Below are 55624 nucleotides of genomic sequence, written 5' to 3'. Positions count from 1 at the left end.
CACGACGTTCAACGTGTTCACCGCCGCCCGCCGGGTCGGCGTCCGGAACATCGTCTGGGCGTCCAGCGAGACCGTGCTCGGGCTGCCGTTCGACACCCCGCCGCCGTACCTGCCGGTCGACGAGGAGTACCACCCGCGGCCGACCAGCACCTACTCGCTGACCAAGACGCTGGAGGAGGAGCTGGCCCGGCAGCTGTGCGGCTGGGACCCGCAGCTCAAGATGGTCGGCCTGCGCTTCTCCAACGTGATGGAGCCGCAGGACTACGCGCAGTTCCCGTCGTTCGACGCGGACCCGCGGGCGCGGAAGTGGAACCTGTGGGGCTACATCGACGCCCGCGACGGGGCCCAGGCGGTCCGCCGCGCGCTGGCGCTGGACACCACCGGCATGGAGGTCTGCATCATCGCCAACGCCGACACGGTGATGAGCCGGCCCACCGCCGAGCTGGTCGCGGAGGTGTTCCCGGACGTCGAGGTGCGCCGCGACCTCGGCGAGCACGACACGCTGCTGTCGATCGACAAGGCCCGCCGGCTGCTCGGCTTCGACCCGCAGCACAGCTGGCGCGACCAGGTGTGACCGCGTCCCGGCGGCGGGCTGCGCCCGCCGCCGGAGGACGTCAGGCCGGCAGCCGGCCGTAGAAGGCGGCCGGGTCGCCGGCCAGGCTGGCCTTCACCCCGGCGCTCCAGTCGTCGACGACGACCTCGAGCTGCCGCTCCCCCAACCCGTCCAGGACCGCGCGGACGACGTCCGCCGGCGCGGTCTTCGGGCCGTCGTAGCCGGCCATCATGTCGGTGTCGGCGGCGCCGAGGTGGACGCCGGTGACCAGGGTGCCCTGGCCGGCGAGCTCCAGCCGGACGCCGTTGGTCATCGCCCACTCCGCGGCCTTGGCCACGTGGTAGCCATTGGCCCCGGTCGTGGCGAACCAGGACAGCGCCGACAGCACGTTCACGATCGCGCCGCCGCCGTTGCGCCCGAGCACCGGCGCGAACGCGCGCACCATGCCCAGCGTGCCGAAGAAGTGGGTGTCCAGCTCGCGGTGGACGTCGGCCAGGTCGCCGGTGACCAGGTCGGCGCCGGTGGTGATCCCAGCGTTGTTGACCAGCAGGGTGACGTCGCCGGCGGCGTCGGCCGCCGCGGCGACCGAGGCCGGGTCGGTGATGTCCAGCCGCAGCGCCTCGGCGCCGGGCAGGTCGACCAGCTCGGGACGGCGGGCGGTGGCGTAGACCTTCGCCGCGCCGCGGTCGAGCAGCTGCCGGGCGAACTCGCGGCCGAGGCCGCGGTTGGCCCCGGTGACCAGTGCGACCGAACCGGTGATGTCCATGGGGGTGTCCTCTCTCGTGCGGAGCACCCATCGTCGGACCTGACGCTGACGTCAGGGTCAAGGGTGAGCTGCGGCACAGGAGCCCGCGGCACGAGGGAGGCACCGTGCGGATCGGCGAGGTCGCGGCGGCGGCGGGCGTGAGCGTCCGGGCGCTCCGGTACTACGAGGAGCAGGGGCTGCTGGAGTCCGAGCGCAGCCCGAGCGGCCAGCGCCGCTACGCCGAGGGCGCGGTCGGCCGGGTGCACTGGATCCAGCTGCTGCTGCGGGCCGGGCTGCCCAGCCGGGCGATCGTCGACCTCCTGCCGTGCGTGCACACCGGCGTCGCGACCCCCGAGATGGTCGCCCGGCTGACCGCCGAACGGGACCGGATCGACCAGCAGGTGCGCGAGCTGACCGCCACCCGCGACCGGATGGACGAGGTGCTGGCCGCCACCCTGCGGTACACCGCCACCGGGTCCTGCGCGGCGGCCGGCTGAGGCTCAGCCCAGCCGGCCGGCCAGGTGCACCGCGGCGGCGTGCGCGGCGCGGGCGCTCTCGTCGGCCTGGTCGCGCAGCCCGGTCATCGCGGCCACCCGCCCGGCGAGGGTCAGCTGCACGGTGACCACCTCGACGGTCATCCCGAACGACTGGCCGAGCACCAGCTCCAGCGGCGGCACCGTGTGGTCCCAGCCGGCGGTCGGTGTCCCCTCGTCGTAGGCCGCGCCCCGGCTGGAGACCACCACCGCCGTGCGGCCGGCCAGCGGCTGCTCGCCGTCCGGCCCGAACGGCACCGTGGTGCCCAGCACGTGCACGTGGTCGAGCCACGCCTTGAGCGTGGAGGGCAGCGACCAGTTGTACATCGGTGCCCCGACCAGCAGGACGTCGGCGGCGAGCAGTTCGTCGAGGTAGCCCTGCTGGCGGGCCTCGGCGGCCGGGTCGGCGGTCTCACCGGCGATCCGCAGCGCGGGCGCCCAGTGCAGCGCGGCGTCGGGCAGGTGCGGCGGCGGGTCGGCCTGCAGGTCCCGGCTGGTCACGGTGAACGCCGGTCCCCGCGCCCGCCAGGTGTCGACGAAGGCGCCGGTGACCGCCCGGGAGGCCGAGGTGCGCGGATCGGCGGACGAGTCGAGGTGCAGCAGGTGCGGCATGGGCGCCAGCCTCCCGCACCGGTCCCGTCGCCGGCACCGCGCGCACCGCCGGGCGGGAAGGTCGTGGGGTGGGCCGGGCGGGTCAGGAGGAAGGCTCGCCGTCCAGGTAGCGCCACCGGCCGCCGTCCCGGACGAACCGGCTGCGCTCGCCCTGCACGCCGGCTCCGCCGTCGGCGACGAAGTGCGCCCGGAACTCGACCGTGCCCTCGGCGGCGAGCATCGTGCCGCCGCTGGTGGCGACGACCTCCAGACCGGTCCATCGCACGCCCGGGTCGAGCTGGAGGTCGGCCGGCCGGGTGCCGGGGTGCCAGGTCTCGAGCAGGTAGGCGGGGTCGCCGACGGCGAACGCGCTGTACCGCGAGCGCATCAGCTGCTCGGCCGTCGCCGCCTGGGCGGTGCCGTCGTGCAGCCGGCCGCAGCACCCGGCGTAGGGCAGGCCGGAACCGCAGGGGCAGGAACGGGGAGGCACCCGGCCAGTCTGCCGCCCGGGCCCGCCCGGGTCAGCCGTGGGCGGGCATCGGCCGGACGGTGAGCACCTGCTCGGCCCGGCCCACCGGCCCCTGCTCGTCGTGCAGCACGCTGCTGGTCAGGCCCACGCCGTCCGGGCCGAAGACCACGGTGGTGTCCAGGCCGACCACGCCGTCGGTGGGCTGCCGGTACAGGTGCACCGACAGGTCGAGGTTGGGGAACATCCACGCGCCCGGCGACTCCCGCACCGCGATCCCGTTCGCGGTGTCGACCAGCCCGATGAACCGCGCCAGCGCCCCGGCCGGCTCGCCGTCCACCAGGTCGAGCGGGGTCGACAGCCAGGCCTGCGCCCGGCCGGGGCCGGCGTCGGCCGAGCGGCGGACCTCGATCGAGGCGATGTACCCGCCGGGCCAGGTGTCCGGCCCGTGCCAGACCGGCAGCTGGTCGCGGGGCGGCAGCGGCGCCGGGGCGCCGCCGGCCACCGCGGAGGTGTCCTGCGCGGCGAGCAGCCAGGCCCGGGCCCGGACGACGGCGCGCCCGGCGACGGTCATCGTCGCCTCGACCAGCGAGATCGTGCGCCCCGGCCGGACCGTCTCCACGGAGACCTCCGACTCCGCGGCGCCGATGACCCCGAGGATCTCGAAGGTCAGCCGGCCGACGGTCAGCCCGCCGCCGGCCGCGTGCCGCTCGATCTCGTGGGTGAGCAGCCCCGCGACCGGCGCGAAGTGCTGCTCGTCGGACCGCCACGCGCCCCCGGCGTGCACCGTCGGGAGGAAGCGGGTCGAGTCGAGCCGCTCGTAGTAGGCCTGTGCCATCGCTGCGGACCGCCTGTCAGCCGGTGAAGCACGCGGTGAGCGCGGCGACCATCAGCGGGACGTCGAGCGCCGAGGCCAGCTCCCGGCACGAGTGCATCGCCAGCATGGGCGCGCCGACGTCGACGGTCGCGACGCCGAGGCGGGTGGCGGTCAGCGGGCCGATCGTCGAGCCGCTGGGCAGGTCGGCCCGGGTGACGAAGTGCTGCACCGGCACGCCGGCCTCGGCGCAGCGCTCGGTGAACCAGCCGCCGGTGCCCGCGTCGGTGGCGTAGGCCTGGTTGGCGTTCAGCTTGAGCACCGGGCCGCCGCCGAGCACCGGGCGGTGCTGGGGCTCGTGCCGGTCGTGGCGGGTCGGGTGGACGGCGTGCGCCATGTCCGCCGACACCAGCCGGGTCTGCGCCAGCGCGCGGGGCAGCGCCTGCGGGTCCGCGCCGTCGGTGACCGCGACCAGCCGGGCCACGACGTCCTCCAGGAAGCTGCCGCGCGCGCCCGACATCGAGCCGCTGCCCACCTCCTCGTGGTCGTTGCAGACCAGCAGCTGGGTGCGGGCGGTGCCGCGGGCGGCGATCAGCGCGGTGAGCCCGGAGTGGCAGCAGGCCTGGTCGTCGAGCCGCGGGGAGGCGATCCAGGTGCCGTCGGCGCCGGCCGGGGCGGCGGGCTGGGTGTCGGCGAGCACGAGGTCGTGGCCGACGACGTCGTCCGCCGCGACGCCGGCGGCCTGCGCCACCGCGGCGCGCAGACCGGGCTCGGTGTCGAGGTCGCTGCCCCAGACCGGCACGAGATCGCGCTGCGGGTCGAGCTTCAGCCCGTCGCGGACGCCGCGGTCCAGGTGGATGGCGAGGCTCGGCAGCCGCACCGGGGCGCCGGGCAGCCGGACCAGCTCGGTGCGGCCGCCCCGGAGCGCGACCCGGCCGGCGACCGTGAGCTCCCGGTCCAGCCAGGTGTGCCAGAGGCCGCCGCCGTAGGGCTCGACGCCGACCAGCCGGTAGCCGGCCTGCCGGACGTCGTCGTGCGGGCGGACCTTGAAGGTGGGCGAGTCGGTGTGCGCGCCGACCATCCGCAGCCCGGCCTCCGCGAGCGGCGCCGTCCCGACGCGGAACGCGATCAGGCTGCCCTGCCGGACGACGAAGTGCTGGCCACCGGGCGCCAGCTGCCAGGCCTCGGCCTCCGTCAGCTCGGTGAAGCCGACGCCGCGCAGCCGGCGGGCCAGCTCGGCCACGGCGTGGAACGGCGACGGCGAGGCGTCGACGAAGGTGCGCAGGTCGTTGCCGAGGGTCAGGTCCGCCATGCCTGCATCCTGCCCGTGCGGCTCGACCCGGGTGCGGGGGGTCAGGTCTGCAGCCAGCGCATCCCGGACGGCGAGTACCGCTCGCCGGCGGTGACGCCGACCGGTGCGACCTCCTCGATCGCGGCGAGGTCGGCGGGGGTCAGCTCGACGTCCAGCGCGGAGACGTTCTCCTCGAGGTTCGCGATCCGCCGGGTCCCCGGGATGGGCACGACGTCCGGGCCCTGGGCGAGCACCCACGCGAGCGCCAGCCGGGTCGGCGTCACGCCCTTGGCCGCGGCGATCGCCACCACCCGGTCGAGCACCTCGAGGTTCCTGGCGAAGTTCTCGCCCTGGAAGCGCGGGGAGCTGCGGCGGAAGTCGTCCTCCGCGAAGTCGTCGACGCTGCGGATCTTCCCGGAGAGGAACCCGCGGCCCAGCGGCGCGTAGGGCACGAACCCGATGCCCAGCTCGCGCACGGTCGCCAGCACGCCGTTGTCCTCGACGTCCCGGGTGAACAGCGACCACTCCGTCTGCACCGCGGACAGCGGGTGCGCGGCGTGCGCCCGGCGGATCGTCTCCGGGAACGCCTCGCTGATCCCGACGAACCGCACCTTCCCCTCGGCGACCAGCTCGCCGAGCGCCCCGAACGTCTCCTCGACCGGCACCGCGGGGTCGACCCGGTGCTGGTAGCAGAGGTCGACCACGTCGGTGCCCAGCCGCTGCAGCGAGCCCTCGACCGACGCCCGCACGTACGCCGGGGTGCCGTTGACCCGCCCGGTGCGCCGGCCGTCGGCGTCCAGCTCGTTGCCGAACTTCGTCGCCAGCACCACCTCGTCCCGGTGCGCGGCCAGCACCCTGCCCAGCAGGCGCTCGTTCGTCCACGGTCCGTAGACGTCGGCCGTGTCGAGGAACGTCACGCCCAGCTCCAGCGCCCGGGCGAGCGTCGCCAGGTTCTCGGCCTCGTCGAACGGGCCGTAGTAGGAGCTCATCCCCATGCAGCCGAGGCCCTCGGCCGAGACGGTCAGGCCCTGCTGTCCGAGCTGGCGTGTCTGCACGGCACCGATCCTGCCCCGCTCCCGCGGCCCCGCGCCCGTAACGGAGAGTTCACGCAAAATCCGGAGACGGCTGCTCCGTTTGTGCGCTACTGTCCTCCTCGAAGCGGAGACGACGGCTCCGCTCTGGATGGGAGAGATCATGGCCGAGACCCTCAGCGCTCCGGCAGTCGGCACCCCCGACCGCACCGAGCGCCACGACCGCACCGAACCGCCCGATCACGCCCGCCGCTGGTGGGTGCTCGCCGTCCTGGGCATCGCGCAGCTGATGGTGGTGCTCGACGCCACCGTCGTGAACATCGCGCTCCCCTACGCCCAGGCCGACCTCGGGTTCGGGGACGCCGACCGCCAGTGGGTGGTCACCGCCTACGCGCTCGCCTTCGGCAGCCTGCTGCTGATCGGCGGGCGCATCGCCGACCTGTTCGGCCGCAAGAACGTGTTCCTCGTCGGCCTGGCCGGCTTCGCCATCGCCTCGGCCGTCGGCGGCGCCGCCACCAACTTCGGGATGCTCGTCGTCGCCCGCGCCGTCCAGGGCGGCTTCGGCGCGCTGCTGGCCCCCGCCGGCCTGTCGCTGCTGGCCACCACCTTCGTCGACGCCCGCGAGCGCGCCCGCGCCTTCGGCATCTACGGCGGCATCGCCGGCGCCGGCGCCTCGATCGGCCTGCTGCTCGGCGGCGTCCTCACCGAGTACGCCTCCTGGCGCTGGACGATGTACGTGAACCTCTTCTTCGCCGCCCTCGCGCTGGTCGGCGGGTTCCTGCTGCTCGCCAAGCACGCCAGCGACGCCCGGCCGCGGCTCGACCTGCCCGGCACCGTGCTGGTCAGCGCCGGCCTGTTCGCCCTCGTCTACGGGTTCTCCCGCGCCGAGAGCGACGGCTGGTCCGACAGCCTGACCCTGGGCTTCCTGGTGGCCGCCGGAGTGCTGCTGGCCGCGTTCGTGGTCTGGCAGACCCGCGCGGGCAACCCGCTGCTCCCGCTGCGCGTGGTCCTGGACCGCAGCCGCGGCGGCTCCTACCTGGCGATGTTCATCGCCGCGGCCGGGATGTTCGCCGTCTTCCTGTTCCTCACCTACTACCTCGAGGCGACGCTGGGTTACAGCGCCGTCCGGGCCGGGGTGGCGTTCCTGCCGATGACCGGCGTCCTGGTGGTCACCGCGGGCATCTCGAGCACGGTGCTGGTGCCGCGGGTCAGCCCGCGGGTCCTCATGCCGGCGGGCATGCTGCTCGCCGCGGCCGGGATGGTCGTGCTCACCCGGATCGAGCTGCAGTCGGCCTACGCCTCCACGGTGCTGCCGGCCTCGCTGCTCATGGGCATCGGGCTGGGCCTGGTGTTCTCCGCCGCGTTCGTGCTGGGCACCCTCGGCGTCACCGAGCACGACGCCGGGGTCGCCTCGGCGATGGTGAACACCACCCAGCAGGTCGGCGGGTCGATCGGCGCGGCGCTGCTCAACACCATCGCCGCCACCGCCGCCACCGGGTGGGTGGCCGACCACGCCGCGGACACCCCCGACCAGCGGCTGCTGGCCGCCCAGGCGGCGCTGCACAGCTACACCACCGCCTTCTGGTGGGCGGCGGCGATCTTCGCCGGCGGGGCCGTGCTGTCCGGGCTGGTGCTGCGGCGCGACGTGCCTCAGCTCGATGGGAGCGCCACCGCCGTGGCACTCTGAGGAGAGCGTTCGGTGCACCGGCGCAGCGGGCGGGACAGGAGGACCTCGTGACCAGCACAGCGAGCACGACCGCGGACACGAGCGTCGACACCCCTGCCCGACCGCTGCGCCGGGACGCCGCGCGCAACCGGGAGCTGCTGCTCGCCGCGGCCCGCACCGTCTTCGCCGAGCGCGGCCTCGAGGCCACCCTGGACGACGTGGCCAAGGCGGCCGGCGTGGGCGTCGGCACCGCCTACCGGCACTTCGGCAACAAGTTCGAGCTGGCCACCGCCGTGCTCGAGGAGGCCATCGACGCGATGGTGGTCATGGCCGAGAAGGCGCTCGCCGACGAGGACCCCTGGCGGGGCCTGGTCAGCTGCCTGGAGTCGGCGCTGGGGCTGCAGGCCTTCAACCGCGGCCTGCGCGAAGTGCTGACCAGCGTCTCGGACCCGGAGAGCGTGCTGCGGATCAAGGAGAAGCTCGAGGAGCCGCTGACCCTGCTGGTCCAGCGCGCGCAGGCGGCCGGCGCGCTGCGCGCCGACGTGACCGTCGGCGACTTCAAGGTCCTCACCGTGATGGTCTGCGCCGTCGCCGACCTGGCCGGCGAGACCGCCCCGGAGATCTGGCGCCGGTACCTGGCCCTGCTGCTGCCCGGCCTGCGCCCGGGCAACGACCCGCTGCCGGTCGAGGCGCTCACCCTCGCGCAGCTGGACGCCGCCAGCACGTCCTCCTGCCAGTACCACTGGGGCGGCACCGGGGGCTGACCCGGTCAAGGGTGCGCCGGCAGCGACCGGCGCGCCTCCTCCACGAACGCCGCGGTGAGCACCGCGGCCGCCCGGGCCGGCGTCGCGTCCAGCGGCCCGACCAGCGCCTCGATCCGGTCCAGCCGCTGGTAGAGCGTCTGCCGGCCGATGCCCAGCGCCGCCGCGGTGGCGGTCTTGCTCCCCCACAGCGCGCCGTACGCGGCCAGGGTGTGCAGCAGGTCGCCGCCTCCCTCGGTCAGCCGGCCGAGCACCTCGTCGACGAAGTCGCCCAGCCGCGGGTCGTCGTCCAGCGAGCGGACCAGCCGCTCCACCGCGTGACCCCGCGCGTCGACCACCCCCTCGTCGGCCGCCGGGCGCCGGCTCCACCGGCGCACCGTGCGCACCGCCGTCACCTCGCGGGCCAGGTCGCGGCGCCGCCGGGTGCCCGCGCCCACGCACGCCACCGCGGTGCCGCGCGGCCGGGCGGGCCGGGGCAGGTCGGCCAGCAGCACCGCCCGGGCCCGCTCCAGCTCCGCCGGGACGGCGAACGGCAGCACCGCGAGCAGCTCGTCGCCGGCCACCTGCACCAGCGCCCCAGGTGCGACCCGCCGGACGACCTCGCGGACCGCCCGCAGCCGGTGCCAGTCGCCGCCGATGTCCGCGGAGACCCCCAGGTAGTGGGCGTCCGCGGGCAGCCCGAGCCGGTCCAGGTAGACCTCCACCTGCAGCGCGTCCGCCGACCGGTCCCGGCCGTCGCGGCTGAGCAGGGCGAACAGCTCCGCCGTCAGCCGCTCCTCGATGCTCGGCGGCCGCACCCGCAGCAGGCTGATGGCCAGCACCTCCGGCGCCCGGTCCAGCGCGACGGCGACCGAGTGGATGTCGGCCTCCGCGCGGGCGCGCAGCAGCAGGGTGCCGCAGACCGCCTGCCCGGCGCGCAGCGGCGCGGAGAACGACCCGGCGAACGCGGTGTCGTCGGGCCGGTCGCCGGCGGGGTCGTCGGGTAAGCCGGCGCGGGCGATCTCCCCGCCGTCCAGCCCGACCAGGGTCACGTCGGCCCGGGTCTCCCGGGCGATCACCTCCAGCAGCGGCGTCACGGTGGCCGAACCGCCGGCCAGGTCGGCGAGGCTGACGGACAGTCTGTCCGCCAGCCGCAGTTGGCGCAGGCTGCCGTCGGACAGCCGGGTGTTCACGCTCTGGCAGATCTGCACGAACGGCACCCGCCGCCGCATCGCGACCACCGGCAGCCCGGCCTCGTCGGCCGCCGCGACCACCGCGGGGGGCACCGCCGGCAGCCGGTCGGTCAGCTCCACCGCCAGCCCGGCCACCCCGGCCTCCACCAGCGAGGACACGTACGACCGGCACTCCGCGTCGGTGAGGCCGGCGCCCAGGTTGACGCCCTCCATCAGCACCACCTCACCACCGAGCAGCAGCGGCGCGATGTCCAGCTGCTCGCTGGCGTGCACCCAGCGCACGGTGCGGGACAGGTCCGCGCCGCCGGTCACCACGAGCGGGTCGGTGGCCGCCACGAAGGGGTCGTCGAGCATCTCCGCGACGGTCAGGCCCATGCCGCGGGACCGTACAGAACGTCCACCGCCGAAACGGGGAGTTGACGCCGGGACGACCTGCCGCGAAACGCAACCAACTCACGCTCGACGTCGACGTTCCACCCCCCCCGGCCGAGGAGAGCGCGATGGAGACCCACGGGACGCACGGCACCGACGTCGAGGAGGCGTTGCAGCCGCTGCCCGACGAACGGCGCACCGCACCGGTCAACGGGCAGTTCTGGATCTGGGCCGGCGCGAACATCGCGCCGATCAACTGGGTGCTCGGCGCGCTCGGCGTGACCATGGGCCTCGGGCTCTGGGACACGATGACCGTGCTGGTGCTCGGCAACGTCGTCGGCATGGCCGTGTTCGGCGGCTTCGTGCTGCTGGGCCACCGCACCGGCGCCACCGGGATGGTGATGGCCCGGGCCGCCTTCGGCCGGCGCGGCAACTACCTGCCCGCGGCCATCCAGGCGGGGGTCGTCATCGGCTGGTGCGCGGTCAACACGTGGATCGTGCTCGACCTGGTCGTCGCGCTGCTCGGCAAGCTCGGCGTCGTCGATCCCGACGCCGCCAACGTCGGCTGGAAGATCGGTGTCGCGGCGCTGATCATGGCCGTCCAGGTGGCCATCTCGCTGGCCGGCTACAAGGCGATCGCCGCCTTCGAGCGCTGGACCGTGCCGCCCACCCTGGTGGTGCTCGCGCTGATGTCCTTCTTCGCCTGGGGCTTCCTCGACGTCGACTGGGGCTACGCCGGCCCGGCCGGCAGCGAGCTCACCGGCGGCGCCCGGATCGCCGCGATGTCGATCGTCATGACGGCGATCGGCATCGGCTGGGGCATCACCTGGTTCACCTACGCCGCCGACTACTCGCGCTTCGTCGACCGCCGCGCCCCGCGCCGCAAGCTGTTCCTGGCCAGCGTGCTGGCCCAGTTCATCCCGGTCGTCTGGCTGGGTCTGCTCGGCGCCACGCTGGCCACGAAGAACGGCGGCGTCGACCCCGGGCGGCTCATCGTCGACAACTACGGCGCGCTCGCCGTCCCGGTGCTGCTGCTCGTGCTGCACGGGCCGGTGGCCACCAACGTGCTCAACATCTACTCGTTCAGCATGGCGCTGCAGGCCATGGACGTCGCCCTCCGCCGCCGCACCCTGAACCTGCTGGTCGGCGTGCTGGCCTTCGTCGCCTGCGTCTGGTTCGTCTACCAGGACGACGTCGCCGCGGTGCTGGACGCGTGGCTCGCCGGGCTGGTCGGCTGGGTCGCCCCGTGGGCCGCCGTCGTCGGCGTCCACTACCTGGTCCGCGAGCGCGGCACCCGCGACTTCACCCACCTGTTCGACCCGGTCGGCGGGCGGCGGCTGCCCGACGTCCGCTGGGAGGCGCTGGTCTCCTTCGCCGTCGGCGTGGTGTGCACCTGGCTGTGCCTCAACGGCTCGGTGGCCGCGCTGCAGGGCCCGGTCGCCCGGGCGCTGGACGGCGTCGACCTCTCCTGGCTGGCCGGCGCGGTGACCGCCGGCGCCACCTACGCCCTGCTCACCACCCGCCGCGCGCCGGCGCCGTCGCCGGCACCACCCGTCGTCGAGCCGGCGCCGGTCGAGGCCGTCCGCTCCTGACCACCCGCAGAACCGAGGACACCCCATGCCGCTGTTCATCAAGGACGCGTCCGTCATCACCATGGACGCCGCCACCGGGAGCACCCCGGTCACCCGCAGCATCCGCATCGTCGACGACGTCATCACGGCCGTCGGCACCGGGCTGACCCCCGAGCCCGGCGACACGGTCATCGACGGCAGCGACCGGCTGGTCACCCCCGGCCTGGTCAACGCGCACACCCACTCGTGGGAGACCTTCGCCAAGGGCCGCTACGACAACCTGCCGCTCGAGCTGTGGATGGCGCTCTGCTACCCGATCCTCGGCGACAGCCGGGTCGAGCCCGACCTCGTCCGGTTGCGCTCCACCCTCTTCGCGATGGAGTCGCTCAAGGCCGGCGTCACCACGCTGGTCGACGACGTGCTGGAGACGCCGGACCAGGACGCCGGGCAGCTGGCCGCGGTGTTCGACGCGTACGAGGAGATCGGCGTCCGCGCCAACGTCTCCGGGCACGTGATCAGCAAGCCGTTCATCGACACGCTGCCCTACGTCACCGAGTACCTGCCGCCGTCGGTCGTCGCCGAGGTGCGGGCCGCACCCACCGCCACCACCGACGAGTACCTCGACTTCAGCCGCCAGGCGTTCGCCACCCACCACGGCCGGGCCGGCGGGCGGCTGCGGTACATGGTGGCGCCGTCCGGCCCGCAGCGGGTGGGCGCCGACCTGCTCACCGGCGCCACCGAGCTGGCCCGCGAGTTCGACGCGGAGTGCCACGTCCACGTGCTGGAGACCAAGACCCAGCTGGTCACCGGCCGGGAGTTCTACGGCACCTCCCTGGTGTCGTACATGGACTCCCTCGGCGCGCTGTCGCCGAACACCACCTTCGCGCACGGCATCTGGGTGACCCGCGAGGACCTCGAGCTGGTCGCCGCCGCCGGCACCTCGATCTCGCACAACCCGATCAGCAACCTGAAGCTCGGCTCGGGCATCGCGCCGTGGCGGGCGCTGCACGACGCCGGGGTGAACGTGGGCCTGGGCTCCGACGGCTGCTCCAGCAGCGACTCGCCGCGGATGCTCGACGTCGTCAAGACCGCGGCCCTGCTGCACAAGGTCACCGACGCCGACTTCACCACCTGGCCGACCGTGCACGAGGTGCTCACCGCCGGCACGATCGGCGGCGCGCGCAGCGCGGTGCTCGACCGGGTCACCGGCAGCCTCGAGGTGGGCAAGCAGGCCGACCTGGTCGTCTTCGACCTGGAGACGCTCGCCTTCACGCCCCGGCAGCGGCTGGACCACCAGCTCGTCTACTCGGAGAACGGCTCGTCGATCGACACGGTGGTCGTCGCCGGCCGGGTCGTCGTGCAGGGCGGCCGGATGACGACGGTCGACGAGGCCGCCGTCCGCGCCGAGCTCGCCGGGCAGCTGGAGAAGATCGTCGCCCGGCAGGACGAGCTGGACGCGACGAACGCCGTCCTGCGCGAGCCGTTCGAGGCCATGTACCGCCGGGCGCAGGCGGAGCCCGCACCGGTCGACCGGTTCAGCGGGGGCGGCTGGTTGGTCTGAGCACCCGCCGTCCGGAACGGCCGCTGCGCGCGGGGGAGGGAGGGTGGGATGCTGCCCGGTGTGAGCGAGCCCACCCTCCCCCGCGACCCAGGCGCGCTCGCGGCGGCGCTGGAGACCACCGGCTACCTGCCCGACGAGGGCCTGGCCACCGCCGCCTACCTCGCGCTGGTCATGCACCGGCCGCTGTTCCTCGAGGGCGAGGCGGGCGTCGGCAAGACCGCGCTGGCCCGGGCGCTGGCCGAGGTCACCGGCCGGCCGCTGTACCGGCTGCAGTGCTACGAGGGCCTCGAGGCCACCCACGCGCTCTACGACTGGGACTTCGGCCGGCAGCTGCTGCACCTGCGCGCCGCCGAGGCCGCCCACGCGGCCGGTGACACCGAGGAGCTGGAGGCGTCGCTGTACGACCGGCGGTTCCTGCTGGCCCGCCCGCTGCTGCAGGCGCTGGAGGACTCCCCGTCGGTGCTGCTGGTCGACGAGGTCGACCGCGCGGACGACGAGTTCGAGGCGTTCCTGCTCGAGGTGCTGAGCGACTTCACCATCTCCATCCCCGAGCTCGGCACCGTGCGCGCGGCCACCCCGCCGCTGGTCGTGCTCACCTCCAACCGCACCCGCGAGGTGCACGACGCGCTCAAGCGCCGCTGCCTCTACCACTGGCTGGAGCACCCCGGGTTCGAGCGCGAGGTGGCGATCCTGCGCCGCCGGCTGCCCGACGTGACCGAGACGCTCGCCCGCCAGGTCGCCCGCGCCACCGCCGGGCTGCGCGACCTGGACCTGCTCAAGCCGCCCGGCGTCGCCGAGGCGATGGACTGGGCGTCCGCGCTGCACGCCCTCGGCGCCCGGGAGCTGGACCCCGACATCGCCGCCCGCACGCTGGGCGCCGTGCTCAAGTACCGGGAGGACGGCGAGCGGGTGAAGGCCCTGGCCGCGGGGGCGCTGTTCGGTGGGGCCTGACCGGGCTTCGGAGGCAAAGGAAGCTCTGCACCCGGTTTCGACCCCGAAACAGGGTGCAGAGCTTCCTTTGCCTGAGACCAGGGACGTCGTGCAGACGGTGCTCGGGTTCGCCCGGACGCTGCGGCACGCCGGGGTGGCCGCCTCGCCGGACCGGGTCGAGGCGATGCTCGCCGCGGCCGGGCACCTCGACGTCCTGGACCCCACGGCCGTCTACTGGGCCGGCCGGCTGACGCTCTGCGCCGGCCCCGACGACCTGGACCGCTACGACGCCGCGTTCGCCGCGTACTTCGGCGGCGAGGTGCCGCGCGCCCGCGCCCGCGCCGCGGACGAACCGGTCCGGGTCGCCGCGGTCGCTCCGCTGGCCGACGCCGGGGACGCGGACGGCGCCGACGACGAGCCCACCGAGCTGGCCACCAAGGCCAGCGGCGCGGAGGTGCTGCGGCACCGGGACGTCGGCGAGCTGACCCCCGCCGAGCGCGAGCAGCTGCGCCGGCTGTTCACCCTGCTCGCCCCGGCCACCCCGATGCGGCGGTCGCGGCGGCGCAGCCCGGCCGTGCACGGCGGCATCGACGGCCCGCGCACGGTGCGCCGGGCGCTGCGCACCGGTGGCGAGGTGACCGCGCTGGCCCGGCACCGGGCCCGGCCCCGCCCGCGCCGGGTGGTGCTGCTGATCGACGTCTCCGGCTCGATGAGCCCCTACGCCGACGCGCTGCTGCGGTTCGCGCACGCCGCCGTCCGGGCCCGGCCGGCGTCCACCGAGGTGTTCACGATCGGCACCCGGCTGACCCGGGTCACCCGGGAGCTGCGGCTGCGCGACCCCGACCGGGCGCTGGCCGCCGGCGGGGAGGCGATCCCCGACTGGTCCGGCGGCACCCGGATCGGCGAGGTGCTCAAGGCGTTCCTCGACCGCTGGGGGCAGCGCGGCACCGCCCGCGGCGCCGTGGTCGTGGTGTGCAGCGACGGCTGGGAGCGCGGGGGAGCGGAGCTGCTGGGCGAGCAGATGGCCCGGCTGCACCGGCTCGCGCACGCCGTCGTCTGGGTGAACCCGCACAAGGGGCGGTCGGGGTACGAGCCGCTGACCGCGGGGATGGTCGCCGCGCTGCCGTCGGTCGACCACTTCGTCGCCGGGCACAGCCTGGCGGCGTTCGAGGAGCTGGCCGGGGTGATCACCCGTGCCTAGGTGCTTGAGTGGAGTCCCAGCGCATCGAATTCCGAGCGCTGGGACTCCGCCGGAGAGGTGGCGCGATGCGTGAGGTGCTGGACGACCTGGTCGGCTGGTGGTCGGCGGGGGAGACCGTCGGCGTGGGCACCGTGGTGGGCACCTGGCGCTCGGCGCCGCGGCCGCCGGGTGCGGCGATGCTGGTCGGCCCCGACGGCACCGCGGTGGGCAGCGTGTCCGGCGGCTGCGTCGAGGGCGCGGTCTACGAGGAGGCCAAGGACGTCGTCGCCGGTGGCGAGCCCACCCTGCAGCGCTACGGCGTCAGCGACGACGACGCCTTCGCCGTGGGCCTGACCTGCGGCGGGATCCTCGACGTCTACGTGGAGGCGGTGAACCGGGAGACCTTCCCGGAGCTCGGCGAGGTCGCCGCGTCGGTGGCCGCGCACGAGCCGGTCGCCGTCGTCACCTGCGTCAAGGGCCCGGCCGACCGGCTGGGCCGGCGGATGGTGCTGTGGCCCGACCGGGCGTCGGGCTCGTTCGGCGAGCAGCACCTGGACGGCGCGGTCGCCGACGACGCCCGCGGCCTGCTCGCCGCCGGCCGCACCGCCACCCTCACCTACGGCCACGACGGCGAGCGGCGCGGCGACGACCTGACGCTGTTCGTCTCCTCCTTCGCCCCGCCGGCCCGGATGGTCGTGTTCGGCGCGATCGACTTCGCCGCCGCGGTCGCCCGGGTGGGCTCGTTCCTCGGCTACCGGGTCACCGTCTGCGACGCCCGCCCGGTGTTCGCCACCGCCCGCCGGTTCCCGGACGCCGACGAGGTGGTCGTCGAGTGGCCGCACCGGTACCTGCAGGCCGAGGCCGACGCCGGGCGGATCGACGAGCGCACGGTGCTGTGCGTGCTCACCCACGACCCGAAGTTCGACGTCCCGCTGCTGGAGGTGGCGCTGCGGCTGCCGGTCGCCTACGTCGGCGCGATGGGATCGCGGCGCACGCACGACGAGCGCCTGGACCGGCTGCGCGAGGCCGGGTTGAAGCCGGACGAGCTGGACCGGCTGTCCTCGCCGATCGGCCTGGACCTGGGTGCGCGCACGCCGGAGGAGACCGCGATCTCCATCGCCGCGGAGGTCATCGCCGGTCGCTGGGGTGGCACCGGTGAGCGGCTGACCGGGGTCGACGGCCCGATCCACCGGACGGCGGACCGCTGAGCGGGCTGTCGCACTGCTACGACGTCGAGGTCGTCGGGCTGCTCGCCGCGCCGGAGCACCGCTACGACGGCCGCCCGGACGCCGCGGTGGCCGCGCTGCCCGTCGAGCGCCGGGACCGGATCGAGGTGCGCGCCGGGCTCGGCGTGGTCGGCGACCGCTACTTCGGCCGCCCCGCGCACCGCGACGCGTCGGTGACCGTGCTCGCCGTGGAGTCGCTGGAGGCGCTGGCCGCGGAGCTCGGCAGCGGACCGCTCGACCCGCTGGCCCCGCGGCGCAACGTCGTCCTGCGCGGCGCGGAGGTCGAGGCGCTGCGCGGGCAGCTGTTCGGCCTGGACACCGGGGGTGGTGAGGTGGTGCTCGCCGGCGGGCGGCCGGCGAACCCCTGCGCCTGGATGGACCTGGTGCTGGCGCCCGGGGCGCACCGCGGGCTGCGCGGCCGGGGCGGGGTGCGCTGCGCGCCGCGCACGGACGGCGTGCTGACGCTGGGTCCCGCGGTGCTCCGGTCCGCGGTACCGCTGGACCCCGCCCGGGCCGGGCTCGCCGTCCGCCCCGCTCTCCGGTCACGCTGAGGTCACGTTCGGCTGCGTATCGGCGACGCTCCGTTGTCGTCGGTCATCATCGAGGAGCCGCCACGCCCGGACCCGGGGCGGCGACGTCCACGGATGGAGATCCATGCGCACCACGACCCTGCACCTCCGGGGCATCGCCGTCGCCGGCCTCGCCGCCGTGCTGCTCACCGCCTGCGGGGGGAGCGGCGACAGCGACCGGGCCGCCGGCGCCGGCGGCTCGTCGAGCGCGAGCACGTCGGCGCAGAGCGGGCTGGCCGGCAAGACCGGCCCCGAGGTCGCCGCAGCCGCCGCCGACGCGCTGGCCGGCGTCGACGCCGTGCACGTCACCGGCACCGGTACCGAGGCCGGCCAGCAGGTGACGCTGGACCTGCAGCTGCAGGGCTCCGACCTCAGCGGCACCATCGCCACCGCCGGCCAGACGGTGCAGATCATCTCCACCGGCGGGCAGACCTACGCCCAGGCGCCCGCGGCCTTCTGGAGCTCGCAGGGCATCCCGGCCGAGGCCGCCGGCCAGCTCGACGGCCGGTGGGTGGCGCTGCCCGCCGAGGTCGGCGACGAGCTCAGCGGCTTCTCGCTGGCGGACCTCGCCGACGAGCTGCGCCACCCCAGCGACGGGGAGGTGCAGCAGGAGGTCACCACCGGCCAGGTCGACGGCCAGGACGTCGTGGTGGTCACCCAGGCCGACGGCAGCGCGCTGAGCGTGGCGGCCACCGGCACGCCCTACCCGCTGCAGATCGACAACAAGGGCGACGAGGCCAGCTCGCTGACCCTGCGCGACTTCGGGAAGAAGCAGACCATCGCCGCGCCGCCGTCGCCGCTGGACTTCACCGCGGGCGCCTGACGGCCACCGGGCCGGCCCGCCGGGCGCACACCCGGCGGGTCAGCCCGACAACGAAGGCCCGTTGAGGTCGATCGCCCGGTCGTAGGCCACCTGCCGGGCCGCGCTGAACCGCTCGTGCCAGTCCGGCGCGCCGTCGGGGATCTCCTCGACGACCGTCTCGCCGAGCACCCGGGTCTGCCCGTCGGGCAGCCGCGCGACCTTCCGGACGACGACCCGGGTCACCCCGCCGACCGCCTCGTGCGCGTCCTCCCAGCGGGCCGCCGCCTCCGCCGCGGGCCACCGGCGGGACGGGCGGTCCTGCCACGCCTGCCAGGCGACGACCGCGAGCACGACGAGGATGCCGAGGACCACCAGGTCGAGCAGGACCATCGCGCGTGCCTCACTGTCCGGTGACGCTGAAGCCGTTGCCCGGCGCGTAGGTCGTCAGCCCCTGCGGGAGGGCCTTGAGGACGTCGATCTGCGCGCAGGTCGGACAGCCGTTGTACCCGCTCTGCCGCGCGGTGTCCGCCTGCGCGTCGATCTGGGCGCGCTGCAGCGCGGCCTGCGACTCGGTGACCCCGGCGAACGCTGCCTGCGCCTTGTTGATCGCCTCCTGCACGTTCGAGGGCAGGTCGACCTTGCTGAGCACGAACCGCGGGTGGATGAGGATCGGCACGCCCAGCACGTCGTCGACGTCCTTGGTGAACCCGTCGTTGACCGCCTGCTGGACGTTGTTGATCGTCTGGTTGCCGTTCGCGTTCGGGTCGACGACCGCGGCGGCCGCCGCCTGCGCGCTGGAGTTGGCCGCCAGCGAGCAGGACGCCACCAGGTCGGCGCACTCGACGTCGCCGATCTCCTGCCGCAGCACGTTCTGCACCAGGTTGCCGAGGGTGAAGTTGAGGAACGCGCTCCAGCCCTGCTCGCTCTCCCAGGCGTAGGTGGCGTCGCCGTGGGCGTCGGGGTAGGTGCGGGTGCCGTACTTGTCGTCGAAGGCCCGCAGCACGTCGGCGTCGGTGTAGTTGACGTCGAAGTAGAAGGTGCCCTCCACGCCGACCAGGACGCCGTCCTTGGTCGGCACGTTGATCACCTCGTTGGAGTCGGCGTTCTTCGACCCGCTCACCTTGAAGTTCCGCTGGGTCGACGGGTACGGGTGCTCGTCGGAGAACAGCCCCGTCGAGGTCAGCCCGGAGTTGGGCTGGATCACCTGGCGGATGCTGTTGTCGTCGAACGGGCCGCCGTTGCGCACCACGATCACGTGACCGCCGTCGGCCTTGGTGAACCCCGCCGCGTAGGCGGTGCCCGGGACGACGCCGCCGAGCACGACGACCAGCGCCGCGACGAGCCCGACGAGCAGCCGGCGGCGCCGGGACCGGCGGGCCGGGGTGGTGGTCGACGTCTCGGGCACGGGCTCTCCTGCAGGTCAGGGCGCTGGTGGGGCAGCGGAGCCTACGACGGGCCGGGCCCGGCGCACCGGCGCCGGGCCCGGACGTCACCCGAGCAGGTCACGGACGGCGGCCGGCGCCTGGGACGGCCGGTGCAGCGGTACCGCCCGCCCGCCGCCCGCGGCGGCCAGCGCGGCGCAGTTGCCGACCGACTCCGGCGCCGCGGACAGGCCGAGCACGTGCAGCCGGGCGCCGCCGCGGGCCAGCGCGGCGGCCGCCGGGCGCGGGTCGGGGCTGTCGGTGGGCATCCCGTCGGACAGCAGCAGCACGTCGCGCTCGGCGGTGCGGGTGGCCGCCAGCTGGCCGGCCGCCGAGCGCAGCGCCAGGTCCAGGTCGGTGGTGCCGCCGCCGCGCAGGTCGAGCAGCCGGTCCACGACCTGCTGGGTGCGGGGCAGCGCCGACAGCGGTTGCAGGAGCACCGCGGTCGACCAGAAGGCGATCACCGCCAGCTCGTCGCCCGGCCGCATCCGCTGGGTGAGGGCGGCCGCGGTGAGCACCGCGGCGGTCAGCTCGTCGCCGGTGACCGATCCGGAGGCGTCGACCAGCAGCACGCAGGCCCGGCCGGTCGCCCGCCAGCCGCGGGTGTGCAGGTGCTCGGCCCGCCAGTGCGGCTCGGCGCCGCGGGCGGCCAGCGTGGCGTCCAGGTCGACGTCGGAGCCGGTGGGGTCCTGGCGGGTGACCACCCGGCGGCTGCCCGGCCGGTCGGGCCGCCCGGTGCGCGGCGCGGTCACCGGCAGCCGGGCCGCCAGGGCCCGGGCGGCGGCCCGCAGCGCGGGGTCCAGCGCCTGGCCCAGCGCGGTCAGCAGCCGGGCGGCGGCGTCGGGGTCGCGGGCGGCCAGGTCGGCCAGCGCGGTCTGGTCGAGCTCGCCCAGCTGCGGGCTGACCTGGTCGAAGTCCTGGTGGGCGCGGGCCAGCTCGGCGCGGCCGGCCTTCCGGGTGGGCGTCTGGCGCAGCAGCCGGTCGACGTCCTCCTGGTCGCGCACCAGCGACGGCTGGGTGGGGCGCCGGCCCGGCGGCTCGGCCAGCCCGGCGCCGGGCACCGGCGGCGGGGCGTCGTCGTCCGGCGCGGGGGCCGGGTCCGGCGGGTCGGCGGGGTCCTCGGCAGCAGGGTCCTCGGCAGCGGGGTCCTCGGCAGCAGGGTCCTCAGCGGTCGGGTCTGCGGCGTCGTCGGACGCGCCGGGCGGCGGGGCGGCGTCGCCCGGTGGCTCGTCGTCCGCCGGGCTCAGGCTTTTCCCGGCTCCTCACCGGCCCGCCGCCAGATGTCGAGCACCACCTGCTCGACCGGGCGGGCGACGCCGTCGCCCAGCGTCACCTTGCCGGTGAGGGCGGCCAGCGCGGCGTCCTCGCCGACCGAGTCGTCGGCGCCGCCGCGCACGGTGGCGAGCTCGCCGGCGATGAGCACGGTGTCGATGGCTCCGCGCACCGACGCGCCGATGCGCAGCTCCGGGTGGTCGCGGGTGCTGCGCACCGCCCGGACGGCGCGGGCGACCAGCGCCGCCGGCCCGCCGCTGGCCGCGGCCACCACGGCCCGCTCGGCGTCCTCGTCCTGGTAGCCCATCGCCACTCGGCAGGAGCGGTCGTACAGCGCCGGGGTGATCCGGGCGGTGCCCACGGCGTCGAACGGGTTCATCGCCGCGACCAGCCGGAACGTCGGCCGGGCCGGCACCCGGCCGTACCGCGGCACGTGCATCTCGCGCTCGGAGAGCACCCCGAGCAGCACGTTCATCGTCTCCTCGGGGACCCGGTTGAACTCCTCCACGTAGAGCAGCGCGCCCTCGGTCATCGCCCGGGTGAGCGGGCCGGGCACGAAGTTCTCCGGGCGGTAGTCCTCGACCAGCACCCGGGAGGCGTCGTGGTGGCCGATCAGCCGGGTCGGGGTCAGCTCCGCGTTGCCCTCCACCAGCACCAGCGGCACGCCGGCGCCGTCGGCCAGCGCCCGCAGCAGCGTCGTCTTGCCGGTGCCCGGCGGGCCCTCCAGGACGACGTTGCGGCCGGCCGACAGCGCGGCCGCGACCACCTCGGCCTCCCGCACCCGCGACACGACGCGCTCGCGGGCGGTGCGCACCATGCCGACGGCGTCGAGCGCGGCGGCCGTGCCCACGGCGGGGGCGGGAGCCGAGGTCGTCATCAGTCGAAGGCCAGCACGCCGCGGATGTTCTTGCCGGCGTGCATGTCCTCGTAGCCGGTGTTGATGTCGTCGAGGGAGTACCGGTTGGTGATCAGGCCGTCGAGCTTGAGGTGGCCCTCCTGCCACAGCCGGATCATCCGCGGGATGTCGGTGGTCGGGTTCTGGTCGCCGAACAGCGCGCCCTTGATCTCCTTGCCGAACAGCGTGAAGTCCATCGAGGAGATCGGCAGGCCCACGGCCGACACCGGGCCGAGCCCGGTGACCACCACGACGCCGGCCTTGCGGACGGCGTTCAGCGCCTGCGCGACGTGCTCGCCGGTGGTGACGCCCACGGTGACCAGCGCCTTGTCCGCGCCCTGGCCGTTGGTGACGCTGCGGGCGAAGTCGGCGGCCTCGGCGATGTCGCCGAAGGCGTGGGTGGCGCCGAACTCGCGGGCCTTCTCCTGCTTGAACGGCACCGGGTCGACGGCGATGACGTGGCTGGCCCCGGCGAACGCCGCGCCCTGCACGGCGTTGATGCCGATGCCGCCGATGCCCATCACGATCACCGTCTCGCCCGGCTCGACCGCCCCGGCCTGGGTGGCGGTGCCGAACCCGGTGCCCACGCCGCAGGAGACCAGCGCGGCGACGTCCATCGGCACGTCGGGGGAGATCTTCACCGCCGACCGGACGTCGATCGTGGTCAGCTCGCTGAAGCTGCCCAGGCCGCACATCTGGCCGGCGCGGGTGCCGTCGGTCAGCCCCATCCGGAAGCTCTCCGGGTCGTCCCAGCGGGAGCCGATGCCGATGTTGGCGCCGGAGTCGCACAGGTACTGCTTGCCGGTGGCGCACCAGCGGCAGCGCCCGCAGGCCGGCAGGAAGGAGAAGACGACGTGGTCGCCCTCGGCGATGTCGCGCACCCCCGGCCCGACCGCGGTGACCACGCCGGCGCCCTCGTGGCCGCCGACGATCGGGTAGTGGCCCTGGGGCATGTCGCCGGTGGCGATGTGGTCGTCGGAGTGGCACAGGCCGGCGACGGCCAGCTTCACCTGGATCTCGCCGACCTGCGGGTCGTCGGCGAGCAGGTCGGTGACCTCCCACTTGCCGGGGGCGGAGCGCAGGACGGCGCCACGGGTGGGCACGGGCACGGGGACTCCCTCGTCGCAGTGCACCGGGGGCTCGTCGTCGAGGGCCCCGGTCGTCGGGGCGGCATCGCCCCGTCGTCCGCACGCTATGGCAGGCGTCACACCTCGGGAAGCGGTCTTCCGCAGGCAGGGAAGTCGCTGGTCGGCGGGGTGGCCGGGCGGGGGGTCAGACGAGGTCGGTGACGACGCGGTCCCGGCCGGTGCGCTTGGCCCGGTAGAGGCAGGCGTCGGCCCGGCCGAGCAGCTGCGCGGCGTCGGGCTGCTGCCAGGCCGGCCCGCTGGCCGCGCCGATGCTGGCGGTGACCGGCAGCGCGCCGGTCAGCTCGGTCCAGGGGTGGGCGGCGATCGCGCGGCGCAGCGCGTCCAGCCGGCCGGTGGTGGTCTCCCGGTCGCCGTCGCCGAGCACCAGCAGGAACTCCTCCCCGCCCATCCGGGCGGCGAACGAGCCCTCGGGGCCCGCGGCGGAGGCGTCGTCCACCAGGCGGGCGACCGCGCGCAGCACCTCGTCGCCGACGTCGTGCGAGCACGTGTCGTTGACCCGCTTGAAGTGGTCGAGGTCCAGCAGCGCGACGGTGGCGGTGGCCCGGCCACCGGCGCTCGCGGCGAGCAGCCGGGGGAGCTCCTCGTCGACGAAGCGGCGGTTGTACAGGCCGGTCAGCGGGTCGCGCAGCGACAGCTCGCGGTAGCGGCGGCTCTGCCGGCGGGCCTCGGTGGCCTCGTAGACGGCCTGCAGCGTGCGGGCGCGCGCGTCGCGCTCGTCGGACTGCAGCTGCATCGCCTCGCGGGCGTAGGCCTTGTGCTCCTCGTACGCGCTGCGGAAGTCGCCGGTGGCCGCGTGCAGCTCGGCCTGCTCCTGCCGGGCGTGCACCCGGATGGTGCCCAGGCCCAGCTCCTCGCAGATGCGCACGCAGGCGGCCAGCGTCTCCTGCGCCTGGCCCAGCCGGCCCAGCCGGCGCTGCACCTCGGCGAGGGTGAGCAGGCAGTCGGCCCCGGCGTCGCCGTCGGAGGAGGCGCGCTGCAGCGTGGGGTCCAGCCCCGGCTGCAGCACCTGCTCGGCCTCCTCGAGGCGGCCCAGCCGCATGAGCGTGCGCGCGACGGTGTCCAGCCGGCCCACGTGGAGGGAGCGGCCGGCGGCCGCGGACAGCTCCTGGAGCTGGGTGCTCAGCGCCAGCGCCGCCTCGGCGTCGCCGTGCTGCGCCTCGACGTAGGCCCAGTTGTTGACCACGACGAGCTGCCGGTCGACGTCGCCGAGCCGCTCGGCCAGCCGCAGGGCCGCCGGGTAGCGCTCGCGGGCCGCGGCCAGGTCGCCGTTGAGACCCAGGCAGTCGGCCAGCCGGCAGAGGTGGTCGAAGCGCAGCGGGCCGGGGGCGGACTCGGGGAGCAGCTCGACGGCCCGCACCGAGTGCTCCAGCGCCAGCGACAGGTCGCCGAGGTCGAGGAAGACCGCCTGCAGCACGTAGTGGCCGCGGGCGAGGAGGTGGGTGGAGCCCTGCTCCGTGGCCCACTTGAGCACCTGCTGGGCCAGCCGCCCGGCGTCCGAGAGCCGACCGCGGCGCTGCAGGACCTCGGCCTGCACCAGCTGGGCGCGCCGCTCGAGCTCGGTCAGGCCGGCGGCGCGGGCCGCGGCCAGTGCCGCGTCGGCGCGCACGGAGGCGCCGTCGCGGTCGAACCGCGGCAGCGTCTCCAGCTCGGCGACCTCGGCCTCGAGCAGGGCGCGCGCGGGATCGGCCGGCCGGCTGCGCCGACCGCCCGGGGCGTCGTCGCCCGCTCTCACCGCCACCGTGGACACGGTGCTCCATCGGCAGCTCCGGCGCACGGTCGGACCCGGCGACCAGGAGTTCCCCTCAAGGGGTGACCCGCCCGTCGGGGAGACTGCACGGCGTGACGGTGGTGGTGGTCGGCGCCGGCCCGGTCGGCGTGACCGCCGCGCTGCTGCTCGCCCGCCGCGGCGTCCAGGTCGTCGTGCTGGACCGGCACCCGGCGGTCTACCCGCAGCCGCGGGCGGTGCACCTGGACGACGAGTGCCTGCGGGTGCTGCAGGACGCCGGGGTGGCCGACGCGTTCACCGCGATCAGCCGGCCGATGGCGGGCCTGCGCCTGGTCGACGGCGCCGGGCGCACGCTGGCCGAGTTCCCCCGGGGCAGCGGCCGCTCGGGCTGGCCGGAGGGGTCGATGTTCACCCAGCCCGACCTGGAGGTGCTGCTCCGCGACGCGCTGGCCGCCGAGCCCGCGGCGGTGCTGCGCGGCGGGGTAGAGGTGCTGGACGTCGAGGTGTTGCACGTGGAACAGCCCGGTGGACCGGTCCGTCTCACGCTGGCCGACCGGGCGACCGGGGCGCGCGAGGTGCTGACCGCGGAGGCCGTGCTCGGCTGCGACGGGGCGCGCAGCGTCGTCCGCCGGTCGATCGGCGCGCGGATGCGCGACCTGGGCCCGGCCGAGCGCTGGCTGGTCGTGGACCTGGTGGCCGCCGGCCCGCTGGACGTGTGGCCCGGGGTGCTGCAGGTGTGCGACCCGCACCGGCCGGCCACCTTCATGCCGGTCGCCGGTGACCGGTACCGCGCCGAGTTCCGGCTGCTGGCCGGTGAGACCGCCGCCGACCTGGACCTGCCGGTGCTGCTGGGCCGGTTCGGCGTCGCCGGCGCCGAGGTCGTCCGCGCGGCCGAGTACACCTACGCCGCCCAGGTGGCCGACCGCTGGCGGTCCGGCCGGGTGCTGCTGTGCGGCGACGCCGCGCACCTCACCCCGCCGTTCATCGGCCAGGGCCTGGGTCTGGGCCTGCGGGACGCCCACCAGCTCAGCTGGAAGCTCGCCGCCGTGCTCGCCGGGGCGGACGACGCGCTGCTGGACACCCACCAGGCCGAGCGGGCCCCGCACGCCCGGGCGCTGGTGCGGCTGGCGGTGCTGCTCGGCCGGCTGATGACCGGCGGCGGCGACCCGGCGGCGGTCGTCCGCCGGGTGGTGCTGGCCGGGGTGCAGGCCACGCCGGGGCTGTCGGCGTTCGCCTCCTCCAGCCGGACCCCGCCGCTGCGGCCGGGTCCGCTGGTGCGCCGGCCCCGGTTCGCGCCGGGCTCGCCGGTCGGTGCGCTGCTGCCGCAGTTCCCGGTGGCCGGGCCGGGCCGGCTGGACGACGTCCTCGGCGACGGCTGGGCGGTGCTGAGCAGCGGCCGGGCCCCGGCGGGCTGGCCGGGCCGGGTGCTGCACGCCGGCGAGGTGGGCTCGCCCGAGCTGGTGCGGTGGCTGCGCGGGCGGTCGGTGCTGGTGCGGCCGGACCGGGTGGTGGCCGCCGTTCTTCGAGCGCCCGCGTCAGCCGATCACAGCATCTATTCCCAGAATGGCGATTGACCCGCAACGGGGATAGGCATTGCGGCATGTCGATCGACCCGGTCGGCGTTCCGCGTGCAGGATGTTGGAATGCAACGTTGGGTCGGGGACTGGGGTTCCCTAATCACGCTCGTCAGCACGCTAGTCTTGTTGGGGGTAACCACCTGGTACGCCTTCCTCACTCGGCAAGTAGCCGAGGCGAACGCGGCGTCCGCCGAGCAAGCACGCATAGCTGCAGAGGCGAGCCTCGCGGCGGTTGCGGCCACTGAAGCATCCGTCGAGGTGGAGTTCGGTGTGGAGCCCCGATTGGGTACCACGCTAGGAAAAGTCCGGGATCTGCTTGAGCAGGCGAAGGCGTCGGGTAGCCCCGATCCGGATGCAACGATCGATCTCACGCCGGTTATGCGCTTTTCGGGCGTCGACATCACCGGTCGCGGTGCGGCCGTCTATGTTCATGCCTGTCGACTTGATTCCGTTGGGCGGCGGAGTTCGGACGACGCCCGATTCACGGAAAGCGTGCGCGATCAGGTGGCACTCAACCCGCCGAGCGAGGTTCCCCACCGATTGCACAAGGGAGAACTCATGTCTTTCTCCTTGGATCCCGACCAGCCCGCCGACAAGCTCGTCGAGCTCAAGACAACTATTTTCTACAGCTTCGCCTCAGAGGGGGCGCAGTACGCTCGGCAAGTCAGCTGGACCAGTTCCAAGCGCTCAGGTGGAGCTGCGGAGTAGGCGTCCAACGGCAGGCGGTGCTGGTGCGCCCGGACCGGGTGGTGGCCGCCGTCGCCCGGTGACGGAGGATCGGCGGGTGCCCCTCGACGTCGCCGCCGTCCGCTCGTCCTTCCCGGCCCTGCGGGCCGGTGCCGCGCACTTCGACGGGCCGGGTGGCTCGCAGGTGCCCGAGCCGGTCGCCCGGGCGGTGGCCGCGACGCTGACCGCGCCGATCGCCAACCGCGGCACCGTGACCCCGGCGGCCCGGTTCGCCGACGAGGTCGTCCGCTCGGCGCGGCAGGCGGTGGCCGACCTGACCGGCGGCGACCCGGGCGGCGTCGTCTTCGGGCGCAGCGCCACCGCGCTGACCTACGAGTTCTCCCGGGTGCTGGCCGCGGGCTGGGGACCCGGCGACGAGGTGGTGGTCACCCGGCTCGACCACGACGCCAACGTGCGGCCGTGGGTGCAGGCCGCCGTGGCACGGGGCGCCACGGTGCGCTGGGCGGACTTCGACCCGGCCACCGGTGAGCTCGACCCCGCGGCGGTCGGCGCCCTGCTGTCCGGCCGCACCCGGCTGGTCGCGGTCACCGGCGCGTCCAACCTGATCGGCACCCGCCCGGACGTCGCCGCGATCAGCGCGCTCGCCCACGACGCCGGCGCGCTGGTGTGGGTGGACGGCGTGCACCTCACCGCGCACGCCCCGGTCGACGTCGCGGCGCTGGGAGCGGACCTCTACGTCTGCTCGCCGTACAAGTTCCTCGGCCCGCACCTGGGCTGCCTGGTCGCCGCGCCCGCGCTGCTGGAGACGCTGCACCCGGACAAGCTGCTGCCCTCGACCGACGCCGTCCCCGAGCGGTTCGAGCTGGGCACCCTGCCCTACGAGCTGCTCGCCGGCACCACCGCGGCCATCGACTTCCTCGCCGGCCTGGCCGGCGCGGAGGGCGACCGGCGGGCCCGGCTGCTGACCGCGCTGGCCGTCGTCGAGGAGCACGAGGACCGGCTGCGCGAGCGGATCGAGGAGGGCGTCGCCGCGCTGCCCGGCGTGACCGTGTGGTCCCGGGCCGCCCACCGCACCCCCACGCTGCTGCTCACCTTCGCCGGCCGGTCCGCCGCCGACGCCTCAGCCCTGCTCGCCGACCGCGGCGTGAACGCCCCGGCCGGCAGCTTCTACGCCATCGAGGCGTCCCGGCACCTGGGGCTCGGCGACGACGGCGGGCTGCGCGTGGGGCTCGCGCCGTACAACGACGACGCGGACGTCGACCGGCTGCTGGACGGCCTGCGCGCGTTCACCGCCGGCTGAGTGGAGTCCCAGCGCTCGGGAGACGATGCGCTGGGACTCCACTCACCTCTCGGCGATGCGCTTGATCGCGGCGAGGGTGGCCGGGATGCCCTCGTGGGCGGCGCGGGTGCGGTCGGCGACCTGCGCCGCGGCCTGGTCGCCGTAGCGCTCGGCGAACAGCTGCTGCCCGGCGGGGAGGAACTCCCACGACTCGGTCAGCCGGGTGCCCCCGGCCGCCGGCTCCATCGTGAAGCCCCAGCGCACCAGCCGGCCGCCGACCAGCCAGGCGAACTCCCGCCCCCGCTCGGCGGCGACCACCTGGCTGCGGGTCTCCCAGGTGCGGCCGGGCACCTCGTTGCGGCCGGTGAACCAGTCACCGACCTGCCCGTCCGCGCCCTCGTCCCACCAGCAGCCGGTGCACACCGGGCTCCACTCGCCGGTCCGGGTCACGTCGGAGACCAGGTCGTACAGGGCGTCGGCGGTGGTGGCGACGACGATCGAGTCGGCGTGCGTCAGGCTCTCGGTCACCGGGGCAGTCTGCTACCGGTGCCCGCGGCGGCTGCCCCCGTGCCCTGCCCCGAGCTGCCCCGATCGCCGCCCGCCCGGCGGTCCGGCAGAACCGGACAGGCCCGTTTCCGTGCGTGGACCGGCCCGGGGCGGGTAGCTGGCCTCACATCGGATCGCGCACCACCCGCGCCCGTCCTCGACCCCAGGAGTCCCGATGGCCCGCAACACGCTCTCCCGCTCACTGCACGACGTCGGCCTCGCCGCCTGGTTCGGCGGCACGCTCGCCAATGCCGTGGCGCTCAACCCCGCCTCCGCCGAGGCCGGCAGCGACTCCCGCACCGGCGCCATCGCCAACGCCGGCTGGGACCGCTGGACGCCGGTGAACGCCGCCGCGATCGGCGCCCACCTGGTCGGCAGCGTCGGCCAGCTGATCGGCAACCGCGGGCGGGTGGCGCAGCAGCAGGGCGCCGGCTCGCTCTCGGTGCTCAAGACCGCGCTCACCGCCGCTGCGCTCGGCGTCACCGCCTACAGCCGGGTGCTCGGCCAGCGGGTCTCGCAGGGCGGGGCCACCCCGTCGAAGAAGGCCACCAAGCCCTCGAAGCGGGCGAAGGCCGACATCGCGGTGGCCCAGGCGCAGCTGGACAGCCTGCAGTGGGTCGTGCCTGCGCTGACCGGTGCGCTGGTGGTCGTCAGCTCCTACGCCGGCGAGCAGCAGCGGGCGTCCGAGGTGCTGCGCGGGGTGGCCCAGAAGGGCAGCTGACCTCCGCAGCGGAGTGCCACGGGCGGGGTTCCCGCGCCCGGGCACTCCACTGCGTCAGCGCAGGGCCGGGAAGCCGCCGGCCAGCTCGGCGAAGGCGCGGTGCAGCGCGGTGGCCGGCGAGGGCTCGTCGTCGGCCAGCCACGCCTCGAACGCCGCGGTCGCGGCCGCGCGGGTGGTGGTCGCGACCAGCCGGGGCAGCAGGTCGCCGGGCCGCCCGCCGGTCCGGTCCGCCACGTGCTCGGCGACCACCCGGTCGACCTCGGCGTAGCGCACCTGGGAGTGCGCCTGCAGCGCGGGCTCGGTGAGGATCAGCCGCAGCCGCTGGCGCAGCAGCGGCAGGTCATCGGGCCCGTAGTCGTTCACCTCGACGTAGGCCGCGCAGATCGAGGTCAGCACCGGCTGCCCGGCCGGGGTGGCCGACAGCAGGTCGGCCAGCCGGCGCACGTGCCCGCCGAAGTCACCCCACACCGCGTCGGCCTTGGTCGGGAAGCAGCGGAAGAACGTCCGCCGGCTGATGCCCGCGGCGTCGGCCACGTCCTCGGCCGGCACGGCCTCGAAGCCGTGCCGGGTGAACAGCTCGAGCGCGGCCCGCTCGATCCGTGCGCGGGTGAGGTCCCGCGGGCCGGTGGCCAGGGTCTCGGTCACCGCTCCATCCTGCCGCCGGTCGGCGCCGTCCCCGCGTGTCCTCCGCCTGACGGAAGACGTCGTTGCCTGGTGGCACGCAGTGTCACTAACGTCGCGGGCGTCCGTGACCCAGCTCACTCCGGAGGCACCATGGCCGAGACCCTCGACACCGACGTCCGCACCGAGGCCCCCAGCGCCGAGGAGGCCCTCGTCGAGGAGTCCCTCGTCGAGGAGGTCTCGATCGACGGCATGTGCGGCGTCTACTGAGCCGGCGGCCGTACCGATCATGACCACCCCCGCTCCGGCCGCAGCCGTGTCCGACACCGCCGGTTTCGACCCCTCGCAGGCCTGGCGTCGTGCCCGGTCGGTCGCGCTGCGGCCGGAGCCGTTCGGCGCGCTGGCCTACCACTTCGGCAACCGCAAGCTCTCGTTCCTGAAGTCCAAGCAGCTCGTGCGGGTGGTCGAGTCGCTGGCCGACCACCCCAGCGCCGTGCAGACGCTGGTCGCCTGCGACGTCCCCGAGGCGCAGCACCCCGCCTACGTGAAGGCGCTGGCCGACCTGGCCCGCTCGCAGATGATCGAGAGGAACCCCGCGTGACCGCCGTCCTGCCGTCCCGCCCCGTGGCACCCCCGCGCCCGACCGGTGGCCGCCTGGTCGACCAGTTCGAGTACGGGCTGGACGCCCCGATCTGCCTGACCTGGGAGCTCACCTACGCCTGCAACCTGGCGTGCGTGCACTGCCTGTCGTCCTCCGGACGGCGCGACCCGCGTGAGCTGACCACGGCCGAGGCCGAGGGCGTGATCGACGAGCTGCAGCGGATGCAGGTGTTCTACGTGAACATCGGCGGCGGCGAGCCCACCGTGCGGCCCGACTTCTGGCACCTGCTCGACTACGCGGTCGACCACAACGTGGGCGTCAAGTTCTCCACCAACGGCGTGAAGCTGGACAAGAAGCACGCCGCCCGGGTCGCCGCCACCGACTACGTCGACGTGCAGATCTCCCTGGACGGCGCGACCGCCGAGGTCAACGACCGGGTCCGCGGCGCCGGCTCGTTCGCCACCGCCACCCGCGCGCTGGAGAACCTGGCCGAGGCCGGGATGAAGGACTTCAAGGTCTCCGTGGTGGTCACCCGGGAGAACGCCGGGCAGCTCGACGAGTTCAAGGCCCTCACCGACCGCTACGGCGCCCAGCTGCGGATCACCCGGCTGCGACCGTCCGGCCGCGGGGCCGACGTCTGGGACCAGCTGCACCCCACCCAGGCCCAGCAGCGCGACCTCTACCAGTGGCTGCTGGCCAACGGCGACGGCGTGCTGACCGGCGACTCGTTCTTCCACCTGTCCGCGTTCGGTGAGGCCCTGCCGGGGCTGAACCTGTGCGGCGCGGGCCGGGTGGTCTGCCTGATCGACCCGGTCGGCGACGTCTACGCCTGCCCGTTCGCCATCCACGAGAACTTCCTCGCCGGCAACATCCGCAACGAGGGCGGCTTCCAGCGGGTGTGGCAGCAGTCGGACCTGTTCCAGGACCTGCGCAGCCCGCAGACCGGCGGCGCCTGCACCAAGTGCGCGCACTTCGACGCCTGCCGCGGCGGCTGCATGGCGGCCAAGTTCTTCACCGGTCTGCCGCTGGACGGGCCCGACCCGGAGTGCGTGCAGGGGTACGGCGAGTCGGCGCTGGCCGCCCGCGACGACGCGACGGTCAAGCCGAAGAGCCACCTCGACCACTCGCACACCGGCCCGGTGCGCGGGCAGCCGACCCTGCTGGGCATGCCCGCCATCCCCGCCAAGATCTGCGACGAGTCGCCGCTGGCCGGCCTGCAGCTGGGCTGAGACAACGGACGGCCGGGAGGAGGGCTCGATGACCACCACGTCACCGACCTGCTCCCGGCCGTCCGCCGTGCTCGTCCCCTGCTCCTCCCTCGTCGACTGGTTCCGCCTCGGTCCTGCCGCCTGGCACCCCTGACCGGCGCTCCCTGCGGTCGCCGCCTCCCGCGGCGAGCCGTCTCCCACGTCCCGGCCGCCGTCCGCGCTGCCGGGAGCACGGCCCGGCCGCGCGCCGCACGGCCGGGGACCACCGCACGGGGGATCGCTGAGAGGAAGCAGGAATGGGCAAGCTCGAGGGCAAGGTCGCCTTCATCACCGGCGCGGCCCGCGGCCAGGGCCGCAGCCACGCCGTACGCCTGGCGCAGGAGGGCGCCGACATCATCGCCGTCGACCTGTGCGCGCAGATCGACTCCGTCGCCTACCCGATGGCGACGCCGGAGGACCTCCAGGAGACGGTCAAGGAGGTCGAGGCGCTGGACCGGCGGATCGTCGCCACCCAGGCCGACGTCCGCGACGCGGCGGCCCTGCAGGCCGCGGTCCGGGACGGCGTCGCGCAGCTCGGCCGGCTGGACATCGTGCTGGCCAACGCCGGCATCGCGCCCATGGGGGAGGGCAGCGAGACCCCGCAGGCGTGGCAGGACGTCATCGACGTCAACCTCACCGGCGTCTGGAACACCGTGCACGCCGCGGTGCCCACCATGATCGAGCAGGGCGACGGCGGGGCGATCGTGCTGACCAGCTCGACCGCGGGGCTCAAGGGCATCGGCGGTGACAGCCCCGGCGGCGAGGGTTACACCGCGGCCAAGCACGGCGTGGTGGGGCTGATGCGCACCTTCGCCAACACCCTGGCCCAGCACCGGATCCGGGTGAACACCGTGCACCCGACCGGCGTCAACACGCCCATGGTGGTCAACCCGGTGATGGAGAAGTTCCTGTCCGAGGACCCGTCGATCGCCGGCGCGATCACCAACCTGCTGCCGGTCGACATGGTCGAGGCGGTCGACATCTCGAACGCGATCCTGTTCCTGGTGTCCGACGACGGCCGGTACGTCACCGGGGTCACCCTCCCCGTCGACGCAGGGATCCTGGCCAAGTGAGCGGGCGGGTGGAGGGCAAGGTCGCGTTCATCACCGGTGCGGCCCGCAGCCAGGGCCGCAGCCACGCGCTCCGGCTGGCGCAGGAGGGCGCGGACATCATCGCGGTCGACATCGCCGGCCCCGTGGAGTCGATCGGCATGTACCCGCCGGCCACCGAGGAGGACCTCGCCGAGACGGTGCGCCAGGTCGAGGCGCTGGACCGGCGGATCGTCGCCACCAAGGCCGACGTCCGGGACACCGCGGCGCTGCAGGCCGCCCTGGACGACGGCGTCGCGCAGCTGGGCCGGCTGGACATCGTGCTGGCCAACGCCGGGGTGTTCGAGATCCAGCCCGCGCTGGAGCTCACCGACGACGCCTGGCGGGAGATGATCGACATCAACCTGACCGGCGTGTGGAACACCTGCAAGGTGGCCCTGCCGCGGCTGGTCGAGCAGGGCGAGGGCGGCGCGATCGTGCTCACCAGCTCGACCGCGGGGCTCAAGGGGACGCCGAACACGATCCACTACACGGCGGCCAAGCACGGCGTCGTCGGGATCATGCGCACGCTGGCCAACGAGTTCGCCCAGCACTCGATCCGGGTCAACTCCGTGCACCCGACCAGCGTGGACACGGTGATGATCCAGAACGAGAAGACGTGGGGGCTGTTCCAGCCCGACAACCCGAACCCCACCCGGGAGTCGGCGGAACCGGTGTTCCGGTCGATCAACGCGCTGCCCGTCCCGTGGGTCGAGCCGGTCGACATCTCCAACGCGATCCTGTTCCTCGTCTCCGACGAGGCCCGCTACATCACCGGCGTCACGCTGCCGGTCGACGCGGGGTACACCGTCAAGTAGTCCGTTGCCCTTTCGGCGCCGGAAGTGGGACCACTTCCGGCGCCGAAAGTGGCAGGAGGGGGGCCGACATCAGCGAGCCAGAGCTGGACGACGAGCTGGTCACCGGACGGCGGGTGACCGGGGACGACGGCGCGAGCGTGCGCGAGGTGCGCCGGCGGGTGGCCCGGCACCTGGTGGGCCGCGACCGGGAGCTGGACCTGCTGCTGGCCGCGGTGGCCGCCGGCCGCGACGTGCTGCTGGAGGGCCCGCCGGGCACCTCGAAGTCGACGCTGCTGCGCGCGATCACCGGCGAGTGGGGCATCCCGCTGGTGTTCGTCGAGGGCAACGCCGACCTCACGCCCACCCGGCTGGTCGGCCACCACGACCCGGCGCGGGTGCTGCGCGAGGACTACTCCCCGGACAACTTCGTGGCCGGGCCCCTGGTCGAGGCGATGCGCTCGGGCGGGTTCCTCTACGTCGAGGAGTTCAACCGGGCGCCGGAGGACACGCTCAACACGCTGCTCACCGCGATGGCCGAGCGGCGGCTGGCGGTGCCGCGCGTCGGCACGGTCGAGGCGCGCCCGACGTTCCGGGTGATCGCCTCGATGAACCCCTACGACGCGATCGGCACCACCCGGCTGTCGTCGTCGGTGCACGACCGGCTGTGCCGGCTGGCGATCGGCTACCAGGACGCCGCGGCCGAGCGGGGGATCGTCGGCCGGCGCACCGGCGTCGAGTCGCCGCGGCTGGTCGCCGACGCGGTGGCCATCACCCGGGTCACCCGCGAGCGGGACGACGTCCGGCAGGGCAGCAGCGTCCGCGGCGCCATCGACCTCGCCCTGGTGGCCGCGCAGCTGGCCGCGATGCGCGGGGTGCCGCTGCCCGACGAGCCCTCGGTCGAGCCCCCGCGCGGGCTGCCCGAGGAGTACACGGCCGTCGTCCTGGATGCCGTGCTGCTGGCGCTGTCCGGCCGGGTGTTCGTCGACGAGACGCTGGAGACCACCCCCGAGGCGGTGCTCCGGGAGATCTGGGAGGACCACTTCCTGCTCCGGCCGGCTGCCGCCGAGCCCGGTTGAAGAGCGGTCGAGGCCGACTCGCCGCTGACCCGCCGCGGCACCGGCCGGACCCGCGGCACGCGGCCGCTGCGACGGCGTCCCAAACAGCTCACCGAGGCCCCGGCGCTGTACGAGCCGGCCCGCGGGGGAGCGGGCCTGGCGCTGTCGTCCGGTGACCGCCGCCGCGGCCGGACCGGTCCGTCCCGCCCCGGCGGCACGGCCGCCGGGACGACGGACGAGCCCGCCGAGCTGGTGGCGCTGGCCGACCTGACCGCGGAGAGCGACGCCGACCGGCTGACCCGGGCCCGCGCCCGGCAGATCGCCCGCCGGCTCGCGGTGCCGCGGCCGCCGGCCGACCGCCGTCCCCGGCGCGGGGTGGGGGAGCTGGTCAGCCTGCCGTGGTCGGGCGGGTCCGACGAGCTGGACCTCGAGCGCACCCTCGACGCGATCGCCGGGGAGCCCTACCCGGAGGAGACCGACGTCGTCGTCCGCGAGCGGGTCCGGCAGCGCCGGTCGGTGGTGCTGGTGGTCGACGTGTCGGGGTCGATGAAGGGCGAGCGGGTGCGCACCGCGGCCGCCACCGTGGGTGCGCTGGCCGGCGAGCTGGCCCGGGACTCCCTCGCCGTCGTCGCCTTCTGGTCCGACGCCGCGGTGCTGGTGCGCCGCGGGGAGCAGGTCGCCCCGCTGGCGGTGCTGGACCTGCTGCTGCGGGTGCCCACCCAGGGCCTCACCAACGTCACGTTCGCGCTGGAGACCGCCGCCCGGCAGCTCGCCGGGGTACCGCCCCGCGACGCCCGGGTGCTGCTGCTCAGCGACTGCGTGCACAACGCCGGCCCCGACCCGCGGCTGACCGCGGCCCGGCTGCCCCGGCTCGACGTGCTGCTCGACGTCTCCGGTGAGAAGGACGTCGAGCTGGGCCGCGACCTCGCCCGGGCCGGCCGGGGCCGGTGCCGGCTGGTGCGCGACCACCGCGACGTGCCTGCCGCGCTGGCCGCCGTCTTCGCGCCCTGACCCCAGCGGTGATCAGGTCACCTGATCACCGGCTGTCCCCCCGCACCAGCGTTGCCGCGGACGGACAGCCGTTGGTGCGGGGGGACGGCGGCTACAGCTCGACCCGCTCGTTCTCCGCCTGGTAGCTCTGCCCGGTCAGCTTGGCCTTGGCGAAGCTCACCGCGCTGGCGAGCCGGCCGCCGGGGGAGTCCCAGTACTCGGCCGACGCCGCCTCGACCCGCAGCAGCACCACGTTCGGGTCCTCGGGGCCGTCGGGGAACCAGGCCTCCACGACCTTGCTCCACAGCTCCTTCTTCTTCGCCAGGTCGTCGACGACGACGGCGTGCCCGGTCAGCGACACCCAGCTGGAGCTGCCCGAGGTCGCCACGTTCACCTGCGGGTTCACGGTGACGTGGGCGACCTTGCGGGAGTCGCGGGCGGCGAAGAACCAGAGGTCGCCGTCGAACTCGACCTCCTGCATGGCCATCGGCCGGCTGATCAGCGTGCCGTCGGGGGCGGTGGTGGTGAACGCGCCGATCCGCTCGTCCTTCAGCAGCTCGGCGACCTTCTGCGTGCTCTCGGTCGTCATGACCTCACCGTGCCCGGGCCCGGGCTCGCTCATGCCTCCACGCGGAGGGTGACCAGTGCGATGTCGTCGGCGAGGTCGGGCGCCATGCCGGCCATGAGCCGGTCGCAGACCTCCTCGACCGGCACCGTGGCCAGCCCCCGCCCGGCGGCCACCAGCCGGGCCAGCCCGTCGTCCAGGGTCGCGTCGCGGCGCTCCACCAGGCCGTCGGTGTAGAGCACCACGGTGTCGCCGGGCAGCAGCGTGACCTCGTGGTCGCGGCGGCGGGTCGACGGGTCGACGCCCAGCAGCAGGTCGACCTCGCGGCGGAGCAGCTGCGCCCGGCCGTTCGCGCGCACCAGCAGCGGCGGCAGGTGCCCCGCGCACGACCAGCGCAGCACCCGGGCGCTGCTGTCGGCACTCCCGGCCGGCTGCTCGACCCGGGCCAGCAGGGCGGTGGCCAGGGTGCCGACGTCCAGGTCGCGCATCGCCCGGTCCAGGGCCGTCAGCGTGGTGGCCGGCGGGGCGTCGAGGGCGTGCGCCACCCCGCGCAGCAGGTTGCGCACCTGGCCCATCACCGCGGCCGCCGTCCAGTCGTGGCCGGTGACGTCGCCGACCGCGAGCGTGGTGGCGCCGTCCGGGCTGAGGAACGCGTCGTACCAGTCCCCGCCGACCTGGGCCTCCGCCGCGGCCGGGCGGTAGCGGACGTTGATCCGCAGGTGGGCGACCTGCGGCGGGTCGGTGAGCAGCGACCGCTGCAGCGTCTCGGCGAGGGTGCGGGTGGCGCTGGCCCGGCGGCGCTCCTCGACCAGCCGGCCGACCCGGTCCAGCGCCTGCGCGCACTGCGCGGCGTAGGCCTCCAGCACCCGCACCGTGTCGCCGTCGAACACCGACGGCCCGGTCCAGCCGACCGTCCAGGAGCCGAGCAGCCGCCCGCCGCTGCGCAGCGGCAGCGCCGCCCACGACCGGACGCCGAGCGCGGCCCGCACCTGCTGGCTGTGGGGGTCGGTCGGCCCCTCCCGGTCGGCGTCGCCGACGAAGACCGCCCGGCCGGTCGCGGCCACCGCCATCGGCAGCGGCGATCCGACGGTCAGGTCGCCGAACGTGCCGGTGGCCAGCTCGCTGCCCACCGAGTCGTGCAGGGCCAGCGAGCGGCGGTCGGGGCCGAGCAGTGAGACGTTGGTGGCCCGCGCCCCGAGCGAGGCCTCGCTGCGCTCGAACATCAGCTGCACCAGCTCGTCGACGGTGTCGGCCGCCGCCAGCGCGGAGACCGTCGCCGCCAGCCCGGCCAGCTGCTGCGCGGTGCGCCGCTCGCGCTCGTTGGTGCCGCGCAGCCGGGCGTTGAGCCGCTCCAGCTCACGGGTCCGCACGAACAGGTCGGACTCCACCTGGTCGGCGCGGTGCTGCTCGTGGGCGACCTCCCGGCGGGCCGCCTCCCGGTCGTCGACGTAGGCGGTGATGTCGTCGGAGCGGTGCAGCAGCAGCACGACCTCGCCGTCGTCGTCCAGGACCGGGACGTTCCACGGCGCCCAGAAGCGCGCCACGTACGTGCCGTCGGGCAGCCGGATGTCGTGCTTCTGGATGGGCATGGTGACCGGCTGCTTGGTGTCCCGGGCCAGCGCCAGCGAGGCAGCCATGTTCGCGATGCCGTCAGCGGCGGGGTCGTCGGGGTTCTGCGGGAACAGCTCGAACAGGTGCCGGCCGACGTTCTCCGCGAGCGTGGTCGAGGTGGCCGCCAGCCGGGCCCGGTTCGCGTGCACGATGACGAAGTCCGGTGTCAGCAGCAGGAACGGCGCCGGCGCCACGTCGAAGACGCGGGCGAAGTCGGGCTCGGGGAGGTCCTCCCGCCGCCGCCGGTCCGGCAGCCAGCCGCCCTCGGTCACGGGCCCCTGCTCTCGTCGTCGACCGGACCACCGCTGGCTGGGTGGCGTGCCCCACGTGGATACCCGGCGGCACCCACCCGGGGCAACGTGATGTGCACCGGGGAGTCGTCTGACAGGGTGCCCCGGTGGACGTCCCCCGGCTCGCCGACCTCACCTGGCCCGACGCGGAGGGGCGTCCGCTGGTCGTCGTCCCGCTCGGTTCGGTCGAGCAGCACGGCCGGCACCTGCCGCTGGCCACCGACACGGCGGTGGCCACCGCGGTGGCCGGGTCCGCCGCCCCACGGCTGCCCGGCGCGCTGCTCGCGCCCGCGCTGGCCTATGGCGCGAGCGGCGAGCACGAGGGGTTCCCCGGCACGATCTCGATCGGGACGGCGGCGCTGACCGCGCTGCTGGTCGAGTACGGGCGCTCCGCGGGCCGGTGGGCGGGGCGGCTGCTGGTGGTGAACGGCCACGGCGGCAACCTGGAGGCGCTGCGGGACGCGGTGCCGCTGCTGCGCTACGAGGGCCGGGACGTCGCCTGGTTCCCGTGCGCGGTCGCCGGCGCCGACCCGCACGCCGGGCGGAGCGAGACGTCGCTGATGTTGCACGTGGAACCGGGTGGGGTGCGGGAGGAGCTGGCGGCGGCGGGGGCGACCGAGCCGCTGGCGGAGCTGCTGCCGCGGCTGCGCGCCGAGGGGGTGCGCGGGGTGAGCCCGGACGGCGTCCTCGGCGACCCGGCCGGCGCGTCGGCGGCCGAGGGGCGGGCGCAGCTCGAGGACCTCGTGGACCGTCTGGTCGCGGCGGTGCGGAGCTGGTCGGTGGACGACGCCGGGCGGCTGCGGGCCTGACTCCCAGCCGCCCGGCGCGGGGTCACTTCGCCAGCGCGACGGCGAACTCCGGGACGGCCTTGTCGAGCGCGTACCGGATGCCCAGCGCGTTCCCGCTGGAGAACGCGTTGACCAGGTCCGTGTCGGTCAGCACCACGGAGTGGCCGGCCTGCACCGAGGGCACGGCCTGGAACAGCGGGTCGCCGGTGATGGTGCTCGCGTCGATGAAGATCGGGAACATGACGGTCAGGTCGGCGTCCAGCAGCGGGAGCTGCTCGTTGCTGATGGTCACCGAGAAGCTCGTGCCGTCGGAGAGGTCCTGCACCGCCGGGGCGTTGGTGAAGCCCAGCTGCTGCATGAAGTCGACCCGCGAGTCGCCCTCGACGTAGGCGCCGTAGCCCTCCGACGTGCGGGTGCCGACGACGACCGACTTGCCGGCGAACTCGGGGTGCGCCTGCGTGGCCTGGGCGAACGCCTGCTCGACGTCGGCCTTGAGGTCGGCGGCCTCGTCGCTCTTGCCCAGCGCCTTGCCCACCATGTCCAGCTGCTGCTCCCAGCTGGTCAGGTAGGGGCCGACGCCCTTCGGCGGCTCGATGGTCGGGGCGATCTTGGACAGCTGCTCGTAGCGCGCCTTGTCGGCGCTGGAGCGGGTGTCGAGGATCAGGTCGGGCTTGAGCGCCGCGATCTCCTCGAAGCTCGGCTCGAGGGTGCCGATCAGCTTCGGCGCCTTGTCGTACCGCCCCTCCGCCCACGGGCCGACGCCCTCGCCGCCGAAGCCGAGCCAGTCGCTCGCGCCGACCGGCTGCACGCCCAGGGCGAGCGCGGTCTCGGCGTCGGACCAGCCGAGTGCGACGACCCGCTTCGGCTGGCTCTCCACCTCGACGGTGCCGAACGCGGTCTCGACGGAGACCGGGAAGGCCCCGCCGGCTGCGCTGCCGGAGCCCCCGCTGCTGCTGTCGTCGCCGGAGTCGGAGCCGCAGCTGGTGACGACGAGTGCGGCGGCCAGCAGGGCGGCGCCGCGGACGGCGGCGCTGTGCAGGGTGGGGCGGGACATCCAGGCTCCTCGGCTCAGGTCAGGGAAGGCTCACCTAAACACACGGACGTCACGGCGCGGTCACGTCGTCCGCGGGGAACACCGGGACCCCCTCCCCGGTTGCACCGGGCAGTCGCGATCAGCCCGCCCCGCCAGGGGGCGGACGTCCCGCGCAGACCGAGAGGACCTCCCATGCAGCAGGGCATCCACCCCGAGTACCGCACCGTCGTGTTCCAGGACACCTCGACGGGCGCGACCTTCACGACCCGCTCGACGATCGACGCGGGCCGGACGGTCCAGCGCGACGGCGAGCTGCCCGTGGTCCCGGTCGAGATCAGCGCGTCGTCGCACCCGTTCTGGACCGGCAACCAGCGCGTGCTGGACACCGCGGGCCGGGTCGAGAAGTTCAACCAGCGCTACGGCAAGCGCACCCGCTGAGCGCAGCAGCACCCGAGGGGCCTCGCCGGTCGAGAGACCGGCGGGGCCCCTCGTCGTTCCCGGCCCGGTCGGCGGCGCGACAGCGGCGGGGCCCGGCAGTACCGTGCGCCGGTGACCGGTCCCGAGGCGGGTGACCCGGCGCTGGCCGCGGCGCTGGTCGCGACCACCCGGGTGCTCGTGTGCGTGGTCGGCGGTGACGCCCGCATCCGGCTGGTGAACCCGGCGATGGAGCGCTTCACCGGCCGCCCGGCCGACGAGCTGGTCGGCGCGCTGTTCACCGACGTCTACGTCGTCCCCGAGCACCGCGCGCTCGCCCTGGACGCCGTCGCCCGCTCGATGGCGACCGGGACCGCCCACCGGCAGGAGGGCGACTGGCTGGCCGCGGGCGGCGTGCGCCGGCGGGTCACCATGGTCAACGACGTGCTCGTCGACGACGAGGGCCGCCCCGACGCGGTGGTCTGCCTGGGGCTGGACGTGACCGACGAGCGGGCCCGCGAGGCGCAGCTGCACCACCGGGCCCACACCGACCTGCTCACCGGCGTGGCCAACCGGAGCACGCTGTTCGACGAGCTGCGCCGGCACCTCGACGGCGCGACCGGCACCGGCTGCGGCGTGCTCTTCTGCGACTTGGACCGGTTCAAGGAGGTCAACGACCGGTTCGGCCACGCCGTCGGCGACCGGGTGCTGGTCGGCGCCGCGGAGCGCTTGCGGCGCGCCGCCGGGCCGGAGGACCTCGTCGCCCGGCTGGGCGGCGACGAGTTCGTCGTGCTCTGCCCGCGCGCCGACCCCGCGCGCCTCGCCGAGCTGGCCGAGCGGGTGACCACCGAGTTCGGGGAGCCGTTCCGGTGCGCCGGCACCGACCTGCCGCTCACCGCCAGCCTCGGGGCGACGGTGGGCCGGCCGGGGGACGACGCCGACGCGGTCCTGGCGAGCGCCGACCAGGCCATGTACGGCGTCAAGTCGCGGCACCGCCGCCGTGCCCCCCGCGACGGCGGCTGAGCCCGCCGCGGCCGCTCACTAAGGTGCCGCACAACAGCGGGGACGACGCCCCGCCGACCGGGACGGGAGCCGGGATGGCCGAGCAGCTGACGGGCGAGCCGCCCACCCCGCGCGTGGCGGTGGAGACCAACGGCATCAACGTGATCGCCGAGGAGGAGCGCCGCGGCACCCCGCGGCAGCTGTTCTGGCCCTGGTTCGGCGCCAACGTCAGCGTGCTGGGCCTGGGCTACGGCTCGTTCACCCTCGGCATGGGCGTCTCGTTCTGGCAGGCGCTCGTCGCCGGCGTGGTCGGCATCGTGGTCAGCTTCCTGCTCTGCGGCCTGGTTGCCATCGCCGGCAAGCGCGGCTCGGCGCCGACGCTGGTGCTCAGCCGCGCGGCCTTCGGCGTCACCGGCAACAAGGTGCCCTCGGTGCTGTCCTGGGTGCTCACCGTCGGCTGGGAGACGGTGCTGACGTCGCTGGCCACCCTCGCCACCGCGACCGTCTTCACCGAGCTGGGCTGGGGCGGCGGGACGGCGACCAAGGTGGTCGCCCTGCTGGTCGTCGCCGCGCTGGTGGTGGGCGGCGGCGTGCTCGGCTTCGACCTGATCATGCGGATGCAGACCTGGATCACCGCGGTCACCGGCGTGCTCACCGTCGTCTACCTGCTGCTCGTGCTCGACGAGGTCGACTGGAGCGCGGTCAGCGCCCTCCCCAGCGGCTCGGCCGAGCTGTTCATCGGCGCGCTGGTGCTGGTGATGACCGGCTACGGCTTCGGCTGGGTCAACGCCGCGGCCGACTACTCCCGCTACCTGCCGCGCACCGCCTCCACCCGCGGGGTCGTCGGCTGGACGACGTTCGGCTCGGCGCTGGCCCCGGTGCTCCTGCTGCTGTTCGGCCTGCTGCTGGCCGGCTCGTCGACCGAGCTGTCCGACGCCATCGCCGGCGACCCGATCGGGGCGCTGGCCACCCTGCTGCCCACCTGGTTCCTGGTGCCGTTCGTGGTGGTGGCGGTGCTCGGCCTGATCGGCGGCGCGCTGCTGGACATCTACTCGTCGGGCCTGTCGCTGCTGGCCGCGGGCCTGCGGGTGCCGCGGCCGGTGGCCGCCTCGATCGACGGCACGCTGATGGTGCTCGGCACGATCTGGGTCGTCTTCCTGGCCGAGGGCAGCTTCTTCGCCCAGTTCCAGGGCTTCCTCATCACCCTCGGCGTGCCGATCGCCGCCTGGTGCGGGATCTTCCTGGCCGACCTCCTGCTGCGCCGCCGCGACTACGCCGAGCCCGACCTCTACGACCCCCGCGGCCGGTACCGCGCAGTCGCGCCGGTACCGCTGGCCCTGCTCGCGCTGGGCACGGCGCTCGGCTGGGGCCTGGTCACCAACACCTACGCCGGCTGGCTGGACTGGCAGGGCTACCTGCTGGAGGCCTTCGGGCTGGGCGGCCGCAGCGGGAACTGGGCGTTCGCGAACCTCGGCGTGCTGGCCGCGCTCGTGGTCGGCTTCCTCGGCACGCTGGCCCTGCGCCGCCGGGCGGTCCGCGCGCAGGAGGCCGCGGCGTGACGCCGCTGCTGGTGGTGGTCGACGTCCAGCACGTGTTCGCCGACGACACCTCCCCGTGGGGTGCGCCCGGGTTCACCGCGGCGCACGCCAACATCCGCCGGCTGGTCGACGCCTTCCCCGGCCGGGTCGTGCACACCCGGTTCGTCGCCCCGGCCGAGCCCACCGGCGCCTGGGTGCCCTACTACGGGCAGTTCCCGTTCGCGCTGACCGCGCCGGACCACCCGCAGTACGCGCTGGTCGACGACCCGGGCGACGCCCCGGTGGTCACCGCGACCACGTTCGGCAAGTGGGGCCCCGAGCTCGCCGCGCTCACCGGCGACGGGCCGCTGGTGCTGTGCGGGATCTCCACCGACTGCTGCGTGCTGTCGACGGCGCTGCCCGCCGCCGACGCCGGGGTCGGCGTGCAGGTGGTCGCGGACGCCTGCGCCGGCGCCACCGACGCCGACCACGAGCGGGCGCTGGCCGCGATGGCGCTGTACGCCCCGCTGCTCGAGCTCACCACCACCGACGCCGTGCTGGCCGGCCGGTGACCGTCCCGCCCGCACCCGGGGAACGGCTGCCCGACGGGTTCGCCGTGCGGCTCGACCCGCGCACCCGGCGGCGGGACGGCGGGACGGCGCTGCTCGGCGGCTCCCCGCTGCGGCTGCTCCGGCTGGCCCCCGCCGCCCGCGGCCTGCTCGACGGCGACCGGCTGGTGGTCACCGACCGGCGGACCGCCGTCGTCGCCGGCCGGCTGCTGGACACCGGCCTGGCCCACCCCGAGCTGCCCCCGGGCGACCCCGCGCAGGTGACCGTGGTCGTGCCGGTGAAGGACCGGTCCGACGCCCTCGCCCGGCTGCTGGCCGCGCTGCGCGCCGACCCGGACACCGCCGGCTGCCCCGTGGTCGTCGTGGACGACGGCTCCGCCGATCCCGCCGCGATCGCCGCCGCCGCGGACTCCCCCGGCGTCCGGCTGCTGCGCCACGAACGCAACCGCGGCCCCTCGGCCGCCCGGAACACCGGCCTGCGCGTCGTCGACACCCCGGCCGTGGCGTTCGTCGACTCCGACTGCGAGCCCCGGCCGGGCTGGCTGCCCCGGCTCGCGGCGCACCTGGCCGACCCGCGGATCGCGCTGGTCGCCCCGCGGATCACCGGCCAGCCGGTCGAGCGGCCCAACTGGGTGGTCCGCTACGAGGCCGTGGGCAGCGCGCACGACATGGGCGCCCGCCCGGCGCCCGTCGTCCCGTGGAGCGCGGTGGCCTACGTGCCCAGCGCCGCGCTGCTGGCCCGCCGGGCGGCGCTGGGCGACGGGTTCGACGAGTCGATGGAGGTCGCCGAGGACGTCGACCTGGTGTGGCGGCTGGTCGAGGCCGGCTGGCGGGTGCGCTATGAGCCGGCCGCTCAGGTGGCGCACGACCACCGGGCCCGGCCCGCGGAGTGGCTGCGCCGGCGCGCCTTCTACGGCACCGGTGCCGCGCTGCTGGCCCGGAAGCACCCTGGCGCGGTGGCGCCGGTGGTCGTCTCGCCCGGCGCCGCGTCGGTGTGGCTGCTGGCCGTGCTCGGCGGCCGCTGGGGCCGCGTGGCGGCCGCCGCCGTGCTGGCCGGGTCGACCGCGCGGATGGCCCGGAAGCTCCGGGTGCCCGGCCGGCCGCTGCCGGTGGGCCTGGCGGCGGCGGTGGTGGCCCGCGGCACCGGCGCCTCGGCGCGCACGCTGGGCCGGGCGGTCACCCGGCACCACTGGCCGCTGGCGCTGGCCGCGGCGCTGGTGTCCCGGCGGGCGCGGTGGGTGGTGGCCGGCACCGCCGCCGCCGACGCGCTGATCGGCTGGTGGCCGCGCCGCGAGGTGGTCACGCTCGCCGACTTCACCGTCGGCCGGCGGCTGGAGGACGTCGCCTACGGGGCGGGGCTGTGGACCGGGGTGCTGCGGGCCCGCGACCCGCGGGCGCTGCTGCCGGCCCGGCCGCGGACCTGACCTGGTGGTAGGAAGCAGACCACCGGCGACCAGGGAGTGCTCGTGAGCGGCATCGTGTGGATCCTCATCGGCGCCGTGGTCGGCGTCCTGCTGCTCGTCTCCTGGCTGATGGACCGCGCGGCCGGCCGCCGCGGGTCGCGCACCGTGGCGGCCTCCGACATCACCTCCGCCGTCCAGGAGTCCCACCGCGACGCGCGCGTGGCCCGCAATGCCGGCGCGAACGTGTCGCAGGACGCCGGCTGGACGTCGTGGAGCCGCCGCGGCCGCTGACCGGCCTCAGATCGCCGCCAGCACCTCGTCGAGGTGGGCGACCGGGTCGGGGTGGTCGGCGTCGGCGAACCCGCGGTCGGCGCCCATCGCGTCGTCCAGCCAGATCCGGAAGGCGGCCACCGCCCGGGCGACCAGCAACCGGGTGCGCCAGTCGGGTGGCTGCGGACCACCGCGGCGGGCGGCGAGGCGCTCGGCGAGCAGCCGCTCCTGCACCGAGAGCATGAGCACCGGGGACGAGCGGACCGCCGACACCTGGCCGATCGCCCGGAACACCGGGGTGAGCCGGTCGCGGTGCGCCAGCACGTACCCGCCGAGGTCCCGCAGGGCGGCCCGCAGCACGTCGGCGTCGTCCGCCCCCGCGTCGGTGCCGGCCACCAGCCCGGCCAGGTGCTCGTTCATCTCCCGCACCGGCTCGGTGAGCAGGTCGTCCTTGGTCGGGAAGTAGCGGAAGAACGTCCGCGGGGCGATCTGCGCGGCCGCGCAGATGTCGGCGACGGTCACCGCGTCGTAGCCCCGCTCGGCGAAGAGGGCCAGCGCGGCGTCGAGCGTGGCCGCGCGGCTGTGCGCCCGCTTGCGGTCGCGGAGCCCGTCGATGGCGTCCTCCTCAGGGAGTCCGGGTGGGTCGGGTGCGGTGAGCAACCGTCTCGTGGCAGACTCTGCCTCGTGGCAGAGTCTGCCACTTTCGCCGCACGACCGTTCCGGAGGACCAGCATGTCCGAAGCTCCTGCCCGCCCGGCGGACGCCCCAGCGGGCACCACCGGCGACCCGGACGGCGGGTTCGAGCGGCACCACGTCGTGGCCCTCGCGGTCGTGGGGCTGACCGCCCTGATCGTGTCGCTCACCCAGTCGCTGCTCATCCCGGTGCTGCCGCAGCTCGCCGTCGACCTGGACAGCTCCGCGAGCGCCACCGAGTGGCTGCTGACCTCCACGCTGCTGGTCGCCGCGGTCGCGGTCCCGGTCGCCGGCCGCCTCGGTGACCTGTACGGCAAGCGGCTGATGCTGCTGGTCTCCTCCGGCGCGCTCATCGTCGGCTCGCTGATCTGCGCGCTGAGCGACTCGCTGACCTGGCTGATCGTCGGCCGGGCCATCACCGGCCTGTCGACCGCCGCGATCCCGCTGGGGATCAGCCTGATCGGCTCGGTCCTCCCGCCGGAGCGCTCCGGCTCGGGCATCGCGCTGATCAGCGCCATGCTCGGCGTCGGCGGCTCGCTGGGCCTGCCGCTGGCCGGCCTGATCGGCGAGCACGCCGACTACCACGTGCTGTTCTGGATCTGCCTCGTCGGCGGCGTCGTCGGCCTGGTCGGCATCCGGCTGGCCGCGCCGGAGGCGCCGCGCACCGCCACCGGCCGGATGGACTACCCCGGCTCGGTCCTGCTCGCCGCCGCGCTGCTGTGCCTGCTGCTGCCGCTGGCCCAGGCCACCAGCTGGGGCTGGGGCGACGCGCGCACGATCGGTCTGCTGGTCGCCGCCGCCGTGCTCCTGGTCGTCTTCGTGCTGGTCGAGCGGCGGGTCACCTCGCCGCTGGTCGACCTGGTCGTCAACGCCCGGCCCGCGCTGCTGCTGACCAACATCGCCTCGATGTGCGTGGGCTTCGCGCTGTTCGCCAGCTTCATCGGGACGGCGGCCTACGTGCAGGCCCCCGAGGCCACCGGGTACGGCTTCGGCACCTCGGTCGTGGTCAGCGGCTTCTGCCTGCTGCCCAGCGGCCTGGCGATGCTGGCGCTGTCGCCGCTCTCGGCGAAGCTCTCGGCCCGGTTCGGCCCGAAGATCACCCTGGCGCTCGGCGCGGCCGTCGTCGCGGTCGGCTTCCTGGTGCGGATCACCCTGACCGGCGCGCTGTGGGAGGTCGTCCTCGGGACGACGATCGCCGGTGCCGGCACCGGCATCGCCTACGCCGCGATGCCAAGCCTGATCCTCCGGGCCGCCCCGCGGGCGGAGCTGGCGGCGGCCAACGGGCTCAACACGCTGGCCCGCAGCGTCGGCAGCTCGCTGTCCAGCGCCATCGGCGGCACCCTGCTGGCGGCCTCGACGGTCAGCCTGGGCGCCTTCGAGCTCCCGTCGCTGACCGCGTACCGGACGCTGTTCGGCATCTGCGCCGCCGCGGCCGTGCTCGGCGCGGTGATCTCGCTGGTCATCCCGGCCGCCGACGGCGAGCCCGCCCCCGCCACCGCGCGCTGATCCGCTCCCCCTGGCGTGGCGACACGCCGGGGGGAATGGCCGGGGCGGGTGCGCGGTTACGGAGCGTTGCACCAGCGGACAGGCCAACGACGGCGCCGCACCACCGCGCCGACGAGAGGCCTCCATGAGCACCACCGTGACCAGCCGCACCCGCACCACCACCGGCACCGCGGCTCCGCCGGCCCGCGGGCTGAGGCTGACGCTGGTCCTGGGCGCGTTCATCGCGCTGGGGCCGCTGACCATCGACATGTACCTGCCGGCGCTGCCGACGATCACCGACGAGCTCGGCACCACCGACTCGGCCACCCAGCTGACCCTCACCGGCACCCTGCTGGGGCTGGGGCTCGGCCAGCTGGTGCTCGGCCCGCTCGCCGACGCGCTGGGCCGCCGCCGCCCGCTGCTGGTCGGGACGGCGGTGCACCTGGCCGCCTCGCTGCTCGTGCTGGTCGCGCCGAACGTGCTGGTGCTGGGCCTGCTGCGGGTGCTGCAGGGCGCGGGGGCCGCCGCTGGCGCGGTGATCTGCCTGGCGATCGTCCGCGACCTGTTCGCCGGCCGGGCCGCCGCCACCATGCTGTCCCGGATGATGCTGGTGCTGGCCGTCTCGCCGGTGCTCGCCCCCGCGCTCGGCGGCGGGCTGCTCACCATCACCTCGTGGCGCGGCGTGTTCGCCGTGCTGGCACTGATCTCCCTGCTGCTGCTGGTCGCCGGCCGGGTGGCGCTGCCCGAGACGCTGCCGCCGGCCCGCCGCCGCAGCGCCGGCGTCCGCAGCACGCTGCGCGGGTATGCCGGGCTGCTGCGCGACCGGGTCTACGTGGGCCTGGTGCTCGTCGCCGGCCTCACCATGGCCGGGCTGTTCGCCTACGTGTCCGGCTCCTCGTTCGTGTACCAGGACGAGTTCGGGCTGGGCGAGCAGGCGTTCGCGCTGCTGTTCGCCGCCGGCGCGGTGTGGCTGATCGGTGCCACCCAGTTCAACCCGGTGCTGCTCAAGCGCTGGACGCCGGGGCAGCTGCTGCTCGCGGCCACGGTGGCCGGCGCGGTGGTGGGCGCCGTCCTGGTGGTCCTCGCCGTCACCGGCACGGGGGGCCTGTGGGGCGTCGTCGTCCCGGTCTGGGCGATGCTCGCCTGCTGCGGCGTCGCGCTGCCGAACGCCCCGACCCTGGCCCTGGCCCGGCACGGGGAGGCGGCCGGCACCGCGGCCGCGCTGGTCGGTGCGGTCCAGTTCGGCATCGGCGCGGTGACCTCACCGCTGGTGGGCGTGCTCGGCAACGACGCGACCGCGATCGGCCTGGTCGTGCTGGTCGCGCTCACACTGGCGATCGGCGTGCTGCTGACGGTGGTCAAGCCGTGGCAGCTCGCGGACGTGCCCGACGGCGACGTGGTCGTCGTCCACTGACCCCGCCGGTCAGGGGGCCGCGTACTCCGGGCCGCCGCTGATGCCGAAGAACTCCTCGAGGGTGATCACGCCGCGGCGGACGAGCTCAGCGGTCAGGTCGCGGCCGACCCAGCGGAAGTGCCACGCCTCGGGCGAGTACCCGGTGACGGCGCTGCCGGCCGCGGTGTAGCGCAGCAGGAAGCCGAACTCGGCCGCGTGGGCGGCCAGCCAGCGGCCCTCCGGCGTCCCGCCGAAGCAGCTGCTCAGGTCGCAGCCGGGGGAGCCGGCGCTGCCCAGGTCGACCGCGAACCCGGTCTGGTGCTCGCTGTAGCCGGCGCGGGCGGACACGCTCTCCGCGTACTCCCACCCCTGGCGGGACACGGCTTCGTCGTGCACGCCCACCTGGTAGGCGTAGGACCGGTAGCCGCTGCTCACGGTCACCCGCAGCCCCTCGGCCGCCGCCGCGTCGATCATCGCCTGCAGGTCGGGTGCCGCCTGCGCCGACACCTGCTTGCCACCGACGGTGGCCAGCTGCGCGGGGGCGAAGTCCAGCGGCTGCAGCGGGTGCTGCTTGTTGACCACCACCCACGGGCTGGCCGGGTCGGTGGTGGAGTGCGCGGCGGTGTCGAACACCGGGGCGGCCGGCGGCGGTGCCGCGGACGACGGTGCGGACGACGGCGGGGCGGACGACGGTGCCGTGGACGGCGCGGCCGGCGGCGCGGCCGACCGGGCCGCGTACCAGGTCTCGGCCGAGTGCGCGTCGCCGCGACGGACGCCCCAGGTGGTGAGGGCGCCGGTGGCCGCGAGCACCGCGACCAGCAGCACGCCGAGCAGGACGACGCGGCGCCGGCGGGCCCGCGCGCGCTGGGCGCGCACCTGCCGTCGGCTGCTCCCGGAGGCCGGGCTCATCGGGTCTGCTGCCCTCCCGTCCCGGGTCCGGGGCGCGTGGCCCGGTGGTCCTCCTCGCCGGCACGAATCTGCCAGACGGACGGCGGTGCGTCACGCTCCCGCGCGAACCGGGCGCGCAGGCCGCCGACGAGCAGGTCCAGCCCGAACTCGAAGGTCGCGGAGTGCGGCTGGGCGGCCAGCTCGCGCACCGCCGCGGCCATCAGCGGCTGCCCGGCCAGCGCGTCCGCGCCGCCGGGGGGGCCCGGGTGCGGTGCGGCCGCCTCGCGCTCGGCCTCGGCCTGCCACTCGGTGGCGCTGCCGATGACGTAGGCGCCCACGGCGAACAGCGCCTGCTGCGCCTCGCCGGGGGTCATCCCGGCCGCGACCAGCACGCCGAGCGCCCGCTCGATGCCGGGGAACGACTCGGTGCCGGGCCGGTTGCCGGCCAGCACGCGGGGGGCGTCCCGGGTGGCGACGAGGGTGCGGAACATCCGCAGCGCGTCGTCCCGCAGCCACTCCCACCACGGCTGGCCCGCGGCGGGGCCGGCGGCGCCCTCGTCGCGGCGGGTCAGCTCGTCGGTCATCAGGTCCATGAGCTGCCGCTTGCTGTCGACGTGCCAGTAGAGGGTGGGCGCGGAGACCCCCAGCCGGGTGGCGATGCGGCGGAACGACACCGCCTCCAGCCCGCCGTCGGCGAGCAGCTCCAGGGCGGCCCGGACGATCGCCTGCCGGGTCACCGGGGCGCGCTCGGGGGTCCCGACGGGTTCCACGCTTGACAGCCTAACGGTGGTAGGGAGACCCTCGGCGCCGTGTCTAACGCTGTTAGGGAGCCGGCCATCGAGACGGCCGGGCTGGCGAAGAGCTACCCGGGTGGCGGCGCCGTCATCGAGGCGGTGAAGGGCATCGACCTGCGGGTGGAAGCCGGGCAGACGTACGGCTTCCTCGGCCCCAACGGTGCGGGGAAGTCCACGACCATCGAGATGCTGTGCACGATCCGCAACCCGACGGCCGGGTCGGCGCGGGTCGCCGGCTTCGACGTCGTCCGGGAGCGCGACGAGGTCCGCCGGCGGATCGGGCTGGTGTTCCAGCAGCCGACGCTCGACCAGCAGCTCACCGCCGAGCAGAACCTGCGCTTCCACGCCGACCTGTACGGGCTGCCGCGGGCGGTGGCCGAGCGGCGGATCACCGAGGTGTTGGAGATGGTCGCCCTCGCCGACCGGCGCAAGGACACGGTGATCAAGTTCTCCGGCGGCATGAAGCGGCGGCTGGAGATCGCCCGGGGCCTGGTGCACGCCCCGCAGGTGCTGTTCCTCGACGAGCCCACCATCGGGCTGGACCCGCAGACCCGGGCGGCGATCTGGGACCACCTGCGCGAGCTGCGCGAGCAGACCGACATCACGGTGTTCGTCACCACGCACTACATGGACGAGGCCGAGCACTGCGACCGGATCGCGATCATGGACCACGGCGAGGTGATCGTCGAGGACACCCCGGAGGCGCTGAAGTCCAGCGTCGGCACCGACCGGATCGCGCTGCGCACCGACGACGACGAGCTGGCCATCGCCCGGGTGCGCGAGCGGCTCGGTGTCGAGGCGGCGATGCGCGAGGGCCAGGTGACCCTGGCCGTGCCGGACGGCGCCTCGGTGGTGCCCCGGCTGTTCACCGAGCTCGGCGTCGGGATCCGGTCGGTGACGGTGACCCGGCCGAGCCTCGACGACGTCTTCCTGACCTACACCGGCCGCACGATCCGTGACTCCGAGGGGCCGCAGCAGCGGATGCCCCCGAACGCCTGGAGGCGCTGAGCATGACCACCACCGACGCCCGCCGCACCGCCGTCCCGCAGCCGCTCGGCGAGGTGCGCAGCGACGCCGTCCACCAGGCGCGGGCCGCCTGGGTCGTGATGCGCCGCGAGCTGACCCGCTTCCGCTCCGACCGCACCCGCATCCTCACCATGCTGCTGCAGCCGGTGCTGTTCATCTTCGTGATGGGCACGGGCCTGGGCAGCATCGTCGACACCGGCGGCGGCACCAGCTTCCGCACCTTCCTCTTCCCCGGCGTGCTGGCCACCTCGGTGCTGTTCACCGCGGCGTTCTCCGGCATCTCGCTGGTCTGGGACCGGGAGTTCGGCTTCCTGCGCGAGATGATGGTCGCGCCGATCTCGCGTGCCTCGATCATCTGGGGCAAGTGCCTGGGCGGCGCCGTGGTGGCCACCGGGCAGAGCCTGGTCGTGCTCGCGCTGGCCGGCACCGTCGGCATCCCCTACGCGCCGGGCATGCTGCTGGCGCTGGTCGGCTGCCTGTTCCTCGGCTCGCTGCTGCTCACCTCGATCGGCGTGCTGCTGTCGACCCGGATCAAGACCATCCAGGCCGCGATGCCGGTCAGCCAGCTGCTGATCATGCCGATGATGTTCCTGTCCGGGGCGCTGTTCCCGCTGTCCGGGCTCCCGGGCTGGCTGTCGGTGCTGACCCGGCTCAACCCGCTCACCTACGTGGTGCAGCCGATGCGGCACCTGGTGCTGGACCGGCTGAGCCTCACCGCGGCCGAGCGCGAGCGGCTGCTCCCGGTGGTCTCCTGGGGCGGGTGGCACGTGCCGGTCGGCGTGCAGCTGCTGCTGGTCGCCGTCCTCACCGTCGGGCTGGTCTCGCTGGCCGCGCGGGTGTTCCGCACCACCGAGTGAGCGCCGGCCTGCTGGCGCGAACGAGGTGATCAGGGTCACCATGGGCGGGCCATGAGCTCGCCGACCCCGGATCCCGCCCCGTGACGGCGGCGACGAACCCCTGGCTGGCGCTGCCCGACGGCGGCGCCGGCCCGGCGCTGTCCCGGCGGCTGCGGGCGGCGCACGAGCAGCTGGTCACCGAGGGCCCCGCCGGGCCGGCCCGGGAGTCCGTCCGATCGGTCGTCTGGGAGTCGTGGGGGCGCAGCCTGGGCAGCGGGGTCGACCCGGACGGCGCCCCGCCCCCGGTCGAGCTGCTCGACGGCGACCTCGCCGCCTACCGGGCCGCGCACCCGCTGGCCGCGGTGATGCCGGTGGTCCGCCGGCTGCTGGTCGCCGACGCCGAGGTCGACCGGATGATCGTCGCGGTCACCGACGCGCAGGGCCGGATGCTGTGGGTCGAGGGCGACTCCGCGCTGCGCGGCCGGGCCGAGGGGATGCACTTCGTCGAGGGCTCCCGGTGGGGCGAGGACGTCGCCGGCACCAACGCCCCCGGCACCGCGCTCGCGCTGGACCACGCGGTGCAGATCCACGGCGGCGAGCACTACCGCCGGCCGGTGCAGGCGTGGAGCTGCTCGGCCGCGCCGGTGCACGACCCGGTCACCGGGGTGCTGCTGGGCGCCATCGACGTCACCGGCGGCGACCACGTGGCCAGCCCGCAGGTGCTCACCCTGGTGCGGGCCACCGCCGCGGCCGCCGAGTCGGAGCTGCGCTGGCTGTACCGCGAGCGGCGGGCCGCTCCGGTGCGCCCGCTCGGCGCCCCGCAGCTGGAGGTGCTCGGTCGTGACCGGGCGCTGCTCGGGACGCCCGGCGGCAGCCAGGAGCTCTCGCTGCGGCACTCCGAGCTGCTCCTGCTGCTCGCCGAGGCGGGCGCGGCGGGGGAGGGCCGCACCGCCGAGCAGCTGGCCGCCGAGGTGCACGGCGCCGGCGCCGCCACGGTCACCGTGCGGGCGGAGCTGTCCCGGTTGCGCCGGCTGGTCGGCCCGGACCTGCTCGACTCCCGTCCCTACCGGCTGCTCCTGCCGGTGCGCTCGGACGCCGGGGACGTCCGCCGGCTGCTCGCCCGCGGCTCGGTGGGTGCGGCGCTGGAGCGGTACCCGGGCGCACTGCTGCCGCCGTCGACGGCGCCGGGCGTGCGCGCGGCCCGGGCCCGGCTCAGCGGCGCGCTGCGCCAGGCGGTGCTGACCGCCCGCCGGCCCGAGCTGCTGGCCCGGTACAGCGCGCTGCCCGAGGTCGCCGACGACGTCGGGGTGTGGCTGGCCTGCCGGGACACGCTGCCCGCCGGCACCCCGCGCTGGGCCGCGGCGGTGGCGAACCTGCAGCGGCTGGGCCGGCAGCGCCGCCGCTGACCTCGATGTCACCGATCCGTCACCTCGGTGCGCGGGATCGTCACGCCGGGTGCGCGACCTGCGGCCTGGATCTTCCTAGGGTCGGGGCATGACCTCTTCCGCACCCCTGCTCCGGGTCGCGGCGGTCGCCGCCGCGGTGACCGCGCTCGCCGGCTGCTCGTTCCAGGGTTCGGCCGACGACCCCGACGCCAGCGGCTCCGCCCGCCCGAGCGTGTCGTCGTCCGCCCCGTCGTCCCCCTCGTCGTCCTCGTCGGCCGCCGGTGGCTCGTCCGCCTCCGCCCCGGCGTCGTCCGGCTCGTCCGCGAGCACCCGCCCGGCCGGCTCCACCGCGCCCGGCTCGGGGAGCGGGGGCGGCGGCGTCGACCGCTGCCACACCAGCGAGTTGACCGGCAGCCTGCTGCCCGGCGACCCCGGGGCCGGCCAGCGGCACGCCACGCTGGTGCTCACCGACACCGGCGGGCAGACCTGCACGATCGACGGCTACGGCGGGCTCGGCCTGGTCGACGCCGCCGGGAAGGCGCTGCCGACGAAGCAGGTGCGGACCGGGTCCGCGCCGAAGCCGGTCACCCTGCGGCCGGGCGCGAAGGTCACCGCGCAGCTGCAGTGGGGCGCGGTGCCGGGCACCGGCGACGGCCCGACCGGCGACTGCCAGCCGACCGCCGCGGCGCTGCAGGTGATCCCGCCGGACGAGACCGACCCGCTGCGCGTCGCCTGGCAGGGCGGTCCGGTGTGCGAGGGCGGCACCATCCGGCAGACGGCCTACGTCGCCGGCTGAGCCGTCCGGGCGGGGCCGTCGCCGGGCAGGGTCAGCCGCACCACCGTGCCGCTGCCCTCCCGGCTCTCCACGGTGACCGAGCCGCCGTGCCGCTCGGCCACCGCCCGCACCAGGGGCAGGCCCAGCCCGCTGCCGGGGACGGCGCGGGTGCGCTGCCCGCGGTAGAGGGTGTCCCAGACGTGCGGCAGGTCGTCGGCGGCGATGCCCGCGCCGGTGTCGGCCACCTCGACCACCACGTCGCCGGCCGACTCCCGGGCGCGCACCTCGACCCGGCCGCCCGGGGGCGTGTACTTCAGCGCGTTGTCCAGCAGGTTGCCCACGGCGAGCAGCAGCAGGTCGCCGTCGCCCAGGACGGCGGGCAGCGGCCACGGCGCCCGCGGCAGGTCGGCGCTGATCCGCCGGGCCGCGGCGCCGGGCTGTTCGCGGAGCACCTCGACGGCCTCCTCGACCAGCTCGGTCACGTCGACCGGACGGCGGTCGACCCGGTTGCCCTCGACGTCGGCGATCTTGCGCAGGTCGGCGGTCAGCCGGCTCAGCCGCAGCACCTGCTCCTCGATGCTGCGCAGCCCGGCCTCCTGCTCCGGCCCGGGCCCGGCGGCGGTCACGTTGGCCACCGCCGCGCGCATCGCGGTCAGCGGGTTCTTCAGCTCGTGGTCCAGCCGGGACATCAGCAGCTGCCGGTCCCGCGCCGCGGCGGCGCGTTCCGCGCCGAGCCGACGCCGCCCGAGGACGTCCGCCCGGGTGCGGACGGCGAGCAGCAGCACCAGCAGGCCGGTGACGGCGATGCCGGCGGCCAGCAGCCAGTCGCCGCGCAGCGCGGAGACCTCGATGCGCAGCCGCCGGTCGGCGAACCAGCCGGCGCGGGCGCCGACGTCGAGCACCACGCCGGCGAGCAGCGGCAGGACGGCGAGCACCCACCAGGTCGCGCGGCGCACCTCAGGCGGCCTCGACGGGTGCGGCGAACCGGTAGCCCTGGCCGGGCACGGTGGCGATCAGCTCCGTGCCGTCCTCCAGCACCCGGCGCAGCTCGGCGATCCGGGTGTCGACGGACCTGGTCGTGGTCGGGTAGCTCCAGCCCCAGACCGCCTCGAGCAGCCGCTCCCGGGTCATGACCTCGTCGGGGTGGGTCATCAGGTAGGCGAGCAGGACCGTGGCGCGCGGGGTGAGCGTCACCTCGTGGCCGTCGCGGAACACCCGCTGGGAGGCGCGGTCCAGCAGCACCGCGCCGCTGCGCAGCCGCTGGGCGCTGGCCAGCGACGGGCCGGTCCCGCTGCCGCGGCGGAGCACCGCCCGGATGCGGGCGACCAGCTCGTGGGGGTCGAACGGCTTGTTGAGGTAGTCGTCGGCGCCCTCCTCGAGCG

Annotated in this window: 58 protein-coding genes (2 of these 58 only partly in view); 35 read left to right on the top strand and 23 right to left on the bottom strand. The window is 75.3% G+C overall.

Annotated elements, in window-relative coordinates; translation table 11 throughout:
- Positions 1 to 574: the 3' portion of an NAD(P)-dependent oxidoreductase gene (locus AB0J00_RS06370; RefSeq protein ID WP_357741822.1), read on the top strand. It extends 299 nt beyond the left edge of the window; 574 of the gene's 873 nt are visible here — the last part of the coding sequence; its start codon lies off the left edge, out of view; the stop codon is at positions 572 to 574.
- Positions 575 to 614: 40 nt separating this feature from the next.
- On the opposite strand, the gene AB0J00_RS06365 is transcribed toward AB0J00_RS06370, so the two are convergent.
- Positions 615 to 1319, bottom strand: coding sequence for an SDR family oxidoreductase (locus AB0J00_RS06365; RefSeq protein WP_357741819.1), 705 nt, complete (start codon positions 1317 to 1319; stop codon positions 615 to 617).
- 104 nt (positions 1320 to 1423) lie between these two features.
- Between AB0J00_RS06365 and AB0J00_RS06360 the strand changes: the two genes are divergently transcribed.
- A complete protein-coding gene (locus tag AB0J00_RS06360; protein ID WP_357741816.1) occupies positions 1424 to 1795 on the top strand; it encodes a MerR family transcriptional regulator in 372 nt (123 codons plus the stop codon).
- Between the two features lie 3 nt (positions 1796 to 1798).
- Here AB0J00_RS06360 and AB0J00_RS06355 read toward each other — a convergent pair whose 3' ends face one another.
- The 5 genes from AB0J00_RS06355 to AB0J00_RS06335 all read right to left on the bottom strand — a co-directional run bounded on the left by AB0J00_RS06355 (position 1799) and on the right by AB0J00_RS06335 (position 6048).
- The gene (locus AB0J00_RS06355) at positions 1799 to 2443 is read right to left on the bottom strand and encodes an NAD(P)H-dependent oxidoreductase (RefSeq protein ID WP_357741813.1); all 645 of its coding nucleotides are present in this window, start codon (positions 2441 to 2443) and stop codon (positions 1799 to 1801) included.
- Between the two features lie 82 nt (positions 2444 to 2525).
- Positions 2526 to 2912, bottom strand: coding sequence for a YchJ family protein (locus AB0J00_RS06350; protein WP_357741811.1), 387 nt, complete (start codon positions 2910 to 2912; stop codon positions 2526 to 2528).
- 31 nt (positions 2913 to 2943) lie between these two features.
- Positions 2944 to 3726, bottom strand: coding sequence for a thioesterase family protein (locus tag AB0J00_RS06345; protein ID WP_357741808.1), 783 nt, complete (start codon positions 3724 to 3726; stop codon positions 2944 to 2946).
- Positions 3727 to 3742: 16 nt separating this feature from the next.
- Positions 3743 to 5014 (bottom strand): M18 family aminopeptidase, encoded by a 1272-nt coding sequence (locus tag AB0J00_RS06340; RefSeq protein WP_357741805.1) that lies wholly within the window; start codon positions 5012 to 5014, stop codon positions 3743 to 3745.
- Positions 5015 to 5055: 41 nt separating this feature from the next.
- Complete coding sequence (locus AB0J00_RS06335) at positions 5056 to 6048, bottom strand: aldo/keto reductase (RefSeq protein WP_357741802.1); 993 nt, start codon at positions 6046 to 6048, stop codon at positions 5056 to 5058.
- A 139-nt stretch (positions 6049 to 6187) separates the two neighbouring features.
- Between AB0J00_RS06335 and AB0J00_RS06330 the strand changes: the two genes are divergently transcribed.
- Positions 6188 to 7711 (top strand): MFS transporter, encoded by a 1524-nt coding sequence (locus AB0J00_RS06330; protein ID WP_357741800.1) that lies wholly within the window; start codon positions 6188 to 6190, stop codon positions 7709 to 7711.
- Between the two features lie 47 nt (positions 7712 to 7758).
- Positions 7759 to 8454 carry a TetR/AcrR family transcriptional regulator gene (locus tag AB0J00_RS06325; RefSeq protein ID WP_357741797.1) on the top strand — a complete coding sequence of 232 codons (696 nt, stop codon included), beginning with the start codon at positions 7759 to 7761 and terminating at the stop codon, positions 8452 to 8454.
- Positions 8455 to 8459: 5 nt separating this feature from the next.
- Here the strand turns inward: AB0J00_RS06325 and AB0J00_RS06320 are convergent, their stop codons facing one another.
- Entirely contained in the window at positions 8460 to 9998 is a 1539-nt protein-coding gene (locus AB0J00_RS06320; protein ID WP_357741794.1) for a PucR family transcriptional regulator, read from the bottom strand.
- Positions 9999 to 10123: 125 nt separating this feature from the next.
- Here AB0J00_RS06320 and AB0J00_RS06315 point away from each other — a divergent pair, with 125 nt between their 5' ends.
- The 7 genes from AB0J00_RS06315 to AB0J00_RS06285 all read left to right on the top strand — a co-directional run bounded on the left by AB0J00_RS06315 (position 10124) and on the right by AB0J00_RS06285 (position 17855).
- Positions 10124 to 11587, top strand: coding sequence for a cytosine permease (locus AB0J00_RS06315; RefSeq protein ID WP_357741792.1), 1464 nt, complete (start codon positions 10124 to 10126; stop codon positions 11585 to 11587).
- Between the two features lie 25 nt (positions 11588 to 11612).
- Positions 11613 to 13127: an amidohydrolase family protein gene (locus tag AB0J00_RS06310; protein ID WP_357741789.1), complete on the top strand. Its 1515-nt coding sequence runs from the start codon at positions 11613 to 11615 to the stop codon at positions 13125 to 13127.
- Between the two features lie 48 nt (positions 13128 to 13175).
- Positions 13176 to 14078: a MoxR family ATPase gene (locus AB0J00_RS06305; protein WP_357741786.1), complete on the top strand. Its 903-nt coding sequence runs from the start codon at positions 13176 to 13178 to the stop codon at positions 14076 to 14078.
- A gap of 67 nt (positions 14079 to 14145) precedes the next feature.
- Entirely contained in the window at positions 14146 to 15258 is a 1113-nt protein-coding gene (locus tag AB0J00_RS06300) for a VWA domain-containing protein (RefSeq protein ID WP_357741783.1), read from the top strand.
- A 65-nt stretch (positions 15259 to 15323) separates the two neighbouring features.
- A complete protein-coding gene (locus tag AB0J00_RS06295; protein ID WP_357741781.1) occupies positions 15324 to 16445 on the top strand; it encodes an XdhC/CoxI family protein in 1122 nt (373 codons plus the stop codon).
- A gap of 86 nt (positions 16446 to 16531) precedes the next feature.
- Complete coding sequence (locus AB0J00_RS06290) at positions 16532 to 17014, top strand: MOSC domain-containing protein (RefSeq protein WP_357741779.1); 483 nt, start codon at positions 16532 to 16534, stop codon at positions 17012 to 17014.
- A 103-nt stretch (positions 17015 to 17117) separates the two neighbouring features.
- Positions 17118 to 17855: a hypothetical protein gene (locus tag AB0J00_RS06285; RefSeq protein WP_357741776.1), complete on the top strand. Its 738-nt coding sequence runs from the start codon at positions 17118 to 17120 to the stop codon at positions 17853 to 17855.
- A gap of 39 nt (positions 17856 to 17894) precedes the next feature.
- Here AB0J00_RS06285 and AB0J00_RS06280 read toward each other — a convergent pair whose 3' ends face one another.
- From AB0J00_RS06280 to AB0J00_RS06255, 6 genes are all read right to left on the bottom strand, one after another.
- The gene (locus tag AB0J00_RS06280) at positions 17895 to 18224 is read right to left on the bottom strand and encodes a hypothetical protein (RefSeq protein ID WP_357741773.1); all 330 of its coding nucleotides are present in this window, start codon (positions 18222 to 18224) and stop codon (positions 17895 to 17897) included.
- A gap of 10 nt (positions 18225 to 18234) precedes the next feature.
- Positions 18235 to 19239, bottom strand: a complete 1005-nt coding sequence (locus AB0J00_RS06275) for an SPFH domain-containing protein (protein WP_357741770.1) — start codon at positions 19237 to 19239, stop codon at positions 18235 to 18237.
- A gap of 84 nt (positions 19240 to 19323) precedes the next feature.
- The gene (locus AB0J00_RS06270) at positions 19324 to 20316 is read right to left on the bottom strand and encodes a vWA domain-containing protein (RefSeq protein ID WP_357741767.1); all 993 of its coding nucleotides are present in this window, start codon (positions 20314 to 20316) and stop codon (positions 19324 to 19326) included.
- Between the two features lie 182 nt (positions 20317 to 20498).
- Positions 20499 to 21404, bottom strand: coding sequence for a MoxR family ATPase (locus AB0J00_RS06265; protein WP_357741764.1), 906 nt, complete (start codon positions 21402 to 21404; stop codon positions 20499 to 20501).
- The gene (locus AB0J00_RS06260) at positions 21404 to 22531 is read right to left on the bottom strand and encodes an NDMA-dependent alcohol dehydrogenase (RefSeq protein ID WP_357741761.1); all 1128 of its coding nucleotides are present in this window, start codon (positions 22529 to 22531) and stop codon (positions 21404 to 21406) included. The genes AB0J00_RS06265 and AB0J00_RS06260 overlap by 1 nt, the downstream gene beginning before the upstream one ends.
- A gap of 163 nt (positions 22532 to 22694) precedes the next feature.
- On the bottom strand, positions 22695 to 24308 hold the full coding sequence (locus AB0J00_RS06255) for a diguanylate cyclase (protein ID WP_357741758.1): 1614 nt from the start codon (positions 24306 to 24308) through the stop codon (positions 22695 to 22697).
- Between the two features lie 101 nt (positions 24309 to 24409).
- Here AB0J00_RS06255 and AB0J00_RS06250 point away from each other — a divergent pair, with 101 nt between their 5' ends.
- The 3 genes from AB0J00_RS06250 (at position 24410) to AB0J00_RS06240 (ending at position 27860) form a co-directional block, all read left to right on the top strand.
- Entirely contained in the window at positions 24410 to 25870 is a 1461-nt protein-coding gene (locus AB0J00_RS06250; protein ID WP_357741756.1) for a bifunctional 3-(3-hydroxy-phenyl)propionate/3-hydroxycinnamic acid hydroxylase, read from the top strand.
- A gap of 129 nt (positions 25871 to 25999) precedes the next feature.
- On the top strand, positions 26000 to 26581 hold the full coding sequence (locus AB0J00_RS06245; RefSeq protein WP_357741753.1) for a hypothetical protein: 582 nt from the start codon (positions 26000 to 26002) through the stop codon (positions 26579 to 26581).
- 76 nt (positions 26582 to 26657) lie between these two features.
- Positions 26658 to 27860: a cysteine desulfurase-like protein gene (locus AB0J00_RS06240; RefSeq protein WP_357741750.1), complete on the top strand. Its 1203-nt coding sequence runs from the start codon at positions 26658 to 26660 to the stop codon at positions 27858 to 27860.
- A 42-nt stretch (positions 27861 to 27902) separates the two neighbouring features.
- Here the strand turns inward: AB0J00_RS06240 and AB0J00_RS06235 are convergent, their stop codons facing one another.
- Positions 27903 to 28367 carry an SRPBCC family protein gene (locus tag AB0J00_RS06235; protein WP_357741748.1) on the bottom strand — a complete coding sequence of 155 codons (465 nt, stop codon included), beginning with the start codon at positions 28365 to 28367 and terminating at the stop codon, positions 27903 to 27905.
- Between the two features lie 193 nt (positions 28368 to 28560).
- Between AB0J00_RS06235 and AB0J00_RS06230 the strand changes: the two genes are divergently transcribed.
- The gene (locus tag AB0J00_RS06230; protein ID WP_357741745.1) at positions 28561 to 29106 is read left to right on the top strand and encodes a hypothetical protein; all 546 of its coding nucleotides are present in this window, start codon (positions 28561 to 28563) and stop codon (positions 29104 to 29106) included.
- A gap of 54 nt (positions 29107 to 29160) precedes the next feature.
- Here the strand turns inward: AB0J00_RS06230 and mftR are convergent, their stop codons facing one another.
- Positions 29161 to 29751 (bottom strand): mycofactocin system transcriptional regulator, encoded by a 591-nt coding sequence (mftR, locus tag AB0J00_RS06225; protein WP_357741743.1) that lies wholly within the window; start codon positions 29749 to 29751, stop codon positions 29161 to 29163.
- A 129-nt stretch (positions 29752 to 29880) separates the two neighbouring features.
- On the opposite strand from mftR, the gene mftA reads away from it, so the two are divergent.
- The 7 genes from mftA to AB0J00_RS06190 all read left to right on the top strand — a co-directional run bounded on the left by mftA (position 29881) and on the right by AB0J00_RS06190 (position 35526).
- A complete protein-coding gene (gene mftA, locus AB0J00_RS06220; RefSeq protein ID WP_357741740.1) occupies positions 29881 to 29997 on the top strand; it encodes a mycofactocin precursor MftA in 117 nt (38 codons plus the stop codon).
- A gap of 19 nt (positions 29998 to 30016) precedes the next feature.
- On the top strand, positions 30017 to 30328 hold the full coding sequence (mftB, locus tag AB0J00_RS06215) for a mycofactocin biosynthesis chaperone MftB (protein WP_357741737.1): 312 nt from the start codon (positions 30017 to 30019) through the stop codon (positions 30326 to 30328).
- On the top strand, positions 30325 to 31557 hold the full coding sequence (gene mftC / locus AB0J00_RS06210; RefSeq protein WP_357741734.1) for a mycofactocin radical SAM maturase: 1233 nt from the start codon (positions 30325 to 30327) through the stop codon (positions 31555 to 31557). The genes mftB and mftC overlap by 4 nt, the downstream gene beginning before the upstream one ends.
- Before the next feature lie 275 nt (positions 31558 to 31832).
- Positions 31833 to 32648 (top strand): mycofactocin-coupled SDR family oxidoreductase, encoded by an 816-nt coding sequence (locus AB0J00_RS06205; protein WP_357741732.1) that lies wholly within the window; start codon positions 31833 to 31835, stop codon positions 32646 to 32648.
- Positions 32645 to 33481 carry a mycofactocin-coupled SDR family oxidoreductase gene (locus AB0J00_RS06200; RefSeq protein WP_357741729.1) on the top strand — a complete coding sequence of 279 codons (837 nt, stop codon included), beginning with the start codon at positions 32645 to 32647 and terminating at the stop codon, positions 33479 to 33481. The genes AB0J00_RS06205 and AB0J00_RS06200 overlap by 4 nt, the downstream gene beginning before the upstream one ends.
- A 113-nt stretch (positions 33482 to 33594) precedes the next feature.
- Complete coding sequence (locus tag AB0J00_RS06195) at positions 33595 to 34536, top strand: MoxR family ATPase (RefSeq protein WP_357741726.1); 942 nt, start codon at positions 33595 to 33597, stop codon at positions 34534 to 34536.
- A gap of 231 nt (positions 34537 to 34767) precedes the next feature.
- Positions 34768 to 35526: a vWA domain-containing protein gene (locus AB0J00_RS06190; RefSeq protein ID WP_357741723.1), complete on the top strand. Its 759-nt coding sequence runs from the start codon at positions 34768 to 34770 to the stop codon at positions 35524 to 35526.
- A 91-nt stretch (positions 35527 to 35617) separates the two neighbouring features.
- Here the strand turns inward: AB0J00_RS06190 and AB0J00_RS06185 are convergent, their stop codons facing one another.
- On the bottom strand, positions 35618 to 36094 hold the full coding sequence (locus AB0J00_RS06185) for a pyridoxamine 5'-phosphate oxidase family protein (protein WP_357741720.1): 477 nt from the start codon (positions 36092 to 36094) through the stop codon (positions 35618 to 35620).
- Positions 36095 to 36123: 29 nt separating this feature from the next.
- Positions 36124 to 37953: a SpoIIE family protein phosphatase gene (locus AB0J00_RS06180; RefSeq protein WP_357741717.1), complete on the bottom strand. Its 1830-nt coding sequence runs from the start codon at positions 37951 to 37953 to the stop codon at positions 36124 to 36126.
- Between the two features lie 125 nt (positions 37954 to 38078).
- On the opposite strand from AB0J00_RS06180, the gene mftE reads away from it, so the two are divergent.
- Positions 38079 to 38780: a mycofactocin biosynthesis peptidyl-dipeptidase MftE gene (gene mftE / locus AB0J00_RS06175; RefSeq protein WP_357741714.1), complete on the top strand. Its 702-nt coding sequence runs from the start codon at positions 38079 to 38081 to the stop codon at positions 38778 to 38780.
- Between the two features lie 22 nt (positions 38781 to 38802).
- Here mftE and AB0J00_RS06170 read toward each other — a convergent pair whose 3' ends face one another.
- Complete coding sequence (locus AB0J00_RS06170) at positions 38803 to 39813, bottom strand: iron-siderophore ABC transporter substrate-binding protein (protein WP_357741711.1); 1011 nt, start codon at positions 39811 to 39813, stop codon at positions 38803 to 38805.
- Between the two features lie 171 nt (positions 39814 to 39984).
- Here AB0J00_RS06170 and AB0J00_RS06165 point away from each other — a divergent pair, with 171 nt between their 5' ends.
- The 6 genes from AB0J00_RS06165 (at position 39985) to AB0J00_RS06140 (ending at position 44988) form a co-directional block, all read left to right on the top strand.
- The gene (locus tag AB0J00_RS06165; RefSeq protein ID WP_357741708.1) at positions 39985 to 40230 is read left to right on the top strand and encodes a type B 50S ribosomal protein L31; all 246 of its coding nucleotides are present in this window, start codon (positions 39985 to 39987) and stop codon (positions 40228 to 40230) included.
- 111 nt (positions 40231 to 40341) lie between these two features.
- Complete coding sequence (locus AB0J00_RS06160; RefSeq protein ID WP_357741705.1) at positions 40342 to 41229, top strand: GGDEF domain-containing protein; 888 nt, start codon at positions 40342 to 40344, stop codon at positions 41227 to 41229.
- 74 nt (positions 41230 to 41303) lie between these two features.
- The gene (locus AB0J00_RS06155) at positions 41304 to 42767 is read left to right on the top strand and encodes a cytosine permease (protein ID WP_357741703.1); all 1464 of its coding nucleotides are present in this window, start codon (positions 41304 to 41306) and stop codon (positions 42765 to 42767) included.
- Complete coding sequence (locus AB0J00_RS06150; protein ID WP_357741700.1) at positions 42764 to 43297, top strand: cysteine hydrolase; 534 nt, start codon at positions 42764 to 42766, stop codon at positions 43295 to 43297. Before AB0J00_RS06155 ends, AB0J00_RS06150 begins: the two co-directional genes overlap by 4 nt.
- Positions 43294 to 44718, top strand: coding sequence for a mycofactocin biosynthesis glycosyltransferase MftF (gene mftF, locus AB0J00_RS06145; RefSeq protein ID WP_357741697.1), 1425 nt, complete (start codon positions 43294 to 43296; stop codon positions 44716 to 44718). Before AB0J00_RS06150 ends, mftF begins: the two co-directional genes overlap by 4 nt.
- Before the next feature lie 42 nt (positions 44719 to 44760).
- On the top strand, positions 44761 to 44988 hold the full coding sequence (locus AB0J00_RS06140; protein WP_357741694.1) for a hypothetical protein: 228 nt from the start codon (positions 44761 to 44763) through the stop codon (positions 44986 to 44988).
- 6 nt (positions 44989 to 44994) lie between these two features.
- Here the strand turns inward: AB0J00_RS06140 and AB0J00_RS06135 are convergent, their stop codons facing one another.
- Positions 44995 to 45627: a TetR family transcriptional regulator gene (locus AB0J00_RS06135; RefSeq protein WP_357741691.1), complete on the bottom strand. Its 633-nt coding sequence runs from the start codon at positions 45625 to 45627 to the stop codon at positions 44995 to 44997.
- A gap of 72 nt (positions 45628 to 45699) precedes the next feature.
- Here AB0J00_RS06135 and AB0J00_RS06130 point away from each other — a divergent pair, with 72 nt between their 5' ends.
- Complete coding sequence (locus AB0J00_RS06130; protein ID WP_357741688.1) at positions 45700 to 47166, top strand: MFS transporter; 1467 nt, start codon at positions 45700 to 45702, stop codon at positions 47164 to 47166.
- Between the two features lie 124 nt (positions 47167 to 47290).
- Positions 47291 to 48559 (top strand): Bcr/CflA family efflux MFS transporter, encoded by a 1269-nt coding sequence (locus tag AB0J00_RS06125; RefSeq protein WP_357741685.1) that lies wholly within the window; start codon positions 47291 to 47293, stop codon positions 48557 to 48559.
- 9 nt (positions 48560 to 48568) lie between these two features.
- On the opposite strand, the gene AB0J00_RS06120 is transcribed toward AB0J00_RS06125, so the two are convergent.
- Both AB0J00_RS06120 and AB0J00_RS06115 read right to left on the bottom strand, forming a co-directional pair.
- Positions 48569 to 49447: a M15 family metallopeptidase gene (locus AB0J00_RS06120; protein ID WP_357741682.1), complete on the bottom strand. Its 879-nt coding sequence runs from the start codon at positions 49445 to 49447 to the stop codon at positions 48569 to 48571.
- Positions 49444 to 50196 carry a TetR/AcrR family transcriptional regulator C-terminal domain-containing protein gene (locus AB0J00_RS06115; RefSeq protein ID WP_357741679.1) on the bottom strand — a complete coding sequence of 251 codons (753 nt, stop codon included), beginning with the start codon at positions 50194 to 50196 and terminating at the stop codon, positions 49444 to 49446. Before AB0J00_RS06115 ends, AB0J00_RS06120 begins: the two co-directional genes overlap by 4 nt.
- A 39-nt stretch (positions 50197 to 50235) precedes the next feature.
- Between AB0J00_RS06115 and AB0J00_RS06110 the strand changes: the two genes are divergently transcribed.
- The 4 genes from AB0J00_RS06110 to AB0J00_RS06095 all read left to right on the top strand — a co-directional run bounded on the left by AB0J00_RS06110 (position 50236) and on the right by AB0J00_RS06095 (position 54263).
- Positions 50236 to 51228, top strand: coding sequence for an ATP-binding cassette domain-containing protein (locus tag AB0J00_RS06110; RefSeq protein WP_357741676.1), 993 nt, complete (start codon positions 50236 to 50238; stop codon positions 51226 to 51228).
- A 2-nt stretch (positions 51229 to 51230) separates the two neighbouring features.
- Positions 51231 to 52103 (top strand): ABC transporter permease, encoded by an 873-nt coding sequence (locus AB0J00_RS06105; RefSeq protein ID WP_357741673.1) that lies wholly within the window; start codon positions 51231 to 51233, stop codon positions 52101 to 52103.
- Positions 52104 to 52183: 80 nt separating this feature from the next.
- A complete protein-coding gene (locus AB0J00_RS06100) occupies positions 52184 to 53488 on the top strand; it encodes a GAF domain-containing protein (protein ID WP_357741670.1) in 1305 nt (434 codons plus the stop codon).
- Between the two features lie 88 nt (positions 53489 to 53576).
- On the top strand, positions 53577 to 54263 hold the full coding sequence (locus AB0J00_RS06095) for a DUF4232 domain-containing protein (protein WP_357741667.1): 687 nt from the start codon (positions 53577 to 53579) through the stop codon (positions 54261 to 54263).
- On the opposite strand, the gene AB0J00_RS06090 is transcribed toward AB0J00_RS06095, so the two are convergent.
- Positions 54248 to 55198 carry a HAMP domain-containing sensor histidine kinase gene (locus AB0J00_RS06090; protein ID WP_357741665.1) on the bottom strand — a complete coding sequence of 317 codons (951 nt, stop codon included), beginning with the start codon at positions 55196 to 55198 and terminating at the stop codon, positions 54248 to 54250. The two genes, AB0J00_RS06095 and AB0J00_RS06090, sit on opposite strands and share 16 nt — an antisense overlap.
- Before the next feature lies 1 nt (position 55199).
- On the bottom strand, positions 55200 to 55624 hold the 3' portion of the coding sequence (locus AB0J00_RS06085; protein WP_357741662.1) for a response regulator transcription factor. Its footprint extends 271 nt past the window's final position; 425 of the gene's 696 nt are visible here — the last part of the coding sequence; its start codon lies beyond the right edge, outside the window; the stop codon is at positions 55200 to 55202.

Origin of the sequence: Modestobacter sp. NPDC049651 (assembly GCF_040659695.1) — a bacterium.
In the GTDB taxonomy this organism is placed as follows: domain Bacteria; phylum Actinomycetota; class Actinomycetes; order Mycobacteriales; family Geodermatophilaceae; genus Modestobacter.
This window is presented reverse-complemented; position numbering and strand designations above follow the sequence as displayed.

Excerpts from the sequence above, each read along its gene's own strand:
- AB0J00_RS06365 (WP_357741819.1), bottom strand. The coding sequence starts at position 1,319 with ATGGACATCACCGGTTCGGTCGCACTGGTCACCGGGGCCAACCGCGGC.
- AB0J00_RS06355 (WP_357741813.1), bottom strand. The coding sequence starts at position 2,443 with ATGCCGCACCTGCTGCACCTCGACTCGTCCGCCGATCCGCGCACCTCG.
- AB0J00_RS06345 (WP_357741808.1), bottom strand. The coding sequence starts at position 3,726 with ATGGCACAGGCCTACTACGAGCGGCTCGACTCGACCCGCTTCCTCCCG.
- AB0J00_RS06340 (WP_357741805.1), bottom strand. The coding sequence starts at position 5,014 with ATGGCGGACCTGACCCTCGGCAACGACCTGCGCACCTTCGTCGACGCC.
- AB0J00_RS06330 (WP_357741800.1), top strand. The coding sequence starts at position 6,188 with ATGGCCGAGACCCTCAGCGCTCCGGCAGTCGGCACCCCCGACCGCACC.
- AB0J00_RS06320 (WP_357741794.1), bottom strand. The coding sequence starts at position 9,998 with ATGGGCCTGACCGTCGCGGAGATGCTCGACGACCCCTTCGTGGCGGCC.
- AB0J00_RS06315 (WP_357741792.1), top strand. The coding sequence starts at position 10,124 with ATGGAGACCCACGGGACGCACGGCACCGACGTCGAGGAGGCGTTGCAG.
- AB0J00_RS06310 (WP_357741789.1), top strand. The coding sequence starts at position 11,613 with ATGCCGCTGTTCATCAAGGACGCGTCCGTCATCACCATGGACGCCGCC.
- AB0J00_RS06305 (WP_357741786.1), top strand. The coding sequence starts at position 13,176 with ATGCTGCCCGGTGTGAGCGAGCCCACCCTCCCCCGCGACCCAGGCGCG.
- AB0J00_RS06295 (WP_357741781.1), top strand. The coding sequence starts at position 15,324 with ATGCGTGAGGTGCTGGACGACCTGGTCGGCTGGTGGTCGGCGGGGGAG.
- AB0J00_RS06285 (WP_357741776.1), top strand. The coding sequence starts at position 17,118 with ATGCGCACCACGACCCTGCACCTCCGGGGCATCGCCGTCGCCGGCCTC.
- AB0J00_RS06280 (WP_357741773.1), bottom strand. The coding sequence starts at position 18,224 with ATGGTCCTGCTCGACCTGGTGGTCCTCGGCATCCTCGTCGTGCTCGCG.
- AB0J00_RS06265 (WP_357741764.1), bottom strand. The coding sequence starts at position 21,404 with ATGACGACCTCGGCTCCCGCCCCCGCCGTGGGCACGGCCGCCGCGCTC.
- AB0J00_RS06230 (WP_357741745.1), top strand. The coding sequence starts at position 28,561 with ATGGCCCGCAACACGCTCTCCCGCTCACTGCACGACGTCGGCCTCGCC.
- mftA (WP_357741740.1), top strand. The coding sequence starts at position 29,881 with ATGGCCGAGACCCTCGACACCGACGTCCGCACCGAGGCCCCCAGCGCC.
- mftB (WP_357741737.1), top strand. The coding sequence starts at position 30,017 with ATGACCACCCCCGCTCCGGCCGCAGCCGTGTCCGACACCGCCGGTTTC.
- AB0J00_RS06205 (WP_357741732.1), top strand. The coding sequence starts at position 31,833 with ATGGGCAAGCTCGAGGGCAAGGTCGCCTTCATCACCGGCGCGGCCCGC.
- AB0J00_RS06185 (WP_357741720.1), bottom strand. The coding sequence starts at position 36,094 with ATGACGACCGAGAGCACGCAGAAGGTCGCCGAGCTGCTGAAGGACGAG.
- AB0J00_RS06170 (WP_357741711.1), bottom strand. The coding sequence starts at position 39,813 with ATGTCCCGCCCCACCCTGCACAGCGCCGCCGTCCGCGGCGCCGCCCTG.
- AB0J00_RS06165 (WP_357741708.1), top strand. The coding sequence starts at position 39,985 with ATGCAGCAGGGCATCCACCCCGAGTACCGCACCGTCGTGTTCCAGGAC.
- AB0J00_RS06155 (WP_357741703.1), top strand. The coding sequence starts at position 41,304 with ATGGCCGAGCAGCTGACGGGCGAGCCGCCCACCCCGCGCGTGGCGGTG.
- AB0J00_RS06130 (WP_357741688.1), top strand. The coding sequence starts at position 45,700 with ATGTCCGAAGCTCCTGCCCGCCCGGCGGACGCCCCAGCGGGCACCACC.
- AB0J00_RS06125 (WP_357741685.1), top strand. The coding sequence starts at position 47,291 with ATGAGCACCACCGTGACCAGCCGCACCCGCACCACCACCGGCACCGCG.
- AB0J00_RS06120 (WP_357741682.1), bottom strand. The coding sequence starts at position 49,447 with ATGAGCCCGGCCTCCGGGAGCAGCCGACGGCAGGTGCGCGCCCAGCGC.
- AB0J00_RS06105 (WP_357741673.1), top strand. The coding sequence starts at position 51,231 with ATGACCACCACCGACGCCCGCCGCACCGCCGTCCCGCAGCCGCTCGGC.
- AB0J00_RS06095 (WP_357741667.1), top strand. The coding sequence starts at position 53,577 with ATGACCTCTTCCGCACCCCTGCTCCGGGTCGCGGCGGTCGCCGCCGCG.